This is a genomic window from Leisingera sp. ANG1 (genome assembly GCF_000203975.2).
Taxonomy (GTDB): Bacteria; Pseudomonadota; Alphaproteobacteria; order Rhodobacterales; family Rhodobacteraceae; genus Leisingera.
In genome coordinates this window covers 1-57,263 of the sequence record NZ_AFCF02000016.1, presented here as the reverse complement: position 1 = coordinate 57,263, position 57,263 = coordinate 1, and the positions used below count along the sequence as shown (strand labels likewise).

Sequence of the window (57,263 nt, the reverse complement as noted above, 5' to 3'; positions counted from 1 at the left end):
CTGTGGATAATTTTTCGCTGCGGTATGCATGATGCGCAAGACCGGCGCGGCTGGCGAGTTGCCAAGGCAGAGAGATTCCCGGAAAACAGCCGGTATAGGCTCTAAATGCACATTCTGAGCCTTGAGCGGAATAAACCGGATCTGACCCCAGGCCGGTTCCGCCGGACAGAGTGTCGGTTTCTGCAACCGGATTTCGCAATCCTGCAGGTGAAACCCGATTCATTTGGAGAAACTCACCGTCAAAGGAGACCCCTGCGATGACTGAGCAAGCCACTGCCACCCGCGCCCGCTCCGGCGGCCGCAACGCCCGCCGCGCCCTGCGCACCGCGCCCAAGTTCGACATGCTGCCGGGGCTGACCCGCAACATCCCGCTGTGCGAGGTGATGGACGGCGGCCAGGTCGAAAAGATCGACAACGCCTCGATGGACATTCTGGAGAATGTGGGCGTCCAGTTCCGCGACCCCATCGCGCTGGAGGACTGGAAGAGGGCAGGGGCCAAGGTCGTGGGAGAACTGGTTTACCTCGACCGCGGCCTGGTGCGGGAATTGATCAAGACCATTCCCAGCGATTTCACCTATCACGCGCGGGATCCGAAAAAGAACGTGCGCCTGGGCGGCAAGCATTCGATCTTTGTGCCGATGACCGGCGCGCCGTTCCTGCGCGACCTGGAGGATGTGCGCCGCAACCCGATGCTGGACGACCTGGCGATGTTCCATAAGCTGGCGCATATGATGCCGGCCCTGCACTCCTCGGCGCACCACATCGTGGAGCCGTATGACCATCCGATCAGCCAGCGCCATCTGCGCATCACCTATTCGTCGATGAAATACTCCGACAAGACGTTCATGGGCATGACCACCAGCCCCAAGAACGCCGAGGACGTGATGGATATGTGCGCCATCCTGTTCGGGGAAGAGTTCATCATGAATAACCCGGTCACCACCGGCAACTGCAACGGCAACTCGCCGCTGGTCTGGGATGAGACCATGCTGGGCGCCATGCGCGCCTTTGGCGCGCGCCGTCAGCCGGTGCTGTGCTCGCCGTTTGTTCTGGGCGGTGCCAACACCCCGGCCTCGGTCGCGGCCTCGGTTGCGCAGCTGAACGCAGAAGCGCTGTCGGCGCTGGCCTATACCCAGGTCTGCAACCCGGGCACCCCGGCGATCTACGGGCACTACCTGTCGACCGTCAGCATGAAATCCGGTGCGCCGATGGCGGGCACGCCGGAGATTTCGCTGATGAACTTCATGATCGGCCAGATGGCGCGCTACTACGATGTGCCGTGGCGGACCTCCAACACCCTGGGCGGGGCCAAGACGTTTGACGCGCAAGCGGGTTATGAATCCGCCACCACACTGTCGGCAGTGATGCACGCGGGCGCCAACTATATCTGGCATTCGGCAGGCTGGAACGAAGCCGGGATGCACTGCTCGGTTGCAAAATTCATCGTCGATGCGGAGCAATGCGCGATGGCCTACCGGATGGCGGAAGGCCCGAAATGGGACGATTTCGACCAGGCGATTGCCGCGGTTCCGGATGTCGGCCCCGGCGGCCACTATCTCGGCCACCCGCACACCCAGGAGAACTTCCAGGAGGCGTTCTTCATGCCGGAACTGTTCGACAATAACTCGATCGAGCAATGGCAGGCGGAGGGCAGCGTCGAGATTACCGAACGTGCCCTGACTCGCGCCAAGAAGTTGCTGGCGGAGTATCAGGAGCCGAAGCTGGACGAGGCAAAGAACGAAGAACTGCTGGATTACATCGCCCGGCGCGAGCGGGAGATCCCCGCGGCGGATGAGCTGAACCAAAGCTACTAGGCTTCCTCCCCGACTGGCCCGCCCTTCGATAGGGCGGGCTTTTTTTCTGACAGGAAAGGGAACGTAATGGAATTTCATGGAAAATGTGCGCTGGTCACCGGCGCGGCGGGCGGTATAGGCGCCTCCATCGTTCAGCGCCTGCGTGCCGCCGGCGCCACCGTGGCGGTTGCCGACCGCGATACCAGCGGCATTGAGGCCGAGGTGCATCTGCCCGGCAATCTGCTGGACGCAGCATATGCCAACACGCTGCCGCAAGCAGCGGCAGAGGCGCTTGGCGGGCTGGACATCGTCATCAACAACGCCGGCGTTATCACCCGCGGCCCGGTGACCGAGACCTCGGACGCCGATTGGGACCTGTCGATGGGTGTGAACGTGGAGGCGCCGTTCCGCATCTGCCGCGCAGCGATCCCGATCATGGCGCAAACTGGCGGCGGTGCCATCGTCAATACCTCCTCCTGCTGGGGTGGCAAAAACCCGGGACCGAACCACGCGCTCTACTGCATGACCAAGGCGGCGATTGCCTCGCTGACGCAATGCATGGGGATGGATCACGCCCACCAGGGCATCCGCATCAATGCGGTCTGCCCGAATGAGGTGAACACGCCGATGCTGCGGACCGGTTTTGCCAAGCGCGGCTTTGATCCGGACAGCGCCGTTGCGGAGCTGGGCAAGACGGTGCCGCTGGGCCGGATTGCCGAGCCGGAGGACATTGCCGATGTGGTGATGTTCCTGGCGTCAGACGCGGCCCGCTACATGTGCGGCGCATTGGTTGAGGTCAACGGCGGGAAACCGGTGTCATGATGCGGTTTCAGGGCAAGGTAGCGCTGGTCACCGGCGGCCGCAGTGGCATCGGTTTGGCAATTGCCCGGCGGCTGCGGGACGAAGGCGCGCGGGTGTTCACCGCGCAGCGCGGGCCGGATGCGGAGTTTGAGGCAATCCCGGCAGATTTCACCGATCCGGACAGCCCGGCGCAGGTGGTGGCCGAGGCTGCCAGCAGGGCAGGGGGGCTGGATGTGCTGGTCAACAATGCCGGCATGATGCAGGAGGCACGCGTCGAGGAGATGACCCTCGCCGACTGGCAGCGCAATCTGACGGTGAACCTGACCGCGCCGTTCCTGATGATCCAGGCGGCGCTGCCGCATTTGCGCAAATCCCGCGGCAGCATCGTCAACACCGGCTCGATCGAGGGGCTGGGCAGCAATCCCGGCCACGCCGCCTATTGCGCCTCCAAGGCGGGGCTGCACGGGCTCACCCGCGCGGTGGCGGTGGATCATGGGCACGAGGGCATCCGCTGCAACGCGGTGGCGCCGGGCTGGATCGACACTGAACTGAACATGGATTTCATCGAGGGGATGCCGGATCCGGAGGCCTTCCGCCGGGATATTGCCGGCATCCACCCGGTTGCCCGCACCGGCAAGCCGGAAGAAGTGGCGGCGCTGGCGGCCTTCCTCGCGTCAGAGGACGCGGGCTTCATAACCGGCCAGGTCTATACCGTGGACGGCGGCCGGATGGCCAAGCTGAGCCTGCCCTGACAGCCGCTTCTTTCTGGTCCGAAATACCCCGGGGGAGGCCGCAGGCCGGGGGCAGCGCCCCCTCCGTCCTCTACTCCTTGCCGGACCGCCATTCCTTCCACATCAGGTAGGTATTGGCGCCCAGCGAGGCAAAGGGCTCCGGCGGCAGTTTGGGCGGCATCGGCTGGGCCAGGAAATGGCTGGCGATCTGTGAGCCGCCCTGCAGCACCAGTTCGGCAATGCCCATGCCTTGCAACGTGCCGCGGGCGATGCCGAGGCCGTTCTGGCAGCAGGCGGAATAGATCCCCTGGTCCAGCTCTCCGAATGCGGCAGAACCGTTGCGGCTGAGGCAGAGCATCCCGGCCCAGCGGTGTTCCATCTTGACCCCTTCCAGATGCGGGAAGCGTTCCTTGAACTTGCGGTCCTGCACCCAGCCGGCGTTGCGCAGGCGCATTTCGCTGGTCTCGATGGTGGGGTGGAAGCTGGAGCAGGTTCTGACCAGGATCCGGTCGCCATAGGAGCCTGAGATCCGCCGCACGGAGGTGCCCATCGGGTCTGCAGGCGTGACTGACCAGCGCGGTGTGCCGCCAAGCCGCTTGACCTGCTCCGGAGTCAGGCGTTCGGTCATCGAGGCGTAAAGGCAGATGTGCATCAAGCGGCGCTGGTAGAAGCCGAAGCTTTCCAGGTGGCCGTTGTTGGCGAGGATAATTTTGCCGGTGCTGAGGCGCCCCCTGGGGGTGCTGACGAGCCAGCCATCCGCCTGTTTTTCAAACCCGGTGGCGGGAGTGTTTTCAAAGACACTGATCCGGCCCGCCAGATGGGCCGACAGGGCGCGGATATAGGCGGCGGGCTGGATCATCACCGTACCGGGCGCATAGAGGCCGGAGGTGTAGTGCGGGCTGCCGGTGCGCTCCTGCATGTCCTGCTGGCTCAGCAGCTGATGCGGCTCGCCCAGCCGCTGCAGATGGGCGGCGAAATCGCGGTTGTGCTGGTCGCCGGCCTTGGTCGCGGCGGCGTTGATCTTGCCTGCGGGGTCGAACATCTCCTGCGGCAGGGCGCAGTCCTGCGCCACCTCCGTGGCGAAGGCGATGGCCTTGCGGTTCATGGAAATCGCGGCCTTGTCGGCCTCCAGCCCCGATCCGGCGTAGTTGTCGGAGGCCAGATCATGCGGCAGGTCGATCATGAAACCGGAATTGCGCCCGGCGGAGCCCTCGGCAAAGCGGCCGGCCTCCAGCAAGACCACCTTCAGCGACGGGTCCAGCTGGTGCAGGCGGCGGGCGGCGGACAGGCCCGCAAACCCGCCGCCGATGATGGTGACATCGGCGGTCAGGTCGTGTGCTAGCACCGGCAGGGGGGCTTGCTGCGGCAGGATGGCATTCCATCCCGCCGCACCGGTCTGCCGGGGCAGGCGTTTGGCAGTGTAGGCGGTCAATCCACGGCCTCGTCTGCGTCGTCGGCCAGGTCGATCCAGATGGTTTTCAGCTGGGTGTACTGGTCGTGGGCATGGACGGAGTTGTCGCGGCCGCCAAAGCCGGACTGTTTGTAGCCGCCGAAGGGTGTGGAGATATCGCCCTCGCCAAAGCTGTTCACGGTCACCGTGCCTGCCCGGATGGCGCGGGCGCCACGGATCGCGCGTTTGGCGTTGGCGGTGAAGATCGAGGCGCAAAGGCCATACTGGGTGTCATTGGCGATGCGGATCGCCTCGTCAAAGCCGCTGACCTCGATCACCGACAGGACGGGGCCGAAGATCTCCTCACGCGCCAGAACCGCGTCGTTGCCCGGCACCTCGACCACGGTCGCCTCGACAAAGGCGCCGCCCTGCGCCTTGCCGCCCAGCACCACGTTTTCTGCCTGTTCCAAGTAGCTGCAGACCTTGTCGAAATGCGCCTGGGACACCAGTGCGCCCATGCGGGTTTCCGGGTCCAGCGGATCGCCCACGTTCCAGGCCTTGGCGTGATGTGCGATGCGTTCCAGCAGTTCAGCCTTCACATCCTTGTGCACGATCAGGCGTGACGAAGCCGAGCAGTTTTCGCCCATGTTCCAGAACGCGCCGTTGACGATATGCGCGGCCACGCGGTCCAGGTTCTCGGCGTCGTCCATGACGATGGCGGGGTTCTTGCCGCCCATCTCCAGCACCACTTCCTTGGCGTTGCTTTCCGCCGAATAGGCTAGGAATTTCTTGCCGGTCACGGTGGAGCCGGTGAAGGAGACCATGTCGATATCCATGTGGCGGCCGATGGGTTCTCCCACATCAGCACCGCCGCCGGGCACGATGTTCAGCACGCCTCGCGGCAGGCCCGCTTCCATCGCCAGTTCCGCGACACGCAGCGCGGTCAATGTGGTTTCCGCGGCGGGTTTCACCACCACAGAGCAGCCTGCGGCCAGCGCCGGGCCGATCTTCCACGCCAGCATCAGCAGCGGGAAATTCCACGGCAATACCAGGCCAACCACGCCGATGGGTTCACGCACCACCATCGCGATGTGATCGTCGGAGGCGGGCGACACCTGGTCATAGATCTTGTCGATCGCTTCCGCGTGCCATTTGATGCAGTGGATGGTCTCCGGCACATCGACGGTTTCGCAGTCATAGATGGTCTTGCCGGAATCCAGGCTTTCCATCACCGCCAGTTCATGGGCGTTGCGGGTCATCAGTTTGCACAGCCGGATCATCACGTCCTTGCGCTCTGACGGGTGCAGGCGGGACCAGCGGCCATCGTCGAAGGCTTCGCGCGCCTTTTCAACCGCAACATCCACATCCGCGGCCTCGCAGGCGGCGATATCCGCCAGCTTCTCGCCGGTGGCCGGGTTCACGGTTTCAAAGGTTTTGCCAGAGGCCGCGGGGCAGTACTTGCCGTCAATGAACGCAGCCGTGGGCAGGTCCAGATTGGCGGCGATGGATTTGTATTCGTCTTGAGTAAGCAAAGTCATTCCTTAACCCTCCGCCTCAATATCTGCGATTTTCTGTTTCAGCACCCGCACGACCTGTTCCAGCGCGCGTTTGTCGTCCTTGTTCAGCCCCTTCAGCGGCGCGCGCATGGCGCCGGCCTCGATGCCGTTCATGGTGACGCCATGCTTGATGGTCTGGATGAACTTGCCGCCCTGTTCCAGCACGCGCATCAAGGGCATCATTGCCGACATGATGCGGCGGCCCTTGGCAAAGTTGCCTTCGATCACGCATGCATTGTAGAGCGCAACGTGTTCCTTGGGCAGGAAGTTCGAGCCGCCGCAGACCCAGAAGGGCGCGCCCCAGGCAAAGAATTCCAGTGCCTGGTCGTCCATGCCGCAGCCCAGCTGGATATGCGGGTAGTCGCGGGCCAGAAGGTGCACCCGGTTGATATCGCCGGAGCTTTCCTTGATGCCGCAGAAATTGCGGGAACGGCCGACCCGGTCGAGAAACTCCTCCCCCATCATGGTGCCGGTGCGGTGCGGGTAGTTGTAGAGCATCACTGGCAGATCGGCGGCCTTATCAATCGCCAGCGCGTTCAGTGCGTTTTCGCGGTCGGTCGGGACCGAGTAGGGCGGCGAAGCTAAGAGGATGCTATCGGCACCGATCTCCTTGGCGCCTGTTGCCAGAGCGATGGAGTCGCTGGTCAGCATCGCCCCGGTGCCGACGACCAGCGGCAGGCGGCCCTTCAGCCGTTCATGGGTGAAGCGGGCAAGTGCAATGCGTTCCTCGACGGTCTGGGCATAGTTCTCGCCCGTTGAGCCGCCGGAGATCAGCCCGTGCACGCCGTTCTCAACCAGGTATTCAATCACCTCGGCCAGCGCGTCCCAATTGACGCTGCCGTCCTCGAAATGGGGTGTCACCACAGGGGTGTATATCCCCTCAAAGCGGAAAATCGGGGTCATATCATCCTCATGCAGGGGTTTTGCGTGCGACGGTTCCCAAGGGCACGTCCAGCCCGGCGGGCATGACGAACAGCTCAATCTGGTCGCGCGACAGGTTCCAATGCTCAATCGCCAGCTGGCCCGCCGCCGCCTCGTCGCCGGCCTCGATGGCGGCGATGATGGCGTCGTGCTGGGAGCTGGCCTCATCCAGGTTTTCCGCCATCCGGGCGTCCTGGGGGCGGTAGAAGGTCATGCCGATGCGGGCATGGTCGATCAGCAGGCGCTGAAAGGACGGCAGCAGATAGATGTTGTCCGCCATCTCGCCGGTGATCTCGTGGAAACGGTTGTTGGCCATCGCCCGGTCGGCGCTGGAGCCGGTGCGAAGCGCTGCCTTGAAATCCTCCTGTGCGGACTTCAGCGCCGAGACTTGCGCGGGCGTGGCGTGTTTTGCCGCCAGTTGCATCACCGCGCCATAGATCATCGGTGCGGCCAGGAAGAAGTCGCGCAGGGTCATGTGCGACATCTCGCTGACCCGCGCACCGCGGTTTTCGCGCAAATCCACATAGCCCTCGCCGGCAAGCTGGCGCAGCACCTCGCGCAGGGGCGTGCGCGACAGGCCCGACTCCTCAGAGAGTTTGGCCTCGTCCAGATCGGCGCCGGGGCGGAGCTCCAGCGTCATGATTGCGGTCTTCAGGCGGCTGTAGAGCGCAGCCTTCCGGTTCTTTGAGGCGTCTTTCACGGGCTTCTCTCCTGCCGCTTTGCGGTACGGGATTCTCTGGCTTGCGGGCTCTATGACACAAAAATACATATTGTGTACACAGAAAAAATATGGTGTGTGCAAACAGCGGGCGCAACGCGGCTTGCAGCAGGCAGGGCAGGGGGCCTAGCCTGTCCGGGCGCGAGGGCAATGCAGCCAGGCCCGCACAGCGTTACTTGTCAGGCGGTTGACCCATGACCAAAACCCAGCATTTCGCCTTTCTCCTGCTCGAGGAGTTTTCCCATCTGGCGTTTTCCTGCGCGGTGGAACCGCTGCGGATCGCCAACCTGGTCAGCGGCCAGGATCTCTATGACTGGTCGCTCGGATCGGAGAATGGCGAGACCGCGACCTGCTCAAACGGCTCGGTGACACTGGTGCACTACGGCTTTGACGCGGTCCCGAAATGCGACCGGCTGTTTGCCCTGTCGGGCATCCATATGCGCAATCATGTGACCAAGCCGCTGCTGGCCGCGCTGCGCCGGGAGAAGGCGCGCGGCGTTGCCGTGGGCGCGCTGTGCTCCGGTGCCTGGGTGCTGGCAGAGGCCGGGTTTCTGGATGGCATGCAGGCGGCGATCCATTGGGAATACCACGACAGCTTCATGGAGGCGTTCCCGGAGGTGAACCTGGTGCGCAACGTGTTTGTGTCAGACGAAAAGCACGTGACAGCGTCAGGCGGCACCGCCACGGCGGATCTTATGCTGCATCTGATCGAGCGGGACCACGGCTATGACCTGGCGGTCGCGGTGGCCGACCAGATGGTTTACAACGCGGTGCGCAATGCCACCGCCGAGCAGCGGGTGTCGCTGCAGTCGCGCAACGGGATGCGCAACGCGCATCTGGCCCGCGCGATTCAGATGATGCATGACCACATCAGCGACCCCATCTCCCCCGCCCGCATTGCCGAGGAGATTGGCATCTCCACCCGCCAGCTGGAGCGGCTGTTCGGCAAATACCTCAATACCTCGCCGAAAAAATACTCGATGGAGATGCGGCTGGAACGCGCCCGCAATCTGCTGATCCAGACTGAGGCCTCGGTGACCGACGTGGCGCTCAGCTGCGGGTTCGACAGCCCGGGGCATTTTTCCCGGGTCTACAAGGCGGCCTTCAACGTGACCCCGATGCTGCAGCGCGGGCGGATTGAGTGAGGCTGCCGGAAACCGGCGCGGTTGCCGGCCATGAATAATCGATTTTTCATGGCCGTTTTCATCGGATGAAAACGGCGAGCGCCTGAAATTTCCGGTCTGGCCTTCAAAGATGTTTTCCTCATATTGAAATGAGGATCACTCACCCGAGCCATATGCCAGGAGCCGCAGATGTCCCGCCGCCACTACAACCTGCCGCCGTTGACCACCCTTGCGGCCTTTGAGGCTGCAGCCCGGCATCTGAGCTTCAAGAACGCGGCGCAGGAGCTGTCGGTCACGCCCGGCGCGGTCAGCCATCAGGTCAAGGCGCTGGAGGCCGAGTTGCAGGCGCCGCTGTTTCAGCGCAAGCACCGTGGCGTGGAGCTGACTGAGGAGGGCGAAGCGCTGTTTGAAACCCTGGCCTCGTCGTTTTCAAAGATCTCCCTCAGCCTCAAGACCATCCGCGACCGCCAGACCGGGGATACCGTGACTATCGGCTCCACCTCTGCCGTTGCCTCGCTGTGGCTGTCACCCTCGGTGGTGCGGTTCTGGGGCCGGCACCCGGATGTTAACGTCAACCAGATCGTCAATGACCGGCCCCTGCGCAGCATGCCGGATGTGGACTTCTATATCCGTTACGGGCGCGAACGGGACACGCGGCTGGAGCAGACCGAACTGTACCGCGATCACTTGGTGCCTGTCGGCAATGCGGAACTGGCGGAGAAGCTCACCGGCTGCCCGCTGGAGGAGCTGGCGCAAGAGCGGCTTGTGCATCTGGAGTCCGATGACAAAAGCTGGACCACCTGGGCCGACTGGTTTCAGCAGCTGGGCTACGACGGTCCCATCGCAACAGGCGTGCGGGTGAACAATTACGCGGTGGCGCTGCAGGCGGCGCAGGATGGGGTCGGGCTGGTGCTGGGCTGGCAGCGGCTGCTGCACCCCCTGCTGACAACCAGCCAGCTGGTGCCGATCGGCCCGCATGTTCTGGCAGCGCCGCATGGTTTCCATCTGGTGGGCCGCCCGGATGCGGAATTGTCGGAATCCGCCCGTTTGCTTCGCAAATGGGTGATTGGCGAGGTCAATCGAAGCTCGGATGAGCTCAGCTAACTCCAGCGCGAAAATTCCTGATATTGAGTGAATCTGGTCTCTGCCTTCAATGGCGCAAAACGCGCACATCTTTTTCCTGCCTTGGAGAGACCCCAGATGAACAAGCATGACACGCTTGCCCCGGTGATGGCTCCGGTCAACGTGGCCAACGGCCTGCCGAACGCCCATTACATCGACCCCGCCGTCTTTGCCGAAGAGAAACGCTCGGTCCTGTTCAAGAACTGGTCCGGCATCGGTTTTGGCAAGGATGTGCCGGAGCCGGGTTATGCCAAGCCGGTGGATTTCCTCGGCATGCCGCTGCTGATCGTGCGCGACAAGGACGGCGAGATCGGCGTCTTCCAGAACACCTGCCGCCACCGCGGCATGATCCTGGTCGAGAAGGCCGGCAAGATCCGCGGCGCCATCCGCTGCGCCTATCACAGCTGGTGCTATGGCCTTGATGGCCGTCTGGTCTCCACCCCGCATGTGGGCGGCCCCGGCAACAACAAGCATGAAGACATTAAGCTGGATGAGCTGGGCCTGGTGCGCATCCGCTCTTACGTCTGGCGCGATGTGGTGTTTGTGAACGTTGACGGCACCGCGCCAGAGTTCGAAGAAGTCCATGCAGGTCTGCTGGAGCGCTGGAAGGAGTTCGAAACCCCGGTGCATCACGGCGGCGAAGACTCTGGCTTCAAGCTGGAAGTCAAAACCAACTGGAAACTGGCGGTCGAAAACTACTGTGAAAGCTATCACCTGCCGTGGGTGCATCCGGGGCTGAACAGCTATTCGCGCCTGGAAGACCACTACAATATCGAAGTGCCGGGCCACTATTCCGGCCAGGGCACCCTGGTCTACCGCCAGATGAAGGGCGAAGACGGCAAGGTGTTCCCGGACTTTGAAGGGCTTTCCAGCAAATGGGACGAAGGCGGCGAATATGTGGCCGTTTACCCGAACGTCCTGTTGGGTGTGCAGCGCGACCATGCCTTTGCGATCATCCTGGAACCGGTCGACACCGAAAACACCGTTGAGCACATCGAGCTCTACTACGCGAAGTCCAACGAGGACACGCCGGAGCTGGAAAACCTGCGCACCGAGAACGCCAAGCTGTGGAAAACCGTGTTCGAAGAGGACGTCTTTGTTGTCGAGGGCATGCAGAAGGGCCGCCATGGTGAGCTGTTCGACGGCGGGCGCTTCTCGCCGGCGATGGACGGGCCGACCCATAATTTCCATGCCTGGGTGGCCGATCAGGTGACCAAGGGCCGCGAGGCATGAGTTCTTTCCTGAAAGACGGGCTGGCCAGGAACTTCCTGGCCGGTGCCTGGGTTGAGGGCGACGGCGGTGCACGCATGGCTGTCGAGGATCCGGGCAACGGCAGCCACGTGGGCGACTGCGCGCTGGCGGGCGAGGAGAGCCTGGCGAAAGCGCTGGAAGCGGCGCGGGCAAGTTTCGAGCGCGGCGATCTGGCCGCCATGAAGCCCGCCAAGCGCGGCCAGCTGATGCAGCGCATCGCGGCGGAGATCCGCGGAATTGCTGATGAGGGCGCAGACTTGCTGTGCCGGGAAAGCGGCAAGAGCCTGAGCGCTGCGCATGATGAATTCGAAGAGGCCGCGCAGTATTTCGAATACTACGGCGGCATGGCCGACAAGATCGAAGGCAAGTCGATCCCGCTCGGCCCCGATTACGCTGATTATACAGTCTATGAGCCCTACGGCGTTTCCGCCCAGATCGTGCCGTGGAACTTCCCGGTGTCGATTGCGGCGCGCTCCCTGGCGCCTGCGATGGCTGCGGGCAACTCTGTAATTATCAAATCGCCGGAACTGGACCCGATGGCATTGGCGATGCTGGGCGTTGCGCTGGAGCGCGCAGAGGTACCGGCAGGCGCAGTGTCGATCCTCAACGGCATCGGTGCTGAGCTGGGTGCGCGGCTGGTCGAAAGCCCGATGGTGGATCAGATTGTCTTCACAGGCTCGGTCCCGACCGGCCAGGCGATCCTGCGCGCCGCCGCTAATCCGGTCACGCCCGCGCTGATGGAGCTGGGCGGCAAGTCCGCGGCGGTGGCGTTCGAGGACGCCAATCTGGACACGCTGATGTCCAGCTTGCAAAGCGGTATCTTCTACAACGCAGGCCAGGTTTGTTCGGCGATGTCGCGGGTGCTGGTGCACCGTTCGATCTATGACGAGGCGGTGGAACGCGCCGCCGCGCTGGCAAATGGCCTCAGCGTTGGCCACGGGCTGGAAAACCCCGGCCTGACCCCGGTGATCTCTGCCCGCCAGCTGGACGGGATCGAAACCCTGACCGCCACTGCCCGCCAAAGCGGCGCCCGCGCGGCCTCGGGCGGTTCCCGGCTGGAGCGCGAGGGGTATTTCATGGCGCCGACCATCCTGGCGGATGTGGACCCCGCGTCCCGCGTCGCGCAGGAAGAGATCTTTGGCCCCGTCACCTGTTTCACGCCGTTTGACACCGAAGCCGAGGCAATCGCCATGGCGAACGGCACCGAGTTCGGGCTGGTGGCCGGTGTCTTCACCCGCGATCTGGCGCGCGCGCACCGGGTGGCGAACCGTCTGCGGGCGGGTCAGGTGTTTGTGAACGAGTGGTTCGCGGGCGGCATCTCCACCCCGTTCGGCGGGGTCGGCAAATCCGGCTTTGGCCGCGAAAAGGGACTGGAGGCGCTCTACAACTACGTGCGCACCAAGAACATCGCGATCTCGCTGAAGGGCTGAGGCATGGAGCGCGCAGAGCTCGACCAGGCGCTGCTGCAGGCGCATGAGGACAAGGACAGCGCAGAGCTGGTCCGGCTGTACACACTGGCTGGGGGTCAGGCGGAGGAGGCGGGCAACATTGACGCCGCCTGCTTCTACCTGACCCACGCCTTTGTCTTTGCGCTGGAGGCCGGATTGCCGGCAGCGAAGGAGCTGAACCGCCGCCTGGCGGAGCGCGGCCGCGCGCATCCGCTGGAGCTGTGAGACAAGTTTCAGGGCACTGTCCCCGGGGGGACGGCGCCCTGTTTTGGCCGGCAGGGGAGGGCCGGCCAATCAAATTCTAAAAGGGGAGGCACGAGCATGATTCCGGAGAAAATGGCGGCGGTTCTGCTGACTGGTCATGGTGGTATCGAGAAGCTTGAGTACTGCACCGATGTGCCGGTGCCGCAGCCCGGAACGGGCGAAGTGCTGATCCGCGTGGCGGCGGCGGGTATCAACAACACCGATATCAACACCCGCATCGGCTGGTATTCCAAGGCGGTCGACGCCGACACCAATGCAGGCGGCGCCACCGGGTTCGACAGTGTCAACGACGACGACGCCAGCTGGTCCGGCAAGCCGCTGGAATTCCCGCGCATCCAAGGCGCTGACGCTTGCGGCCAAATCGCGTCGGTGGGGGAGGGGGTCGATCCCGCCCGCATCGGCGAGCGGGTGCTGGTGCGCAACATGCTGCGGACTTACGTCGACTACCGCCCCTATGAATGCTGGACTTTCGGCAGCGAATGCGACGGCGGCTTTGCCCAGTTTGCGGTGGCGCCTGCGCGCGAAACCCATGCGGTGAACTGCGATTGGTCCGATGCGGAACTCGCCTCGATCCCCTGCGCCTATTCCACCGCGGAGAACATGCTGCACCGTGTTGGCTTGGGCGCGGAAACCGTGCTGATTTCCGGCGCCTCCGGCGGTGTCGGCTCTGCCGCCGTGCAGCTGGCCAAGCGCCGCGGTGCCACGGTGATTGCGCTGTCCTCTGCCGCCAAGGCGGATGAAGTTCTGGCGCTTGGCGCCGACCGGGTGGTGGACCGCAACGCGGATCTGGTCAAGGAACTGGGTGAAGGTTCCATCGACGTTGTGGTCGATCTGGTTGCTGGGCCGCAATGGCCCGCTTTTCTGGACGTTTTACGGCGCGGCGGGCGATACACGACTGCCGGCGCTATCGCCGGGCCGATCAGCGAGATCGACGTGCGCACGCTCTACCTCAAGGACCTGACCCTGATGGGCTGCACCTTCCAGGAGGATGAGGTGTTCGCCAATCTGATCTCTTACATCGAAGCCGGAGAAATCCGGCCGCTGGTGGCCAAGACCTATCCGCTGAGCGACATTGCCGCCGCGCAGGAGGACTTCCTGAGCAAGAAACACGCAGGCAAGCTGGTGCTTATGATCCCGGAGGCCGAGGCGTGAAGATCAGGAAGATCGAGCTTTATCAGCTGGACCTGCCCTATTCCGGCGGCGTCTACATGCTGTCGGGCGGGCGGGAGTACCGCAGCTTTGATGCGTCCTTCGTGCGCATCACCACCGATACGGGGCTGGAGGGCTGGGGCGAAAGCACGCCGTTCGGCTCCACCTATATCGCTGCGCATGCCCTGGGTGTAAGGGCAGGCATTGCCGAGATCGCGCCCTATCTTCTGGGCCGCGACCCGCGGCAGATGGACCGCATCAACGAGGCAATGGATGAGGCGCTGCTGGGCCACAACCACGCCAAGTCCGCAATTGATCTGGCCTGCTGGGACCTGTTCGGCAAATCGGTCAACCTGCCGGTCTGCGAGCTGCTGGGCGGCTCGACGGGCAAACGCCTGCCGGTGATCTCCTCGATCTATGCAGGCAGCCCCGAGGATATGCGCGCCCGCGTCGCGCAGCACCGGGAGATGGGGTATCTGGGTCATTCTGTGAAGATCGGCGCGCTGGACGGCGAAGGCGGCCCGGCGCTGGATGCCGAGCGCATCCGTGCGTCGCTGGCCGACCGGCAGCCGGGGGAGTTCTTTCTGGTCGATGCCAACGGCGGGCTGACGCCGGAAACCGCGCTGCGGATGCTGCGGATGCTGCCGGAGGGGCTGGATTTCGTGCTGGAGGCGCCCTGCAAGACCTGGCGCGAGACCATGTCGCTGCGCAAACGCTGCACTGTGCCGATCATCTTGGATGAGCTGGTGCAGCAGGATGAGGACATCGCTCTGATGCTGGCCGAGGATGTGGCCGATGGCATTGGCCTCAAGATCTCCAAGGCCGGGGGGCTGACCCATGGGCGGCGGCACCGGGACATGTGCCTGTCCGCGGGTGCGACGGTCAGCGTGCAGGATACCGTCGGGTCCGTGGTCGCGTTTTCCGCCATCGCCCATCTGGGTGCGACGGTGCCGGAGCGGTCCCTGCGCTGCATTCTGGACTGCCGCGATATGGTGACGCTGAAAACGGCAGAATTCGACGCACCAGTGCAGGACGGCGGCGTGCTGGTGCCCGACGCGCCGGGGCTGGGGATCACCGTCGACCGCGGCCTGATGGGCGCGCCGCAGGCCGTTTGGGAGGCCTGAATACGCAGTATTTGGTAGAATCAGTTTCAACCGCGTGTTGAGACTGGCAGGCAGACTGGCCCGCCCTGGCGGCGCCTGCGGGAACGGCGTTGCCGTTTCCGCCTGTCCGCTTTGACGGTTTCCCGAAGGGCGTGAGCGCCAACAGTCTGATAAAAGCGCGGCACACACAGGAAATCGGGAAACTGGCAGGGGCACAGCCTTGCCAATCGGCGCCGAATTTGATTCGAGTGCGCCGGAAATCAGGACAGGCTGTGCGGATGTGCGGAAAACGGCGTTTTGTGCGTTTTCTTTGCCGCCGCTGCCGGAACGGGGTAAGAACCGCCACGGGATTCGGCCTTGGAGGGACGTAGCGCAAATATGAAGACATTTAACTTGAGAAAGGGGCTGGATCTGCCGGTGACAGGCGCACCGGAGCAGGTGATCCACGACGGCCCCTCCATCACCTCGGTGGCCGTGCTGGGCCCCGACTACATGGGCCTGAAACCCCGCATGCTGGTGCAGGAAGGAGAGGAGGTCCGCCGCGGCACTCCGCTGTTCTGCCACAAGGATGCCGAGGCCGCGATGATGGTCGCGCCAATGACCGGCAAGGTCGTGGCGATCAACCGCGGCGCCCGCCGGGTGCTGGAAAGCGTGGTGATCGCGATTTCCGATGCCGAGGATACCGGCATTGATTTCTCCGCCACTGGCAATGCTGACACTGCCGAGGGCCTGACCGAAAAGCTGTGCGCCGCCGGTCTCTGGACCGCCTTCCGCACCCGTCCCTATTCCAAGATGCCGCAGCCGGGCAGCAAGCCCGCCGCGATCTTTGTAACCGCGATGGACAGCGAGCCGCTGGCCGCAGATGCCGCCGTGATCATCAATGATGCGGCTGAGGCGTTTGAGGCGGGCCTGAAGGCCGTGACCCTGCTGACCGACGGCACCACCTATCTGTGCCAGAAGGCAGGCGACAGCATTCCGGGTGCGAACCTTGCCGGTGTCGAGGCTGCGGGTTTCTCCGGCCCGCATCCCTCGGGTCTGGCGGGCACCCACATCCACTTCCTGCATCCCGTCCGCGCGAACGACCAAGTCTGGACCGTGTCCTATCAGGACGTGATCGCCATCGGCCGCCTGCTGCTGACCGGTCATCTGGACCCCTCCACCGTGGTTGCCATCTCCGGTCCCGCTGCGCGCAGCCCCCGTCTGGTCCGCACCGTGACAGGCGCCTCCACCGATGAACTGACCCGCGGCGAGATCGCCTCGGACGGTCCGGTGCGGGTGATCTCCGGGTCGATCCTGTCGGGCCGCCACGCGGCTGGCTCGCTGGCGTTCCTGGGCCGCTTTGCCCGCCAGGTTGCGATCATCGAAGAAGACCGCAAGCAGATCCCGCTGGGCTGGATCCGCCCGATGGGCGGAAAATACGCGGTGCAGCCGGTGCTGGGTTCGGCGCTCAGCCGCAAGCTGTTCAACCTCACCAGCAACCTCAACGGCGGCCGCCGGGCGATGGTGCCCACCGGCACCTTTGAGCAGCTGATGCCGCAGGACTACCTGCCGACGCAGCTCTTGCGTGCTCTGCTGGTGATGGACACCGACACCGCACAGGCACTGGGTGCGCTGGAGCTGGACGAAGAGGACATGGGCCTCGTCGGCTTTGCCTGCCCGGCCAAGTACGAATACGGGCTGGCGCTGCGCGACTGCCTGACCAAGATTGAAAAGGAGGGCTGAGCCGGATGGGATTGCGCAGCTTCTTTGACAGGATCGAGCCCCATTTCGAGAAGGGGGGCAAGTACGAAAAGCTCTTCCCCGTCTACGAGATGGTGGAGTCCTTCCTTTATACCCCGAAAACCGTCACCTCGGTGGCGCCGCATGCCCGTTCATACGTCGATATGAAGCGGATCATGACCTATGTGGTTATCGCCACCATCCCCTGCATCTTGTGGGGCATGTGGAACACCGGCTACCAGGCGAACTCGGCAATTGCCGCGCTGGGGGCTGACGCGGCCACCGGCTGGCGGATCGCCATCCTGCAGATGTTCGGCATCTCGCTGGATGCGGCGAACCCGATGGCCAACATCGCGCACGGGTTCCTGTATTTCCTGCCGATCTACATCGTGACGCTTGTTGCGGGCGGCATCTTTGAGGTGATCTTTGCCACTGTCCGAGGCCACGAGGTGAACGAGGGCTTCCTGGTGACCTCGATGCTTTACACTCTGATCATGCCGGCCTCCGCGCCGCTGTGGCAGGTGGCGCTTGGCATCATTTTTGGCGTGGTGATCGGCAAGGAAGTCTTTGGCGGCACCGGCAAGAACTTCCTGAACCCGGCGCTGGTGGGCCGTGCGTTCCTGTATTTCGCCTATCCGGCGAACATGTCGGGCGACGCTGTCTGGACCCCGGTTGACGGCTTCTCCGGCGCGACCGCGCTGGGTGTGACAGCCGCCGACGGCGTGCAGGCGCTGGCCGCCAAGGGCATCGAATGGTCGGATGCGTTCTTTGGCACCATCCAGGGCAGCTTTGGCGAGACCTCGACGCTGGCCTGCGCAATCGGGCTTTGCTTCCTGCTGTTCACCAAGATCGCCAACTGGCGCCTAATCGTGGGCTGCCTTGCGGGCATGATTGCTTTCTCGATGCTGCTGAACCTGATTGGCTCCGACAGCAACCCGATGTTTGCGATGCCGTGGTACTGGCACCTGGTGCTGGGCGGCTATGCATTCGGTCTGGTGTTCATGGTGACCGAACCCGTGTCCGCATCCCACACCAACGCAGGCCGCTACATCTACGGTGCCCTCATCGGCGTGATGGTGGTGCTGATCCGGGTGCTGAACCCGGCCTTCCCCGAAGGCATGATGCTGGCGATCCTGTTCGGCAACGTCTTTGCACCGCTGATCGACTACTTCGTCGTGCAGGCCAATATCAAACGGAGGGCGCGCCGCCATGGCTGATACCCAAAGCAAGGGCCTGATTGGCCGCTTCCTGGCCGCATCGCCGGATTCCGTCGGCAAGACCTTGTTCATCGCTGTTGCCGTCTGCCTGGTGGCCTCGATGATCGTGTCCACCGCCGCGGTGTCCCTGCGCCCGGTGCAGGAAGTGAACCGCAAGCGCGACAAGCAGCTGAACGTTCTGCAGGTGGCCGGCCTCTATGAGCCGGGCATCAAAGTGGCTGAGGCCTTCGCCGCCTTTGAACCGCAGGTGCTGGATCTGGAAACCGGTGAGTTCACCGACCAGTTCGATGCTGCCAATTTCGACGATCTGGCCGCCGCGCAGGATCCGGAACTGAGCCGCGCGCTGGACAATGATCCGGCGGGCATCGGCCGCCAGTCGCGCTACAAGACCGTGTACCTGCTGCGCGAGGAAAACGGCGATCTGGACAAGGTGATCCTGCCGGTCCACGGCTACGGCCTATGGTCAACCCTCTATGGCTTCATCGCGGTTGAGGAAAACGGCAACGACATCTTCGGCCTGCAGTTCTACCAGCACGGCGAAACCCCAGGCCTCGGCGCCGAGGTGGACAACCCGCGCTGGAAGTCCCTGTGGAGCGGCAAGAAGCTGCATGACGAAAGCGGCGAGCTGCAGATCAGTGTTGCCAAGGCACAAGGTCCCGCCGGGCCGGAGCATCACATTGATGCGCTGGCTGGTGCGACGCTGACCTCTGTCGGCGTGGACAACCTGGTGAAATTCTGGATGGGCGAAGAGGGCTACGCACCCTTCCTGGCCGCCCTTAAAGCGGGAGAGCTCTGATGGCGCAGACCAAGAAAGACATGCTGGTCGACCCATTGGTCGACAACAACCCGATCACGCTGCAGGTTCTGGGCATCTGCTCGGCGCTGGCGGTGACCTCCTCGCTGCAGGTGGCCTTTGTGATGACCCTGGCGGTGACTTTCGTGACCGCGTTCTCGTCGATGTTCATCTCGATGCTGCGGAACCAGATCCCCTCGTCGATCCGGATCATCGTGCAGATGGTCATCATCGCCTCGCTGGTGATCCTGGTGGATCAGGTGCTCAAAGCCTACGCCTTTGAGATCTCCAAGACCCTGTCGGTCTTTGTTGGCCTGATCATCACCAACTGCATCGTGATGGGCCGTGCCGAGGCGTTCGCCATGAGCAACCCGCCGGTCGCGTCCTTCATAGACGGCCTCGGCAACGGCATGGGCTATGGCCTTATCCTGATGCTGGTCGGCATCATCCGCGAGCTGTTCGGCTCCGGCTCCCTGTTTGGTATCACCATCCTGGAAACCGTGAACAACGGCGGCTGGTATGTGCCGAACGGTATGCTGCTGCTGCCGCCCTCGGCGTTCTTCGTGATCGGCCTGCTGATCTGGGCGTTCCGCACCTGGAAGCCGAACCAGGTCGAAGAGCGTGAATATAAAATCCAGAATGTGGAGGCGCACTGATGGAAGGGCTGATTTCACTCGCCGTTAAGGCCATCTTTGTCGAGAACCTCGCGCTCTCCTTCTTCCTGGGCATGTGCACCTTCATTGCGGTGTCCAAGAAGATTTCCACCGCGCTGGGTCTGGGGATTTCGGTGATGCTGGTGCAGGCGATCACTGTGCCGACCAACAACCTGCTGCTGACCTACCTGCTGAAACCCGGCGCGCTGGCCTGGGCGGGGTTCCCGGATGTGGATCTGACCTTCCTCGGTCTGATCTCCTATATCGGGGTGATTGCGGCAATGGTGCAGATCCTGGAGATGATCCTCGATAAGTACTTCCCGCCGCTCTACAACGCGCTGGGGGTCTTCCTGCCGCTGATCACGGTGAACTGCGCCATCCTGGGCGGCTCGCTGTTCATGGTGGAACGCGACTACAACTTCGCGGAAGCAACCACTTACGGCCTCTCCTCCGGCTTTGGCTGGGCGCTGGCGATCACCGCGATGGCGGGCGTGCGCGAGAAGCTGAAGTATTCCGACGTGCCGGACGGCCTGCAGGGCCTGGGCATCACCTTTATCACCGCGGGTCTGATGGCGATGGCCTTCATGTCCTTCAGCGGCGTCAAACTGTAAGGGAGCGTCTGAAGTTATGGAAACTTTCTCGCTCGGCGTTGTCCTGTTCACGTTGATCGTGCTGGCGCTGGTGGCCATCATCCTGGCCGCCCGCTCCCGCCTGGTCGCGTCCGGCAACGTCAACATCACCATCAACGGTGAAAAAACCATCTCGGTGCCTGCGGGCGGCAAGCTGCTGCAGACGCTGGCGGCTGAGAAACTGTTTGTCCCCTCCGCCTGCGGCGGCGGCGGCACCTGCGCCCAGTGCCGGGTGCGTGTGCATTCCGGCGGCGGCTCTATCCTGCCGACCGAGGAAAGCCACATCACCAAGCGCGAGGCGTCTTGCGGCGACCGCCTGTCCTGTCAGGTTGCGGTCAAGCAGGATATGGAAGTCGAGGTTCCCGAAGAGGTCTTCGGCGTCAAGAAATGGCGCTGCAAGGTGCGGTCGAACGACAACGTGGCGACCTTCATCAAGGCGCTGGTTCTGGAACTGCCCGAAGGCGAGGATGTGAACTTCCGCGCCGGCGGCTACATCCAGATCGAAGCGCCCGCGCACCAGCTGGCCTATACCGACTTCGACATTCAGGAGGAGTACCGGGAGGATTGGGATCGTTTCAATCTGTGGCAGTACAAATCCGTTGTGGATGAGCCGGTCGAGCGCGCCTATTCGATGGCGAACTACCCGGACGAGAAGGGCATCATCATGCTGAACGTCCGCGTCGCCTCGCCGCCGCCGGGCAGCAGCGACATTCCGGCAGGCAAGATGTCGTCCTACATCTTCAACCTGAAGCCGGGCGACGAAGTCACCATCTCGGGGCCCTTCGGCGAGTTCTTTGCCCGCGAGACCCAGAAGGAAATGGTGTTCATCGGCGGCGGTGCCGGCATGGCGCCAATGCGCAGCCACATCTTCGACCAGCTGAAACGGCTGGAGAACCGCGACCGCAAGATCAGCTTCTGGTACGGTGCGCGGTCGAAGAAGGAGATGTTCTTTGTCGAGGACTTCGACCAGCTGGCCGAGGAGTTCGACAACTTCGACTGGCACGTCGCCCTGTCCGACGCGCAGCCGGAGGACGACTGGAAAGGCTACACCGGCTTTATCCATAACGTTCTGTTCGAGGAGTACCTCAAGAACCACCCGGCGCCGGAAGACTGCGAATTCTACATGTGCGGCCCGCCGATCATGAACCAGTCGGTGATCAACATGCTGCTGGATCTGGGTGTGGACCGCGAGGACATCATGCTGGACGACTTCGGCGGCTGAGCCGAAGCGCAGAGCAGAAAATCAAAAGCCCCGGATGGACACATCCGGGGCTTTTTTGCTGTCTTCAAATCCGAGCCGGGGAGGGGGGTGACATGTATGCACCCCCTGTACACCCCCCGTGCACCGCCTGATGCACTGGCTGGGCAGAAATCACTCAGCCTTCAGTTCGCTGACGATCTGGATGGTGATCGGCCCGGTGGAGAAGCCGCCGACACCAAAGGACTGGTGGTCGATTGTTGTGGTGGCTTCAAACGCCGCCCAGTCGCCCTGGTAGTATTCGATCGCTCCGCCCAGCGGGTGCGGGCCGAGGTGGGTCATGGTGGTATCCAGCACCACGGACTGGGTGGTGCCGTGAATGGTCAGATCGCCGGTCACCTTGGCGGTCTTGTCGCCGGTCTTCTCGATCCCGGTGCTGACAAAAGTGATCTCGGGGTAGGTTGCGACCTCCAGGAAGTCGGCACTGGACAGGTGGTCGTCCAGCGGCCCGAACCCGGTGGCGACGCTGTCCGCCTTGATGGTCACATTCAGGGTGGAGGCTTCGGGGTTTTCCGGATCCAGCACCAGAGTGCCCTGGGCGTCGGTAAACTCGCCGCTCTGCATTGAGACGCCGGCGTGGCTCCAGCTGAATTTGACCTCGGTATGGCCCTGATCGGTCTTGTAGGTGGTGGCGGCAAAGGCAGCGGGGGCGGCCAGCAGCGCAGCGGCGGCGAGGGAGGCAATCCTGGTCATCATGGCAGTTTTCCTGTCGGATGGGGTTGGGCCGGGAACGGCTCTTGTTACGTGAGGATGCGATTGATCCGGGATGGATGCTATGACATCTATTTTGGCGCATCCACCGGCAACGGCGGAACTGCAGCCCTGTTCACCAACTCGTGAAGACGTGATGACGCCCAGCCCACGCGAAACCGCAATCTGGATCCTGCTGAACCGCGCCCACCGGCAGACCCACCGTGACATGGAGGCCAAGCTGCGGGCGGCGGGTTTGCCGCCGCTCAGGTGGTATGACGTGCTGTGGGGGATCGAGATGGCCGGGGCGGAGGGTGTGCGGGCCTATGAGCTGACCCGCAACCTGCTGTTTGAGCAGTCCAACCTGTCGCGCATTCTGGCGCAGATGGTGAAACAGGGGCTGGTGCGCGAAACCGTGTTCGAACAGGACCGCCGCGGCAAGCTGTTGCATCTGACAGAGGCCGGCGCTGCGCTGCGGCTGCAGATGTGGCAGATCTACGGTGCTGCGATCAAACAGGCGATGGAACCGCTGGACAGTGCGGAGGATCTGGAGGTGTTTCTGGAACGCCTGCAGAAGACCGGCGGCGGGCCGTTTCCGTGACCATCTGACGCCGGGCTGAATAGGCCCTGCGCTGTAGACTGGAGCAGACCTTACACAATACTGGATCGCTGGCTGCCAGGCTGTTCTGAGGCGAACCGGGCCTTCAGAACGGGACATGCGGCAAGTTGGAAAGCAGGACTTTCCGGTCCTTTGCTGCAACATATGCCGACGATAGCATCTAGCGATCTTAGGCTCTGGACCCACTATTCCCGTATTGCAGGGTCCTGACCCTAGCCGGCCTGGTCAATGCATACCGCATCCCGGACCGTGTTCAGCACGCCTTCCAGCTCAGTCTTCGGTATTCCGCCAAAGGCGAGCCTTAACGCCTGCGGAGCTGCGGTAGTGGTTGCGAACGGCTCCGCGCCGGACACCGAGAGACCGTGCTCCTTCAAGCGCGTGACAATAGGTTGAGCACGAACACCTTTCTCGAGCGGCATCCAGGCGAAGCCCGCATTAGGATGTGACTGGAGGGGCAGCGTACCGAAAACTTTCCGCAAGACAGACTGGCGCGCCGCTCCATCGCGCCTGCGGTTTTCTTCAGACACCTGCAGAGTCCCGTCTTCGATCCAGCCCGCGACCAAACCAGATATCAGCGCCGGAGCATTCCAAGTCGTCGCACGGATGGCCTCCAGGAGTGGCAGGGTCTGGCTTGCAGGGGCTATCACATATCCCAGACGCAGCCCTGTCGCGAGATTCTTTGAAAACCCGCCGATGTGAACTGTCCGGTCAGGTGCCAGGGAATAGAAACTGGGCGGCGGGTCTCGCTCCAGGAACGCATAGGCGGCGTCTTCAATAATCAGCAGGTCGTTCCGCTGTGCAACGTCGAGAAGGCGGCGGCGTGTTGCCTCATCCATGACCGATCCCAAGGGGCTATGGACCGTCGGCATCAGGTAAACGGCGCGAACCTCCCGTAATCGGCACAACCGCTCAAGTTCATCAGGGTCCATCACTCCCTGCGATCCTTCGACCGGGAGGAGGTTAAGACCGCGTAAAGCCGCGGCGGATTTGAAACCGGGGTAGGTGAGTGTATCTGCTGCAATCAAATCGCCATACCGGAAAAGCCCCAAACAAGTGACTGCCAAACTATGCTGGCTGCCCGATGTGACCAGCAGGCATTCAGGGTCAACCCGGCCCAGGCCCGGGGCAAGGCTTTCGGCAATGATCCGGCGTTCGTGCAGCCGCCCGCCATGAGGCTGATAGCGCAGCATCGCTTCCAGATCACCTGCAGTTGCCAGCCGCCGCAATCCGCTGCGCAGCATGCCGGCGTCGGCAGCATCCCCCGGCATGTTGAAGACAAGGTCAGTGACGCCCTCGGCAGCGGTCTGATGGACGCCAAGCGTCACCGGCAGGCCGGGATCGCGCACAAATGTGCCGCGGCCGGCTTCGCCGGCAACCAGGCCGCGCTGCTCCAGTTCCTTGTAAACGCGTGTTGCCGTCGCCAGAGCGACACCGGATTTTTCAGCAAATGCCCGGTGTGTCGGCAGTTTGGAGCCAGGGACCAGTTTCCCGTCCTGGATCGCGTTGGCGAGCATGTCGGCAAGACGCACGTATCGAGGCTTCTTCATGCGCCCACTGTCATTAGTACAATAGAAAAATTGTCATACAGGAAACCTCATGGCAATCCGGAACAAAGTCAATCCATAAGGGTCACCGGATGCCGCGCTTCATCTCTTCCTGCCTGCTTGCCGCGAGCCTGTTCACCGTCACCTTTGCCGTGAACCTTCAAGCTCCGCTTTACGATGTATATGCGGCTGAGAGCGGTGCCGGCGCCACGGCTGTGACGGTGGCATTTGCTGCCTATGCTGGCGGTCTCATGCCAACGCTGTTGCTGCTAGGGGGACTGTCGGACCGGATTGGGCGGCGTATTCCCATTGCGCTGGCCCTGATCCTCGGCGCATCGGCAACAGCAGTACTGGTGCAATCCCCTAACTGGGCAAGTCTTGTGGCCGCGCGGTTTTTCTTAGGTATCGGAACTGGTCTGGCGACCACTTCCGGGGCTGCTTACATGGCTGAAATTCTCGGTGCGGGCCGCGCACGAAATGCGGCCTTGGTTGTGACATCGGCAACGTCACTTGGTTTCGGCGGCGGCGCCCTCGCAACCGGTATAAGCTTGGCGGTTCAGGGCGCGACGCTGATGCCGGTCAGCTATATTGTTCTGTTTGCAGCGGCGCCAGCCTTGGCGGTGGCCGCCTTTGCCTTGCCCAAGGCGGACCGCCCGAAACCTGTCTCGCTTCTGCGGCTGCCGGTCTTTCCGCCGGGCACATGGATGTTTGGTGCCGCGATGGCGCTGGCTTGGTCCACGACCGGCATGACCATTGCTGTCGTGCCTCTGCAACTGGCGGCCAATGGCCTCGGCGGTTGGACCGGTCTTGTGATTTTCCTCGCCATTTTCGTGGGCTTTCTTTGCCAGCCCATCGCCCGGCGAATGACAAACGATCAGGCGCTCACCCTCGGGTTCGTCCTGATCCCGCTCGGCTTCCTCGTGCTTTTGGCCGGTGTCTGGCTGAAACTGCTGATCCTGGTCCTTGCCGGAACCTGCATCACCAGCGCAGCGAGTTATGGCTTCACGTATCTTGCATCACTGGCAGAAGTGTCATTGCGCGCTCCTGACGACCGCGCACGCGCCACCGCAGGCCTGTTCGTTTATGCCTATTCAGGGTTCTCACTGCCTGTCATCGCAAGCGGCGCGCTTGCTGATATGCTTGGGCTGCTGACGGCCATGGCCATTTTTGCCGTGGTCCAATTGTCGGCCACACTGTTGATCATGAAATTGCGGAACCGGAAATCTGGGCCTGCAGGCGAGGCACTTGAGGCAAGCAAAAGGAGCGTGTGAATGAGTACTAAGGGAGATCGTCTTAGGGTCATGGTTCTGTTTGGCGGCCGGTCGGCAGAGCATGAGGTTTCGCTACTTCCGGCAACCAATGTTCTGGAGACAGCACGCTTATTGAGAAACTGATTGCGCACGGGATCGCGAGATTTCATGCGGAAGACCAACTGCAATGAAAGGGAGTTCGCGGCGCGGGGGTGCGTGAAACAGTGGCCGGTCATTTTCGGCGGCTTGGCCCACGGGGCAATGGTATCCTGCGAGTTTTCTGGGAGGTCAAACTGAACGGGCCGCTAGGATTTGCTCTGGATCACTGACACCCTGTCGCAAACGCGATCATCCCTTACCAAGTCACTGACGGCCAGTTTGACCAAATTGCATCCGTGAAGTTTGCTATCAAATGCCACGTTGAACAGTGCAAGATCACGCAGGTTGCCCGCCAGTTCCAGCCGCGCGGATCGCCCAGGCCTGTTTCGGCAACAGTGGCCGTTCCCGGCCTTTCGTTGCTGGGCAACAGCGGGAAGTTGGACTATTGGCATAGTCTCCCTCCAGTCCTCCCGCCAAACCCAGACATCAGCACCGCGCTGACACCTGAGCCAAACGGGCGGTTTGAGCGGCTGTTGTCCGGTTGCTTGCCGTCTCCGTTTGAGCAAGCCAGCTGCCCCTATCCGCCAAAGGCATGCGCCCCCGCCAGTCGGCCGAAAACAGATCCGCTGATCAGGCCGGTCCCGCCAGGATAGTTGAAATAGAAAATGCCGCCGACCAGTTCCCCTGCCGCGAACAGGCCGGGGATCGGCGCAAGATCGTTGTCCAGGACCTGCGCGCTGTCCGGGTCGATCCTCAGGCCGCCGAAAGTAAAGGTGATGCCGCAACCGACCTGGTAGGCTTCGAACGGGCCTTCGTCGATGGTGTTGGCCCAATTGGACTTCGGCACCGCCAGCCCCCGCGCCCCGCGGCCATCCTTGACGTTCGGATCAAACGGCGTGGTGGTGTCCACTGCCGCATTGTAGGCGCGGATTTCATCGAGAAAGCCCTGCGGGTCCACGCCTTCCAGCTTGTGCGCAAGCTCCTCCAGCGTCGGCGCGGTCACCTTGGTCACCCGCTTGATGCGGTATTCGTCACGCAGCAGATGGGTGACCTTGGCGTCGAAAACCTGCCAGGCGAACTGGTCAGGCTGGTTCAGGATCACCCGGCCGTATTTGGCATAGGTGTAATTGCGGAAATCCGCGCCCTCATCGACAAACCGGCGGCCCGTGGCGTTCACCATCACCCCCCAGGGGTAGGAATGCTTCTGGAAACCGTCGCCGACATCCAGATCGCCGAACTCCGGCGCATTGTAGTCCCAGCCGACCGCGTGGCAGCCCGACCAGTTGCCATAGGTGGAGGCGCCCGCCGCCATCGCCATCCTGATGCCTTCGCCGGTGTTGAAGCGGGAGCCGCGCACCCGGGCCATCTCCCAGCCGGGGCCGAGGTAGCGGGTGCGCATCTCCGGGCTGGCCTGAAAACCGCCTGAAGCAATCACCACGGAATTCGCGCGCAAATCCTGAAGCTCCCCCCTGTGGCGGACCTTGACGCCGGTCACCGCGTAACCGTCGGTCAAGATCTCCACGGCACGGGTTTCATAACGGATCTCGACACCGGCCTCTTTGGCGATTCTGGTGTGGGCATCCACCAGGCCGGGGCCGCCGCCCCAGGCCTCAAGCGTCAGCCCGCCCCAAAACTTGAACCTTCCGTCGACCTTGAACGCTTGCCGCCCGTAGATCGGCATGAAGCGGATGCCCTTGCCGCGCATCCAGTGCATCGTCTCGCGAGAGGTTGTTACCAGCCGTTCGCACAGGGCCGGGTCGGTGCGGTAGCGGGTCACGCGGAACATGTCGTCAAAGAACTGCTCCTGCGTGTAGGTGCCGAAATCGGTGATGGCGATCTGCTCTTCACTCAGGTCCGGGCACAGCGCGCGGATGTCCTCCACCCCGTCATAGGCAAAGCGGATGGCGCCTGCGGTATAGCGGGAGTTGCCGCCGTTTTCCGCCTCGGGCGCGCATTCCAGCATCAGCACGCTTGCCCCCTTTTCCCGTGCGGCATGGGCGGCGCAAAAGGCCGCGTTGCCGGCGCCGATGATGATCGTGTCCCAGGTGGTCATGGTCTCAGTCCTCCTGCGGGGTATTTTCCGGGGCCTTGAACAGATCCTTGCGCAGCGTCATCAGCGCACCCGGATCAATCTTGCCTTGAATGATGGTGGTCTCATTGCTGGCCAGCGCCGCCTCCAGCGCCGGGCCCATTTCGCCGGGACCCTCGACCCAGATGCCCCTGCCCCCGCACAGCTCGGCAAATTTGTCATAGCGCGGCGAGGTGATCTCCGCACCGAGCAGGCGGCCGCCGTAAAACTCCTGCTGATAAGCCTTCTCGGCCCCCCAGGCCTCGTTATCCAGGACCACTACTATGACCGGCAGCCTGTGCTGAATGGCGGTTTGGATCTCGATCATCGTGTAACCCAAGGCACCGTCGCCCATCACCGCCACCACCGGGCGCTCCGGTGCGGCCGCCTTGGCACCGATGGCCGCCGCCAGGCCAAAGCCGACCAGGCCGAAATCCAGCGGCGTGATCAGGCTCATCGGCTCGTAATGCGCCAGCCGGTCGGCGGCCTGCAGGCAGGTGTTGCCGGTGTCGAGCGTAACGATAGCGTTTTCCGGCAGTGCGGCGCGGATCTCTGCCAGCGCCCGGCGCGGGTGCATCGGCAGAGTGGCGATCCGCGCTTCTTCCGCACGTTCTTCGGCAAGGCTTTCCATATCCGCCTTGAAGGCTGCCCGCCATTCATCCGCCGCCGGTTTCGATGCCGCTGCGGTCAAGGCTTCGGCTGTCAGCCGGGCATCGGCCTGAACCGCGATCTCCGCCGGGAAATAGCGGCCCACGGCAGAGCCGTCGATGTCCACATGGGCGATGCGTGTCTCCGCGCCGACATAGTCGTTGCTGTGAAAGGTGGAGTTGAAACCCAGCCGCGCGCCCAGCACCACCATCACATCGGCTTCCTTGGTCAGGCGGCTGGCCACCTGGTTGCCCCGCGGCCCGGCCTGGCCTGCAAACCAGGGATGGCCGTGGCGCATCACGTCGGCATGGCCGGTCGAGGCCACCACCGGCACCTCCAGGGTTTCGGCCAGGGCAGTCAGCGCTTCGCGCCCCTGGCCCCATTTGAACCCGCCGCCCGCGAAGATTACCGGACGTTTTGCGGTGGAAAGCATGGCCGCAATGGCGCTGATGTCTTCCGGCGCCGCAGGCCCCGGGCGGGCGATGTTCACTGGCTTGGGGTCTATGGGCGCAACTTCGGCGGCAAACAGGTCACGCGGCACATGCAGCACCACCGGCCCGCGGCGGCCCGAATTGGCCAGCCGGATCGCGTCCTCCAGCATCGGCGCCAGGCGCGAAGGATCGCTGACCATGACCGAGCGTTTCGAGACCGGTGCAAACAGCGCCACTTGGTCGACCTCCTGAAAGGTGTCCTTGGCCTGATCGGCCCGGGTGATGGCTCCAGCGATCACTACCAGCGGCGAATAGGCCAGCTGCGCCTCGGCCACGGCGGTCACGATGTTGACCACGCCCGGTCCCGCCTGCGCCCCCAGCACCACTCCGGGGTTGCCAGTCATCCGCGCCCAGGCGTCAGCCATATGGCCCGCCGCGCGCTCATCCCGTGCACCGACATAGGCGATTTCGCCGCCCTGATGCATCGCGTCGTACAGCTCCAGCATTGACCCGCCCAGCAGGCCGAATACGGTGTCGATGCCATTAGCCTTAAGAACGCGGTAGACGGCCTCGCCTCCGGTGATCATGCTGTTGATTTTGGTCATGGTCTCAATCCTCGGATCGGGGCTGCAGGTTCTGCGGGTCAAAAACTGCTTCAACATGGATGGTGACGGGAAATTCCCGGTTCAGGATCTGCACGGTCAGCCCTTCGCGCGGGGTGCCCTTGCGGACAAACAGCCAGCCCAGCGATTTGCCAACCGTGTAGCCATAACCGCCGGAGGTGGTCAGGCCGACGGGCTTTCCCTCCCGCAGCACCGGCTCGCCGCCGTGGATATCAACGCCGTCAGAATACAGTTCCGCGTAGAACAGCTCCCAGCCCGGATCGCGGGGCAGCAAGGCTTCCTTGCCCAGAAACTCCCGGCCCTCCGCCGCCACAAACCGCTCCAGCCCCACATCCAGCGGCCCCGCGTCGGTGGTCAGCTCGCCGGAGGCACGGTAGGCCTTCTCCATCCGCATGCCGTTGAAGGCATAAGACCCCAGATCGGTCAGCCCGTGTTTTTCGCCAGCTGCAAACAGCGCGTCGTAGAGTTCGCCGGCCTGCTCCAACGGCGCGTGCAGCTCCCACCCCAGTTCGCCCACGAAAGAGACCCGCAGCGCATAGCACGGGATGCCGGCCACGGTGATCTCCTGCCCGGACAGCCAGGGGAACGCCCGGTTCGTGAGGTCCGCATCCGTCAGCTCTGCCATGATCCGGCGCGAGGCCGGGCCGGAAAGCGCCAGCATGCCCCAGTCGTGGGTGCGGTTGATCATCTGCACGTCTTCGCCGTCACGGATGTGCGACTTGATCCAATCGAAGTCCGGGTTGCAGCGGGCGATGGGCGAGCCGGTGAAAAAGCGGTTCTCAGCTATGCGCCAGATGGTGATCTCAGTCTCGAAGCGGCCCTTTTCGGTCAGCAGGTGGTTCAGGCTCATCCGGCCGTCCTTGGCCGGGATCTTGTTGGCCGAGAGGCGGTCCAGCAGCTTGCCTGCGTCCTTGCCGGTGATCTCGAACTGGGCAAAGGCACAGAGGTCGATGACACCTGCCGCTTCACGCGTCGCCTTGGCCTCGGCCATGGCGTTGGCGTGCCAGGGCTGGTGGCCCCAGCCGATCTGCTCTACTTCGCCAACCTCGCCGAAATAGCGCGGGCGTTCCCAGCCAGCCACTTCGCCGAACACCGCACCCTTGGCGGCCAACCGGTCATACAGCGGGTGACGCTTCAGCGGCCGCAGGCTCTGGAACTGCTTGCCGGGGCAAGGGGTGTCATGGCGGCGCATGAACTCATCCTTGGTGCGCTCAACAATGAAATGATCGGTAGAGAAATTGCCATACCGGCGCGGATCAAGACCGCGGGTGTTGATCGGGGTTTCGCCATGCACCATCCAATCGGCCAGCACCTTGCCCGCGCCGCCGCCCCAGGCAAGGCCGATGGACGACCCGCAGGACAGCCAGACATTGGGCGCACCCGAGGGGCCCACCAGCATGCCGCCGTCCGGCGTATGGGTGATCGCCCCGCGCACCACGCGTTTGATGCCGAGGTCGGCCAGCACCGGCATCTTCTCAAACGCCACCATCAGAAAATCGCCGATGGAGTCGTAATCGGCCTCAAACAGCTCATTCTCCGCAGCCCAGGGCGCGCCCTGCGGCATCTCCCAGACGGTGGGGCAGACATGACCCTCGTAAATGCCGATGAGGCCGGATTTCTGCTCCTGACGAATATAGCCGCCATAGGCATTGTCGCGCATCACCGGCAGTTCGGGGCGGTCCATGAACTCGGGCACGGTATCTGTCACCAGATAATGGTGCAGGCAGCTGACAGACGGAATTTTCAGCCCGAACCACGCCCCGACCTGGTTGGCATAAGAGCCCGCAGCGATCACCACATGCTCGGCCAGCACATCGCCTTTTTCCGTGCGCAACAGCCACATATCCCCCTTGCGGGAGGCGCCCAGCACCTGGTTGCGCCGCTCGATCCTTGCGCCGCGCGCGCGGGTGGCGGCGGCCAATGCCATGGTGACGGAGGACGGATCAATATGCCCGTCCTCATAGGTGCGCACCGCCGCCTTGACGCCGTCCACCCTGTAGAAGGGGTTCACGCGGGCGACCTCCTCGGGGCCGACCAGATCCATCGGCAGGTCCAGCAGCTTGCCGACGCCCATGATCGACTTCATCCAGTCGACCTCATCGTCCGTGGTGGCAATGCGGAATCCGCCCACCTCATGCCAGCCGATGCTCTGGCCGGTTTCCCGCTCGACCCGTTTGTAGGTTTCGATCGAGGTCTTGTTGATCCAGCCCGCCAGGCGCGATCCCACCGCATGGGCGATCTGTCCCGCTGCGTGCCAGGTGGAGCCTGAGGTGAGCTCCGCCTTCTCAAACAGGATCGTGTCGGTCCAGCCGTTCTCGGCCAGCTGGAACTGGGCCGCCACGCCCATGATACCGCCGCCGATGATGGCAACCTGCGTGGTGCGGGTAGTGTCAGTCATGGGAAAAGGCCTCTTTGGCGGGTTTCAGCGATGCCTTGGCGGCAAAGCGCGTGCAGGCGATTTCGACCTCAAAGCCAGAGACAACGGTGTCTATGGCAAGCTGGTCCAGCGGCGTGTCAATCATCGCCAGCGCGACGGAACGCCCGTATTTGTAGCTCCAGGCCGCCGAGGTGATCTGGCCCGCAACCTGGCCGCCGTAGTAAACCGGCTCGTCATGGATCGGGACCGCCGCCGGGTCGTCGAACAGGATCGAGACGATCCGGCGTTCCGGGGTATGGTCCTTCAAGGCCTCCTCGCCCGCGAACCCGGTGCCAAAGGCGCAGAATGCCCCCAGCCCGGCCTCCTGCGGCGTGGTGCCGGGGCCCAGTTCATGGCCGAAGGCGCGGAAACCGCTTTCGATTCGCAGCGAGCCGCTGGCGTATAGCCCGGCGTGGCTTGCCCCTGCTGCCACCAGCGACTCATAGGCCGCCATCGCCATGTCGGCGGGGATGTAAAGCTCATATCCCACCTCCCCCGTGAAGCTCAGCCGCCCGGCCCAGCCGCGCGCCAGGCCGATCTCGACAGGGCCAAACTGAAAGCGTTTCAGGTCCGGCACAGGACTGTTGGAGGTCGCCTGTAGCACCGCGCGGGCCTGAGCGCCCGCCAGGCCGAGGATTGCATAACCGCTGGTCACATCGGTGAATTCCACGCGGAAATCCCCCTTGGTTTCCCGCATCCGTTTCAGATCGCGCACCACTTCGCCGGCGCCGGCGATCATCAGATAGGTCTCCGGCCCGTGCCGCTGCACCGTGACATCGCTTTCGATGCCGCCCTTGCGGTTCAGGATCTGACTGTAGGCGATACGGCCCTCAGCAATATCCATCTGCGCCGCGCAGAGATGGTTGAGGAAGGCGCAGGCATCCGGCCCCTGCACCCAAATCTTGCCAAAGGCGCTTTGGTCCAGGATGGCGGCGCCGTTGCGGCAGGCCTCCACCTCGCGGCCCACCTGATCGCGCCAGGCAGGCACCCCGAAGGTCAGCGGCAGATGCGCGGCCTTGCCGCCGAAATGCACCGCCCGCTCCCAGCCGCCGCGGCTTTCAAACCTTGCCCCGGCCGCAACCAGACCCGCGTGGATGGGCGAGCGGCGCTGGCCGCGGGCGGTCTCCATGGACCGGCCCGGATAGGGGTTGTCGTAATGGCGGCCCAGCACCTCGGGAATACGGGCCTCCAGCGCGCCCAGCACGTTCATCTCCGGGCTGAAGCGGCGGATGTCGGTCTCGTTCAGATCCATCGTTGGCTCGCCCGCGATGATCCACTCCGCCATCGCGCGCCCTGCGCCGCCAGCCAGCGCGATGCCAGTGGAATTCATGCCGCCCATCAGGAACAACCCCGGCACCTCTGGGCTTTCACCCAGCATGAACTGGCTGTCGAGGGTGAAGCTTTCCGGCCCGTTCAACAGCATTCGCACCTCGGCCTTCTCCAAGGCCGGAATGCGGCGCAGGGCGTTTTCCATCATCGGCATGAAGTGGTCCCAGTCCTCATCCAGGAGGTCAAAGGAAAAGTCCCTGGGCAGCCGGTCCAAGGGCAGCCCCTTGGCCTGCGGTTCGAAACAGCCGACTAGAAGCCCCTCCACATCGTCACGGGCATAAAGAAACGCGTCCTGATCGTTCAGCGTCGGCAGATGCGCGCCCTTGCCGAGCGCCTGCACCTCCTGCAACGGCTTGGTCAGGATGTAGAAATGCTCGCAGGCATAGAGCGGCATATGCGCCCCCGCCATCGCCGCAACCTCACGGGACCAGAGGCCGCAGGCAATGACCACCTCGTCGGCTTCGATCAGATGCTCACCCACCTCGACGCCGGAAATCCGCCCCCCCGTTTTCTGCAGGCCCGTAACGGCAGTATCCTCAAAGATCTGCACTCCCCGCGCCCGCGCGCCCTTGGACAGCGCCAGCGCCACGTCCGAGGGGTTCACCCGCCCGTCCGCTGGCGACCAGACCGCGCCGATTACATCGCTTGTCTCGATCAGCGGCCATAGCTCCTTGGCGCGGGCTGCATCCACCACCTCGGCCTCCAGGCCAAAGGCACGGCCCAGCGACACCTGGCGCTTGATATTGGTCAGCCGGTCCGGGTTGGTCGCCAGCGTCAGCGAGCCTGTCTGGGTCCAGCCGGTGGCCTGGCCGGTCTCCACTTCCAGCGCGCCATACAGGTCGATCGAGTAGTTGATCAGCCTGGTCAGCGTCGCCGAGGGCCGCAGCCGGCGCACCAGCCCCGCCGCGTGCCAAGTGGTGCCGCTGGTCAGTTTGGAGCGCTCCAGCACCACGATATCCGTCCGCCCTTCGCGGGCCAGGTGGTATGCGATGGAACAGCCGATGACGCCGCCGCCGATGATCACGGTGCGGGCGCGGGATGGCAGGGTCATTGCAGCACTCCGTCCTGAACAAGCGCGGCAAACACCGCATCAAAGGCGTCCAGCGCCTCGTCTATCAGCTCCGGGGTATGCGCCGCGGAGGTCACGCAGGAGGTATGGCTCATCAGATCCACGCCGCGCGCCAGCAGGCCGCAGCGCAGGCCCGCCACCAAGGCAGGCGGCACGTTGCGGATTGCAGCCGGGCTCAGCCCCTCTGGGTTTGCTGCCCCAAACAGAAGATGGCAGGTTGAACTCTCCCCATAGGCGCATCCCACGATGCCGTGCCGCGCCATCCGCGCATTAAGGCCGTCCCTCAGGCGCTCTGCCATGGCATCGGCCTGTGCCTGCACCTCTCCGGTGGCCAGCAAGGGCATCGCAGCACAGGCGGCCGCGGCAATCAGCGGGGAGCCGTTGAACGTTCCCTTGTGGCTGACCGGCGGCGACAGCCCGTCCCGCGCGGCTGCGTTGTTCATCAGCTCCATGAGGTCCGCACGCCCGCAAACGGCCCCGCCCGGCAGGCCGCCGGTCACCACCTTGGCCAGCGTTGTCAGGTCCGGCACGATGCTGTCGCGCGCCTGCCGCCCGCCGGGCGACCAGCGCAGGCCGGTGATGATCTCATCAAAGATCAGCACCGCCCCGGCAGCCCGGGCCGCATCATGCAAAGCGCGCAATGTTTCCACGGACAGCGGCACCGAACCGTAATTCGCTCCGGATGCCTCGATAATCACGGTGCCGATGCTGTTGTCCTGCAGGGCCGCTTGCATCGCCTGTGGATCGGCCGCGCAGACTTCCACCAGGCCGTTCACCGCATCCGGCACCCCCAGGGACGCGGCCTGCAAACTGCCCGCCTTGGCACCTTTGAGCGCATGGTCGTGCCAGCCGTGATAGTGGCCGTCGACCCTCAGAACCCGATCCTTGCCGGACCAGGCGCGGCCCAGCCGCATCGCCAGCATCGTTGCCTCGCTGCCAGATGCGGTGAAACGGGTGCGTTCGGCGCAGGGAAACAACCGGTTGACCCATTCCGCCCATTCGGTCTCGGCCGCGTGGCAATCGGCGCTGAAAATCGCTTGGTCGGCCTGCCGCTGCAGCGCCTCGACAACCGCGGGGTGGCCGTGGCCCAGCATCTGGCTGGCCGATCCCATCTTGAAATCGATGTAGCGGCGCCCCTCCGCATCCCATTTCTCGGCACCTGAGGCGCGTTCGATGAAGACCGGATGCGGCGCGCGGTAGCGCAGTTCGTGGCTGACCCCGCCCGGCAGCGCCGCCCGGGCGCGGCTGCTCAGTTCGCTGTTGCTCATGCGGGCCTGCCAATCTGTTCACGGGAAAGCCGGATATCAAACACCGCGCGCAGCGCGCGGTCGGTCTCATCGCTGACATGCTGCGGAAAATGCGTGCCCAGAATTTCACGGGCTGTGTCCCGCGCCGCGTCGCCCACCGGCCGGGCGCCAGCCTCCTGCCATTCGCGCGGAGACCGGCGGTCGCCGATGTGCGGATAGAAGTAGTCTGATTTCATCCGCTCAAACGTGTGCTGCTCCCCCAGATAGTGACCTTCGCCGCGGCACACCTGGGCGATCACATCCGCGGCAGTGTTTTCCGGCGTTGCCTCGACCCCGCGGATTGTGCGCAGGATGTTGCCCAGCAGGTCATTGTCGCTGACATAGGCCGCATGGCTGACGCCCAGCAGGCTCGCCTGCATGCCCGCTGCCTGGGTCACAATGTTGGACCCTGCATGGGCGGCCATCGCAACGGCCAGCGATTTCTCGGCGCCGTATTGCGCGTCCAGGCATTTGGAATCGGTGATCCCCGCGATGGAGGAAACCGGCAGGCCGAAATGCCGCCCCATCTGCGCCGCGCCCGCCATCAGGATTGCCTGCTCGCCGCCGCCGCCGCACATCGATCCGGTGCGCAGATCGGCCACCAGGGGTTTGGGGGCAAAGATCGCCTTGGCCTCCGTGTCCACCAGCCGGGCAAAAACCAGCCCGGCCAATGTTTCGGCAACCGCCTGCACCAGCGACCCGGCGATTGTGGCGGGGCTGGTTGCCCCGGCCTGGCCAGCGCTGATCAGCTGCACCGGGAACCCTGCCTTTATGGCGGCCTCCAGCACCTCGCAGGCCTCCTCGGCAAAGCGCATCGGCGGCACCACATGGCAGACCATCACCGTCAGGAAGGGTCGCGCCCGGAACGCGGCCTCGCCGCCGGCGATTTGGTAGCAAAGCTCCGCGATTGGCCGCACGTTCTCCGGTGCGCTGATTGAGATCGAAACATGCTTGGAGGTGCCCATCAGGCAGGCATAGGCGGTGTTCAGATCCATCACCGCGTTGTCCTCGATGTCGCGCGCCACCACCGAGCGGCTGAAATGATGGATGTTCTCCATCCGGTCGACAATCCGCGCTGCGTCATAGAGGTCCGCCAGCGTGGAGTCGCGATAGGCCCCGGTGTCGAGGTCAAACACCCCCGGTGCCGCCCCGCCCGTCGACATGTGGACCCGCGCACCACTGATCTGCAGATCGTTTTCCGGCTCCTGGCCGCACAGCGTGAACGCCTTCTGCGCGCCCTCCACGGCCCAGTGCACCAGCACCCGCGGAAACAGCAGCCTGCGGTCTTCGGTCAGCCGCCCGCCGGCGCTGCAGACCTTGTCAATCATGGACGGAATGGCCTGGCTCAGCCCCAGCGTTTCCAGAAGCGACAGCGCGGTTTCCTCCACCAGCGCTACCTCCTCCGGCGCAAGCGGTTTCAGCCGCCCGCCTTCAACGCCGGGCCAGACCGGCGAAACGCTGCCAGCTTCCTCAGCTTCAAGGAGGCGTTCCTTACGCCCCCGCCTTCGTTTTCCGGATGCCGCCATTTCATGAGCCCAGCTAACTTCTTTCAAACGGTGCCCCTTGAAACGCCCATTTACAAATGGTCATTGCTCAGCAACTAATGAGCTGTACTCATCTATGGATTCCGCATGCTGCCGTCTCTCTCCGCCCTGCGCGCCTTCGAAGCCGCCGCCAGCACGGGCAGCTTCCGCGCTGCGGCGGAGCTTCTGTCCGTAACCCCCACCGCAATCAGCCACCACATCCGCGGCCTTGAGGAGCAGCTCGGCACCAAGCTGTTCAAACGCTCCGGGCGCGATGTGGTGCTGACCGAAGACGGGCAGCGGCTGGCGGAAACGGCGGTTCAGGCCTTTGGCATGCTCGAGGATGCCGTCCGCGCGCTCCGGCGCACCACCCGCAGGACCGTGCGCATTGCCGCCGGCCCCATTTTCACCGCCCGCTGGCTGATGCCGCGGATCAGCAATTTCTGGGAACAGCACCCCGGAACCGGGCTGGAAGTGGTGCCGACGTATCAGCCCGGCGCGCAGGACCGCGAAAACGTGGATATCGTGATCCGCTGGGAACGCATGTCGGAGATGCCCGAGGGGGCCGTCAAACTGCTTGAACTCAGCCCGGTGGCGATTGCCTCAGAGGCTTTCCTCACCCGGTTCGGCCCCGTGGAAACACCGGCAGACCTCCTGCACATGCCGTTGCTGCACCAACGGAATCATTGGGGCTGGCTGGACTGGTTTTCAGCCATGGGCGTGCGGGTTCCGGACACCTTGCGCGGGCCGGTGTTTGAAGACGCCAATGTTCTGCTGCGCGGCGCGGCCGAAGGCCAGGGCGTGATCGTCGGATGGCTGCCGCTGATTGATCAGGATCTGGCCGAAGACAGAGTGGTGCGCTTGTTCGGCGAAGACATCAAACCAACCCACGGGTATTTCCTGGACGTGCGCAAAGGCAGCCATACGCGCCGCAAGACACAGCTCGCCATTGAATGGCTGACAGCCCAAAGCACCCAGGCTGATTTTGCCCGCTGCTGAAACCCTTTTGTTATTTGCCTCGGCCAAGCCGGCTTGTTTGTATGGGCTGACGAACGCCCAATGCCAGCTACTCTTTTAAAACATAAGCAAAAACGCTGGTATTGCGGACATTCAATCACTTTCGGGCGATGGCCACTTTGCTTCGTTTCTTGTGAATTCAGCGACGGGTCTTCGCCGCGGTCTGCATGAATGACCGGTTCTGCCAATGCGTGGCGGCACCGAACTTCACACGTTTGCAGCATTCCGGTTGCTGTGTGCGCACGCAGCGAGGATTTCGAATATTCAGTTTGGGCTCAAACCGGTGATTGCTGCGCAAGGCGTGAATGGCGGCAGGATGCAGCAAGGCCTGCCGCCAGAGGTGATCCGCCCGAAGGCGGACCATTTGGTATGAGCCTCAGCCGACGATCATCTGCTTCATGCGCAGGGCTTCGTATTCCAGCTCTTTCAGACGGAAGTTCACCACGTCGCCGACGGTGATCATGCCCGCCAGCTTGCCGTCCTTCAGAACCGGCAGGTGGCGGAAGCGGCCCTCGTTCATCACCTTGGCGACGTCGATCAGCAGGTCGTCCGGCGCGCAGGTCTTGACCTCGCGGGTCATGATCTCCTCAACCAGTTGCGGCAGGGTGTGGCCCGGGGTGTCTGCCAGGCGGCGCACGATGTCGCGTTCCGACAGGATGCCCTGCAGCGCGCCGTTCTGGTCGGTGACCACCAACGCGCCGATGCGCTTTGCCTTCAGCGCCTCGACCGCGTGGCCGACCGTATCGTTGGGGCGGATCGCAAAGATCGCGTCGCCCTTGGCCTCCAGCAAACTGGCGACGGTCGACTGGCCGTGCGACAAATTCGACTCGGGCGATTGGCTGTGGCTTTCCTGCCCGGCCTTGTCGCCCCGGGTGGGAGGCTGGTATGAGAACGGTGCCATGCGCGGGGTCTCCTCCTGTATCCTGCATCAGGTCATACCCCCATCTTAGCGGCGGATTATGATCCGGAAAGGGGCGAAATGACGCGAGCGCTAACAACAGCGGAAAAACAACATGTTCGAAAGCCTCTACCTGACCCCCGTGACCGGTGCGCTGACCGTGTTCCTGGTGGTTGTCTGCGGCCACCTGTACCGGCAGAACTGGAAGAGTGAAGCACCCAACGCGCGCTTCCGGGCCTGGCTGTACGGGCTGCCTGCCGCGGTGGGCCTCTTGGCACTGGCCTTTCTGCCCTTGAAGTTCTGAGGCCTGCCCTGGCGCTCCGTTTGACTCTGGCGCGGGGCAGGGGCATAGCTGCGCCAGTTTTGCTGCCGGAGGTTGCCGAATGCCCAGCCTGATGCCCAGAAAGGTCCTGATCGCCCTGACCCTGCCCGCGGTGCTGGCCGTGTCCGGCTGCTGGTTCGATAGCGCGCCGGAAGAGGTGCGGCTGACCGGTGAAACCATGGGCACCACCTACAGCGTGATTGCCATTGGCGAGGATCTGGACCAGGAGGCGCTGGGTTCAGCCGTAGAGGGCACCCTGGCGTCGGTCAATGCCAAGATGTCGAACTGGGATCCGGCCTCGGAGGTTTCCACCTTTTCCGCCGAACGCAGCACCGCGCCGGTGCGGGTGTCGCCGGAGTTTGCCCATGTGCTGGCGGCGGCGAATGATGTGCACGCCAAGACCGGCGGCAAGTTCGATGTGACCCTCGGCCCGCTGATCGAGCTGTGGGGCTTTGGCCCGCGCAAACCCGAAGACCCGGTGCCATCGGATGCGGCCATTGCCAAGGCGCTGGAGAGCGTCGGGCAGGCGCGGCTGCTGATGCTGGACGCTGAGGCCGGGACGCTCAGAAAATCCGCGCCGGAAACCGGCATCAACCTGTCGGCCATCGCCAAGGGCTATGGCGTGGATGCGGTGGCAGAGGCGCTGCAGGGTTTTGGCGTCGAGCATTACATGGTCGAGATCGGCGGCGATCTGGTGACCAAGGGCGAAAACGCCAAGGGCGAAGCCTGGCGCATCGGCATCGAGAAACCGGATGCGGCGGCGCAGACCGTGCAGCTGATCGTGCCGGTCAGCAACCATGGGCTGGCGACCTCCGGCGATTACCGCAATTACTTCGAGTATGAGGGGACCCGTTATTCCCATATCCTCGATCCCGTTGCCGGGCGGCCGGTGACTCATGCGACCACTTCGGTCACAGTGATTGCAGAAAACGCCATGCTGGCCGATGCCTGGGCCACCGCAATGCTGGTTCTGGGCCGCGAAAACGGGCTGAAGCTGGCCGAGCAGCATAAACTTGCCGTGTTTTTCATTGATCGGGACGTGCAAGCCGGGCCGGATGCCTATATGACAGCGGCAAGCAGCGCCTTTGAGGCGTTAACCGCCAACTGACACCGCGCACCAAGCCATCCTGCGAGGGACCACTTTATGAGCACCTTTCTTCTGGCCTTTATCCTGCTGCTGATCGTTACCCTGGGCATGTCGCTGGGGGTCATTCTGATGGGCAAGAAGATCAAAGGCAGCTGCGGCGGCCTGAATGCGATTTCAGGTGCCGACAAATGCGTGGTCTGCTCCAAGGACATCGACCCCGACAGCCCGCTGCGTGACAAGCTGCAGTGCAAGCGCGCCCGCAAGATGGTCGAGCAGATGGAACGCGAAGCGCAGCAGGCCTGAGGCCGGCTGCCGCGTCTGCGCTGCAGGGCTGGCCTAGTCTGACTTCTTAACCAGAACCACCGCGCTGTCCGGATCCTGGTGCGGCGCCCAGCCCTTGCCCAGGGAGATCTGCAGGCGGGCCCAGGCCAGCGCCAGGTCGCGCCGGGCTGTGATCAGGCTCAGCTCATTGTCGCGCAGGGCTTCTTCTGTGTTCAACAGATCGAACAGGGTGATTTCATTGGCCTTGAAGGTTTCACGCGCCAGATCGGCGACCTTGGAACCGAGGTTGACCGCCCGCGCCTGGGCAGCGGTGCGTTCACGGGCGGCGCGCAGGTTGCTTTGCTGCGACTGGACCTCCTCAACCGCAGTGCGCACGGACGTTCGGTAGTCGTACTGAGCGGCCTTGGCCTCAGCCATCGCGCTTTGGTGGAAGGCGCGCAGAACCGGGCGGTTGAACAGCGGCAGGTTCAGCGCCGGGCCGATGGAATAAAGGTCATCCACGCCGCGTATGGCCTGAACCGATCCGGTGATTTCCAGCGAAGGATAGAGTTCTGCCTCGGTGACGCCGATGTTCGCGGTGGCGCCGCGCAGCTGGGCCTCAGCCAGCAGCACGTCGGGGCGGTTGCGCAGCAGGGTGGCGGGCACGCCCAGTTCCGGCTGGGTAGCGGGGGAGGGCTGGCCGGAGCTGCCCTGCATCATCGCAAAAACCTCTGACGCATCGCGGTCCAGCAGCGTGGCCAGGGCATAGACCGAGGATTCGTAGCTGGCGATGAAGGCTGGCAGGTCCGCCTTGGCGCTGGCGACCTGCAGCTTGGTGCGTTCCAGGTCCAGTGCCAGCACGGCACGGGCTTCTTTCAGCTCCTCCACCGTTTGCAGGATCTGCTGGCGCAGCTGGATGGTCTTGCGGGTGACCGCGGCACCGCGCTGAAAGAAGCGGGCCTGGATATAGGTGCGGGTAATGGCGTCGATCACCGCCAGCCGGGTGGTGGCCAGCTGGTAGAATTGGGCATCACGGTCAGCCACGGCCCGTTCGGAGCGGCGCTCGAACTCGCCGAACAGGTCAAAGACATAGGTGGCGCCAATGGCGGCGGTGTCGGTGCTGGTGGAGCCGTCCTGCGATTCGCGGCGCGAGAAGATCGAGCTGGCCTCCAGATCACCGCTGACCTGCTGCGGGCGGCCTGATCCCCGGCGCAGGGCTTCGGCTGCGATCAGCCGTTCCTTGGCGGCCTTGAGGCCGAGGTTCTGCTGCAGGCCTGCGGCAACCAGCCGGTTCAGCGCAGGGTCGTTCAAGCCCTGCCACCAGGTCTCAGACGCCCCCTTCGCGGTGGCATAGCTGCGGGATTGGTAATAGCTGACCGGCACCGCGAAATCGGGGCGGTGGTAGTCGATGCCGACAACGGTACAGCCGCACAGGAACGTGCCTGCCAGCAGCACGGACCGTGCTGTCCAATGGGGTTTGCTCATATTCTGCCTCTGGGCGCCCTTTTTGGCGGGCTTTCGGACAGCATAGCCAAGGCGGGAACCGGCCGCGAAGCGGTTCCGGCTTGCAATGGAGTCTTTCCCGGCTACTGATGCGTGCATCCCACAGCCTGAAAATGTCGAAATATTGCCAGCCCGGTGACGGTTTTGGCCTATCCTGTACGCGGGAAGCCGGGCAGGCTGCCGGATCAATGCCGCTGTCTGGAACTCCTGGCAGCATCCGCCGCAGGCAGATGGTCCGCGCCTCTGCCCCGGTCTCAACCGCATATGCGACGCAACAGTGAGAACAACCTGATGGACCTGCAAAAATTCTATATCGGCGGCGCCTGGGTGACGCCGCATTCGGCCCGCGAGTTTCCGGTGCTGAACCCGGCCACGGAAGAGCGGATCGGCACCATCATCCTGGGGGATGAGCAGGATGTGAACGCCGCGGTTGCAGCGGCCAAGGCGGCGTTTGAGAGTTTTTCGCAGACCTCCCGCGCCGAACGGATTGCGCTGCTGGAGCGCCTGCTGGAGATCAGCAGGGACCGGCGAGAGGAGCTAGCGCAAGCGATGAGCGCAGAGATGGGGGCGCCGGTTACCATGGCGCGGGACGCGCAGGCCGATTCGGGCATCGGGCACCTGGAGGGCATTCTGGAGGCGCTGAAGACGCAGGAGCTGCGTGAAACCCTGCCCAATGGCGATATTCTGGTGCGCGAGCCTATCGGCGTCTGCGGGCTGATCACCCCTTGGAACTGGCCGGTGAACCAGATCGCGCTGAAGGTTTTGCCGGCGCTGGCGACGGGCAGCACCTGCGTGCTGAAGCCATCAGAGCACACGCCCATGTCCGCCGCCGTTTATGCGCAGATGATTCATGACGCGGGCTATCCGGCAGGCGTCTTCAACCTGATCCACGGCGACGGGCCGACGGTGGGCGCGGGCCTGTCGCGGCATGTGGACGTTGACATGATGTCCTTCACCGGCTCGACCCGGGCCGGCATAGCGGTCTCCAAGGATGCGGCCGAAACGGTGAAGCGGGTGACGCTGGAACTGGGCGGCAAGTCTCCGAACCTGGTGTTCGCGGATGCTGACCTTGAGGAGAAGGTCACTGCCTCGGTGCTGGAGTGCATGTATAACACCGGCCAGAGCTGCGATGCGCCGACCCGGATGCTGGTGGAGCGCAGCTGTTACGATCAGGTGCTGGAGATTGCCAGGGCCGCCGCGGAGGGCCAGGCCGTTGGCGACCCGAGCCAGGAGGGCGATCACATCGGCCCGATGTTCGACCGCATCCAATACGACCGGGTGCAGACCATGATCCAGAAAGGTATCGACGAAGGTGCCACCCTGCTGGCGGGTGGTCTGGGCCGGCCCGAGGGGCTGGACAAGGGCTGGTATGTGCGCCCCACCGTCTTTGCCGGTGTGACTAACGATATGGCCATCGCGCAGCAGGAGATCTTTGGCCCGGTGCTGGTGATCATCCCGTTCGAGGACGAGGAAGACGCCATCCGCATTGCCAATGACACGCCTTACGGGCTGGCGGCCTATTTGCAGACCGGCGACCCGGAGCGGGCCGAGCGTGTTGCCGCCCGTTTGCGCGCAGGCGCAGTGCATATCAATGGCGGCGGCTTCAACTACGGCTCGCCCTTTGGCGGCTACAAGCAGTCCGGCAACGGCCGCGAGGGCGGCATGCTGGGGCTGGAGGATTATCAGGAAGTGAAAACCCTGCATTTCGGCTGAGAAGCCCTTCCTCCCGGCGGGAAACTGCCGGGAGGGGTGCCGCCATTGGCCTGTCAGATGCCGTTATCTGACTGTGCGCGTGTCGCAATCCGCAAAGCGTGCCGCCCGGCAGCGCCTCAGGATGGGGGCATGACACAAAGCTTCATTCCAAAACGCATGGACCGCCGCGCAACCGGGTGCAACCTGGTCGCTGCCTGAGTTCCGCTGCCCCTGGTGGGCTTTGACGGTTTCTCAACGGCGGACATTGGAATGACACATGACAGCATCACAAGCGCTGCGCCTTGCCATTGATATTGGCGGCACATTCACTGACACCGTTCTGGTGGCGGGCGAAGACAGAATTCTGGCCTCAACCAAGACCCTGACCACGCATCAGAACCCGGGCATTGGCGCGATGGAAGGCGCGGCGCGGGTGATGGCGCAGGCGGGGCGGTCTTTGGGCGAAGTCACCGGTTTTATCCACGGGACCACCCTGGCGACCAATGCGCTGATCGAGCGGCGCGGGGCGCGGGTGGCGACGGTGACGACTGAAGGGTTCCGGGACATTCTGGAGATCGCCTATGAGCGGCGCTATTCCCAGTATGACATCAACCTGGAGAAGCCGGACCTGCTGGTGCCGCGGGAACGCGCGCTGACAATTCGGGAGCGGATGTCGGCAACAGGAGAAGTGCTGATCCCCATGGAGGACAGCGCGGTAGAGGCGCTGATTGCGGAGCTGGATGCCAGCGGGGCAGAGGCGGTGGCGGTCTGCCTGATGCACGCCTATTCCAACCCGGACCATGAGCGGCGGCTGCGGGACATTCTGGCGGCGCGGCGGCCCGGGCTGACGGTCTCGATCTCCTCGGAGGTCAGCCCCGAGGCGCGGGAGTTCGACCGGCTCTGCACCACGGTTGCCAATGCCTATATTCAGCCGCTGATGGAGACTTATCTGGCGCAGTTTGCCGGGCGGTTCGCGGCGGAAGGCGTTGCCTGCCCGATCCTGATGATGACCGCGGGCGGCGGCATGTGCACCATTCAGACCGCGGCGCGGTTTCCGATCCGGCTGGTGGAGTCGGGGCCTGCCGGCGGCGCCATCCTAGCGGCGCGGATTGCGGCGCAGGCGGGGCTGGAACAGGTGTTGTCCTTTGACGTGGGCGGCACCACCGCCAAGCTGTGCCTGATTGATGGCGCCCGGCCGCAGACCTCGCGCCAGTTCGAAATTGCCCGCGCCGCGCGCTTCATCAAAGGGTCGGGCATGCCGGTGCGGATCCCGGTGATCGAGATGATCGAGATCGGGGCCGGGGGCGGCTCCATCGCCGGGGTGGACCAGCTGGGCCGGCTGACCGTGGGGCCGAAATCGGCTGGGTCGGAGCCGGGTCCGGTGGCCTTCGGGCGCGGCGGCACGGAGCCGACCGTGACCGACAGCGACATCACGCTGGGCTATATCGTGCCGGAGACCTTTGCCGAGGGGCATATCCGGATTGACCTGGAGGCTTCTAAGGAAGCGCTGAGCCGGGTGATTGGTTCGCGGCTGGAACTGGATGGCACTGGCGCTGCCGACGGCGTCAGCCGGATTGTCGATGAAAGCATGGCCAGCGCCGGACGGATGCACGCGGTGGAGTCGGGCAAGGATCTGGGCGCGCGCACGATGATTGCCTTTGGCGGCAACGGGCCGCTGCACGCAACCCGGGTCGCGCGTTCCGCCGGGGTGGCGCGTATCGTGATCCCGCCCAATCCGGGTGTTGGCTCAGCCGTGGGCTTCCTGTTTGCGCCGGTCAGTTTTGAAATCGTGCGCTCGCGTTATTCGCTGCTGGAGGACCTGGATCTGGACGGCATCAATACACTGTTTGCCCAGATGATCGACGAGGCGCAATCGGTGGTGGCGCAGGGCGCGGGCGATGCTGAAACGCTGGTGCAGCGGACGGCCTTCATGCGCTACAGCGGGCAGGGGCATGAGATCGAGATTGCCCTGCCGGACCGTGATCTGGCGGCGGAGGATCTTGGCCCGCTGATTGCGGCGTTTGAAACTGAGTACGCGCGGCAATTCTCGCGTCCCGTGCCAGGGATGAAGATCGAGATCCTGAACTGGGCGGTGCGGGTGGCAACACCGGATGCGAAGGTGCCGCCGGTGCCGGAGGTGCCGGCGCTGCGGACAATCACGCCCGGGGCCTTCCGGCCAATCATTTGCGATGTGGATGGCCGCGAAAAGCAGGCGGCATTTGTGCCGCGGGATAGTCTGAAACCCGGCGACCGCATCCCAGGCCCGGCGCTGATCACCGAGCCGCAGACCACCACTCTGGTCTCGGCGGATTTCTCCGCCCATGCGGATGCCATCGGCAACCTTGTCCTGATCCGGGACCAAAAAGGAGATAAGCAATGACCGCCTTGTCACAGGACCTGTCGCCAGCCCGCCTGCAAGTTATGTGGAACCGGTTGCTGGCCGTGGTCGAGGAGCAAGGGCAGACCCTGATCCGCGCCGCATTTTCCCCGATCGTGCGCGAATGCGGCGATATCTCTGCCGGGATTTTCGACGCAATGGGGCAGATGCTGGCGCAGGCGGTCACTGGCACGCCGGGCCATATCAACACCATGGCAGAGGCGGTGATGCACCTGCGCGAACGCTTCCCGGCGGAGACCATGAAGCCCGGCGATATCTACATGACCAACGATCCCTGGCTGGCCTCGGGGCATCTGAACGATTTCCTCTTGATGATGCCGGTGTTCAAAGGGGGCAGAGTGGTCGGCTTCACCTCCTGCACCTCTCATCTGGTGGACCTGGGCGGGCTGGGCATGGGGCCGGAGGGGTCTGACATCTATGACGAGGGGCTGCTGATCCCGCCCTGCAAACTGGTGGCGGAAGGCGAACCGAACGCGCTTCTGCTGGACATTGTCCGCGCCAACAGCCGCGAGCCGATTGCCAATGAGGGGGACATATATGCGCTGATTGCCTGCTGCGAGGCCGGGGCGGCACGGCTGGCAGGGATGATGGAGGAGTTTGGCCTCAGCGATCTGAATGCGCTCGGGGCCTATATCATCGAGACCTCCCGCCGGGGCACATTGCAGGCCATCGCGGAGGTGCCGGAAGGGGTCTACCGCAATGTGCTGAAAATGGACGGCTATGAGAATGAGCTGGAGCTGCACGCGGCGCTGACCGTTTCCAAGGGCGGTATGCATGTGGATTTCACCGGCACCTCGGGCTGTTCCAGCAAGGGCATCAACGTGCCGCTGAACTATGCCACCGCCTATACGGTGTTTGCGCTGCGCTGCATTGTGGGGCCGGATATTCCAAACAATGCGGGGAGTTTGGCGCCCTTTACCGTGGATGGCCCCAAAGGCTGCATCCTGAATGCGCAGCGCCCGGTGCCGGTGGCGATGCGGCATACGCTGGGGCAGGTAGCGCCGGATCTGGTGCTGGGCTGCCTGCATCAGGCGCTGCCGGACCAGGTTCCGGCGGAGGGTGCCAGCTGCATGTTTGACCTGCCGATGCGGCACGCGCCGGAAGTGGCCCGCGACGGTGGGCGGGAGTTTGCCATCGAGCCGGTCCACAACGGCGGCACCGGCGCCCGGCCCCATGCGGACGGGTTGTCGGCAACCGCCTATCCCTCGGGCGTTTATGGCAGCCAGGTGGAGATCACCGAGGCGGTGGCGCCTGTCGTTATGTGGCGGCGCGAGCTGCGGCCCGACTCGGGCGGCGCAGGCAAATACCGCGGCGGGCTGGGGCAGCGGATCGAGATGACATCCTCCAACGGCGCGCCATTTATCGTGTTCCTGTCGGTGGAGCGGCTGAAGTTCCCGGCCTTGGGGCGCATGGGCGGCTTGCCCGGCGCGCCGGGGCGTATCCGGTTCCGCGATGGGGAACAGGACATTGCGGGCAAGGGCGAGCTGCGGGTGGAGGCAGGCGATTATCTGATCTTTGAAACCCCAGGTGGCGGCGGGTTTGGCGATCCCTTGCAGCGCGACCCGGAGGCGCTGGCGCTGGACATGGAGCGCGGTCTGGTGACGGAAGAAGGCGCGCGCGCCTATGGGTGTGGCCAATGATCCGTGCGGTGCCGCATGTGGCGGCCATGGCGTCTTATGCGCTGGCGGATTTGGGCGGGGCGGGGACGGTCTCGCTTGCGCAGAATGAAAGTGCGTTCCCACCCAGCCCGGCGGCCCTTGCGGCGGGCCGGGCGGTGCTGGAGCAGATGCCGCTCTATCCGGATCCGGAGTGGCCGGACTTGCGCGCCGCAGTGGCAAAGGTACATGGGCTGGACCCGGCCAAGGTGCTGTGTGGGGCCGGCTCTATGGAGCTGATCGGTTGCCTGATCCGCGCCTTTGCCGGACCGGGGGACCGCGTGCTGGGGACCGATTACGGCTATGCCTTCGTGGCCACCGCTGCGGCGCAAGTGCAGGCGGATTACGTCAAGGCGCGGGAGCGGGAGCTGACGGTCTCAGTGGAGGATATCCTTGCTGCGGTGACGCCTGAGGTGCGGATTGTGTTTGTCTGCAATCCAGGCAATCCGACCGGCACGCTGATCCCCAACGCGGACCTCCTGCGCCTGCGCCAAGACTTGCCTGCGGATGTGCTGCTGGTGGTCGATCAGGCCTATGCCGAATTTGCTGATGCGGACAACAATCCGGGCGAAATCTTTGCGCTGGCAGAGCGCGGCGATACCGTGGTGCTGCGGACGCTGTCCAAGGCCTATGGGCTGGCGGGGGCGCGGGCCGGCTGGGGGTATTTTCCGCCAGCGATTGCCGGGGAAGTGCGCAAGCTATTGAACCCCAACAATATCTCCATTCCCTCGCAAGCGATGGCGGCGGCGGCGATGCGGGATCAGGCGCATATGCGGGACGTGGTGTCCCAAACCGCTGCCATCCGGGACACGTTTGCCGAAGACTGCCGCGCGCTGGGGCTGGAGGTGCCGCAGAGCCATACCAACTTTGTGCTGATCCGCTTTGCCTCCGCCAGTCAGGCGCAGGCGGCGGACGCGGCGCTGCGGGGGCAGAACCTGCTGATGCGTGGAATGGGCGGTTACGGGCTGGGCGATTGCCTGCGCGCCACCATGTGCGGGCGGGACGTGATGGACCGGGCGCTGGACGTGCTGAAGGGAGTGCTGGCATGAAACATGAAACGCGCACCCGCGCGAAGATCGGCGTTCTGGTGCCTTTCACCAACACCAACCTTGAGGCCGACATGATGCTGATGCGCTGCCCGGACACCACGGTGCATTTCCAGCGCATGGGCGGATATGACGTGGAGGAGATCCCCGGTTCTGATCAGATGGCGGGGCTGGGGGCGTCAGATATCAGCCATGACCTGCGGATGATTGCAGGGGTGCGGCCTGATGTTGTGCTTTACGGCTGCACCTCGGCGACGCTGACCCACGGGCCGGAGTTTGATGCGGATCTGGCGGCGCAGATCAAGGCGGGGTCGGGTGCGGTTTGCCTGACCGCCGCCGGTTCTCTGGTGGCGGGAATTCGGGCGCTGGGGGCGGTGAAGATTGGGTTTTCCTCCCCCTATTTAGGGGAGATCAACAGGCAGGCGATGGAGTTCCTGTCGGCGAACGGCATCGAAACTGTCAGATGCGCGGACATCGGGCGTGAGCTGGGCAACTACGGCCAGGGGGAGCTGACGCCGCAGGAGGTGTTTGATCTGGCCTGCCAGGCGGATCATCCGGAGGCAGAGGCCATCGTGCTGAGCTGCACCGACATGCGCGCGGTAGAGGCCGGGGAGCGGATCGAGGCGCATCTGGGCAAGCCGGTTATCACTTCCAACCAGGCGATGATGTTCTGCGTGATGCGGGCGCTTGGCCTGCCGCGGCATCGCGGGCTGCCGGGGCGGCTGTTTGATCGGCTCTAAACTGGCGTCTGTTTCATCTTTGCGAAAATACTCCGGGGAGCGCGAGGGGCAGGCCCCTCGCACCCGTCCCATCAAGGCTCGCCGGAGCCGATTTCTTCTTTCCGGCGGGCGACATAGGCGTCCAGCTCCTCGCGAACGGCGGGCTCCATTGCGGGCTCCTCGTAATCCTGCAGCGCCTGCTGCCAGAGGCCGGTGGCGCGCTGCAGTGCATCCTTGGCACCTGCCGCCTCCCAATTCTCGTAGTTCTGCCAGTCCGACAGCATCGGCCGGTAGAACGCGGTCTCATAACGCGCCATCGTGTGTTCGGCGCCAAAGAAATGGCCGCCGGTGGGGACTGACTGGATGGCATCAAAGCCCAGTTCATCCGTGTCGAACTTCATCGGTTTCAGGAATTCGATCATGTTCTGGATGATCTCCACATCCAGGATGAACTTCTCATAGGACGCGGTCAGCCCGCCCTCCAGCCAGCCGGCCGCGTGATAGACGATATTGGCACCGCCCAGCACCGCGCCCCAGGTCGCCATCATGGTTTCATAAGCCGCCTGCAAGTCCACCGCGTTGGAGGCATTGGCGTTGGAGGTCCGGTAGGGGATGCCGTAACGCCGCGCCAGCTGGCCGCCGACGATATTGGCCTTGGCGTTTTCCGGCGTGCCAAAGGCGGGGGCGCCGCTGCGCATGTCGACGTTGGAGGTGAAAGAGCCGTACATCACCGGGGTGCCGGGGTTCACAAGTTGTGTCAGCACCACGCCGAACAGCGCCTCAGCGTTCTGCTGGGCCAGCGCCGCGGGCAGGGTCACCGGCGTCATCGCCCCCATCAGGGTAAAGGGCGTCACCGTCACCGGCTGGCCGTATTCGGCCATGGCAATCAGCCCGTCGCCCATCGCGTCGTCAAACAGCCGCGGCGAGTTGACCGAGATGATGGTGATCACGCCCGGATCTCCCTTCATCTCCTCCGGTGTCTGGCCGCGGGAGATTGCCATCATGTTGATCCCGTCCAGTGCCCGGCCGCGGCCGATGGCGGAGCAGTGGAAGCTGAGGTCGGCATAGGTGATATTGGCCAGATAGGTGTCCAAGTGGCGGTTGTTGGCGGGCAGCTCCAGCGGCGCGGTGACCTGGTTGCCGATCAGGTGGATGGCGTTGAAGTGATGCGCCAGCTTGATGAAGTTCTGGTAGTCGGGGAGGTTGCCGGAGCGGCGCCCATTGATGCAGTCATGCACGTTGGGCGGGCCGGCCACCAGGCCAAAGGTCACGTTGTTGCCGCCGAGCGTGATCCGCTTGTCCCGGTTTCGGCCGGTCAGGGTGAACTCCGCCGGGACTGTCTTCAACGCTTCAGTGACGATGGTTTCGTCGATGCGGATGGTCTTGGTGTCGCGGTCGACAATGGCGCCCGCGGCCTCGAAAATGCCCATCACGTTCTCGCCCATCACCCGGATGCCGGCCTCTGACAGGATCCGCATTGAGGTGGCGTGCAGCTGGTCCATCTGCTCCGTGTTCAGGAGCTCAAACGCAGGGTAAGTGTTTTTTACCTGGCTCCAGGGGAGCTGGTCGATACTGCCGCCGGAGCGGGAGGATTTGCCGCGGCGCCCGCCGCCGCGTCTGTCGCGTGCCATGTGTCTGTCTTTCTGGTCAGGTTGGTGGCTTAGTTTTCGGGCGCGTCATAGATGAGACGCCCCAGATCGGAGAAATTGCTGCCTTCATTGGTGAAGCCCAGCACTGCATCGCGGATGGCACCGGCGCGGGCCTCGCCCAGCGAAGGCGCGGCGAACTCCATGAATTTCCGCTCGATGTCCTCCTGCGAGAACGGCGCTTCTGGGCCGCCGCGGGCATGGACGTCGCCGGATTCGATGACCCGTCCGTCGGTCAGCGTCACCACCACATCGGCAACCCGGCAAGCCGGGAAGCGGACGGAATGGCGCGCGGCCTCAGAGACGGTGATGCGCTCGTGGATTGATGCAACTAGCGGGTCGGCAAGGCCCGCTCCGGAGATATGCTCGACCCCGATCCGCCCGTATGCGGCCTGAATGGCAACGGCAAAGCCCAGCGAATACTGTGCCTGGCTGGTGGTCGAGGGGATACCCGGATAGAGGCAGGCGCTTTCGTGGAAAGTGTTGATGTGGATCTTGGCGATCTGCTCGTGGCTCAGATCGTGTTCCAGCATCACCTGCCGCACGGCGTCGATCGGCGCATGGGCCCAGCGGCAGATCGGGTATGGCTTCACATACTGGTGTTCCATCTGCCAGAAGCGGCCGAGGTCCTCCCAATGTTCCGCCACCCGGTCTTCCTCGATGGTGATTGCGGGCGCGCCGGTGAAGCCTTTTTCTGCCAGCACAGCCGCTGACATGCCTGCCATCGCGCCCCAGCCGGAACCGTCATGCAGCATCGAGGGGTTGGCGATCTCGCGCATCATCTGGCTGCGGGGGCCGTGGAATTCGGCGATCCCCAGCGCCTGGCGCAGCTGGCCGCGGCTGAGGCCGCGCATCCGGGCGGCCATTGCCGCCACCCCCAGCGCGTTCCAGGCGCCCGACGTGTGGTAGTCACTGACAGTTGCATGCAGCGACAGCGCGGCGCGGCCCGCCAGCTCATAGCCCAGCGTGGTGATCGCCAGCGCCTCCGGCCCTGAGAAATCCGGCACCGTTTCCGCCAAGGCCGCAATTGCCGGGATCACCACCACGCCGATGTGGCCCTTGGTCGGGTAATAGCCGTCGTGGCCGTCCAGATTGTCGGTGGCGGTGGCGGCGGCATAGGCGGCACCTGCGACGCTGACCCGGCGGCCGTCAAACATCATCCGGGCGCCAAGGCCGTCCTCACCGCAGCCATAAAGCGCCACGGCGGTGTCGCGGCCGATGCACCCGGCCTCCATTGGGGTGGCGCCGATAGTGATGCCCAGGGTGTCCAGGAACATCAGCGCCGCAGCCTTTCGGGTGGTTTCCGGCAAATCGCCGGGGGTCAGGCCAAAGGTGAAATCGGCGGCGCGGTCGAATGTGGCTGTCATGTCAAGCGGTCCATAAGGGGGCGTTGGTCAAAGCCTAGGCTCCGCCGCCGCAGGTGACCCGCAAATAAACCGGGGTCATAGGGCCGTTTTATTTCGCGAAATGCGTGCTAGACGTCGTTTTTCGCCCCTCTCGGGACGTGATCCCTTTGGAATTGCAGCCCAATCCATTGCATGGGAACATGGCCCCGAAACCGCCAGCGGACCTCTTGATGAAAAACCTGCCCCACCTGACATTCCTGCGCTCTTTTGAGGCCGCGGCGCGCTATCTCAGCTTCACCTCGGCGGCGGATGAGCTTAACTGCACCCAGTCGGCGGTGTCCAACCACGTGCGCAGCCTGGAGGAGTTCATCGGCCGCCCGCTGTTCGTGCGCCATCCGCGGTCCTTGTCGCTGACTGACGTGGGGGAGGCCTATCTTCCTTCGGTCCGCCATGCGCTGCAGGAAATCGACAGCGCGACCCAGCTGTTGATCTCGCAAAGCCACAAGCGGGAGGTGGTGATCTCCTGCCCGGTCAGCCTGGCGGAGCGCTGGCTGCTGAAGGTGATCGAGGGGTTTTCCGCGGCGCATCCGGATATCGACCTGACCATTCACAGCACGATCTGGGTGGATGTGGAGACAAATGTCTCGGACATTTCGATCACTATCAACCACGTGGATGATGTGATGGGGCCGGCGGTTAAGCTGTGGGACGAGAAGCTGGCGCTGGTCTGTGCGCCCGGTTTCCAGGTTGCGGGAGAGACGCTGACCCGGCCGGAACAGCTGGTGCAGGCGAAACTGATCCACATTCTGGGGCGGCCGATCTATTGGGAGAAGATCGCCAAGCATTACGGGCTTACCGGGATCGAGCTGAAGGGCGGCTTGCAGACCAATTCCTCCAACATGGGGCTGGAGTTTGCCGCCAATGGAATGGGCTGTGCGGTTCTGCCGAAAACACTGGTCCGGTCCCATGTGGCAGACGGGCGGCTGGTGGAACCGTTTGATTTCGACCTGGATTGCCCCTGGACCTATTTCGCCACCTTCAAGGACAAGGCGGCGACGCCCTCGGTCAAGCATTTCAAGGCATGGCTACTAAAGGCGGCAGCGGAGATGGAACTGTAGGGCATCAAGGCGAGCCGCAGGCAGCATTGAATTCTGGCGGTGTTTCGCGTATATACGGGTATATATACGTGAGGCTTGCCAATGATTGAGACCAAGATCAGGAAAGTCGGGAACTCTGCCGTCATCACCCTGACGACAGAGATGCTGACGATGCTGGACGCCAAGGAAGGCGACACGCTGTTTGTGGTGCGCGGCGATGATGGCAGCCTGCGGGTGATGGCGCATGATCCAACGGTGGCCGAGGCGCTGGCAGCAGCTGAGGTCGTGATGGATGAAAACCGCGACCTGCTTCAGGCGCTGGCGTGAGCACATACACCTGGGTGCCGCTGGCGGCGGTAACCATTTTCCATGACCGGCAAATCTCGCGCCATGGCGGCGCGGCGGGGATGCGTGACAAGGCGCTTCTGGAAATGGGATGCGCGCGGGCAATGAACCTGGCTGCCTATTCCGATGCAGGCGTGGCGGAGGTTGCCGCGGCTTATGCCTTCGGCATCGCCAAGGCGCATGCGTTTGTGGATGGCAACAAGCGCACGGCCTTTGTGACCGCTTTGACCTTCCTGCGCCTCAACGGCTACCAGTTCCGCCCGGACCCGGTGGAGGGTGTGCGGATGATGGAGGATCTGGCCACGGGGGACGTGGATGAGGCCGCATTTGCAGCATGGCTCACGGCGGGGATGCAGCCGCTTTGATGCCGGTGCGCCGGGGCCGGGTGCTGCGTTAACCGATGATTTTTACAAAGAAATGCAGGTGTGGCCGCAGCATGGGCTGGTCCAGATAGGTCGTTGTTTCCATTGGTGTCTCCACCTCTGTGAAACCCAGCTTGGGGTAAAGACTGCGCATTTCGACATTTGGCGTCAGCGTGTCGGCCACCAGCCGTTTGAGGCCCATTTTACGAGCCGCCTCCTCGCGCGCCTCGATCAGCCGCCGCCCGGTCCCGGTGCCGCGCGCGGCCTCGACGACAAAGACCCGTTTCAGCTCTCCGGTTTCCCGGTCCAGCCGTTTCAGCATGCCGCATCCGACGATCTGGCCGGTCTCGCTCCGCGCCAGCAGCAGGCAGCCGTTCGGCGGCAGGTAATCGCTGGCGTTGGCCCAGAATTCCGCCAGTGCGCTTTGCGGGGCCGCCGGGTCGATGGCGAAGCCCATATCGCCCATCCGCTGGACAATGAGGTCGTAATACTGCGCCAGAATTCTGTTCAGCTCCTGCTTTGGCGGCAATGCATCGCAGTGAATGATCTCGATATCTTGCATCATGCTGTGCTCCCTGCCGGATAATATAGTCAACCTTACCGGCGGGCCAAAGCCTGCAGCCCCGGCCATTGGACCGGGGCTGCAGGTGTTCATTCGGCTATATTAGGGCTCATGCCCGCAGCCGCGCGCCCGATGGGTCAAAGGCTGCCGCTTCCAGGATGCGCGCCTTGTGCGGCTTGCCGAGGATATAGACCTCAACCTCATCTCCTGGCTTGGCAAAGGCCGGGTTGGCGTACCCCAGCGCCAGCGATTTGCCGACCGAGTAGCCATAAGCGCCTGAGGTGACACGGCCCACCGGTTTGCCGTCCGGAGTAAAGACCGGCTCGCCGCCGGAGGCGTCGGCATCGTTCACCGCGTCGATTTCAAAGGCGGATAGCATTTCGCGCGGGGCGTTGTCCTTGACCTTCAGATAGGCGTCCTTGTTCAGGAAGTCCTTGTCCAGCTTGATCAGACCGGCCAGGCCAACCTCCTGCGGCCAGTATTCCTGGCTGTATTCGCGGCCCCAGGAGCCGTAGCCCTTTTCGATCCGCAAGCTCCCCAGCGCGCGGCCGCCGACCGGGCCGCCATCGAACTCTGCCGCTGCGGCCAGCAGGGCAGAGTACAGTTTGACCTGGTCTTCTTCAGCGCAGTGCAGTTCCCAGCCCAAATCGCCGGTGAAGGAGACACGGATTGCCAGGCATTCCACACCTGCCACGTCGATGGTGCGGGAGCGCATGAAGCGGAAAGCCTCGTTCGACAGATCCGCGTTGGTCATCCGCTGCAGCATGTCGCGCGACTTCGGACCGGCCACGTTGAAGCCCGCGATGCGGTTGGTGGCGACTTCAAAGGTGGAGCCTTCCGGCAGTTCGACCATGTTGAAGAAGCGCTGGTGATAGCGTTCCGCCATGCCGGAACCGACCATCATGTACTCATCATCCGCCACCTTGGTGATGGTGAAGTCGCCGGCAACGCCGCCGCGCACGGAAATCAGCGGGGTGAGGCAGGAGCGGCCGACCTCGGTTGGCACCTTGTTGGCGACCAGCTTGTCCAGCCACTCAAACGCGCCCGGGCCTTTGATCACGTAGTTGGCGAAGTTGGAGATGTCGATCACCCCGACGTTCTCGCGCAGCATCTTCACTTCGCGTCCCACCGGCTCCCACCAATTCTGGCGGGTGAAGCTGTTGGTATCGGTGGTGCCGGGGGTGCCGGAGAACCACAGGGGATGCTCCCAGCCGCAGTTGAGGCCAAAGACGCAGCCCATTTCCTTTTGCATCTCATAAGCGGGGCGCACACGGGCCGGGCGGCCGGCGCTGCGTTCCTCATTCGGGAAATGGATGGCAAAGCGGTGCGCGTATTGATCCTCGACACGGGCCTTGGTGAATTTCTTGTCGGCCCAGTCGCCAAAGCGCGCCAGGTCCCAGGCGAACATGTCGTACTGCGGCTCGCCCTCGATCATCCACTGCGCCGCCAGCAGGCCGAGGCCGCCGGACTGGGAGAAGCCGGGGATGATGCCGGTGCAGCAGAAGTAGTTTTTCAGCTCCGGCACCGGGCCCCAGATGGCGTTTGAATCCGGCGACCAGATCATCGGACCGTTGATGACGCGCTTGACGCCGGCGGTTTCGGCGCAGGGCACCCGCTCGGTGGCGCGGATCACGTTTTCCATGATCCGGTCCAGATCGTCGGGGAACAGCTCATGCGCGAAGTCCAGCGGCGTGCCGTTTTCGGCCCAGAAGCGCATGTCCTTTTCATAGGCGCCGATCAGGAAGCCGTTGCCCTCCTGACGGAAGTAGTATTCGCCGTCGCGGTCGGCGATTGAGGGCAGGCGGCGGCCCAGATTGGCGACCTCGTCGATGGACTCAGTAACGAAATACTGATGCTCGGTCGGCTGCAAGGGCAGGGTGAGGCCGGCCATCGCCGCCACCTCGCGGCCCCAAAGGCCGCCTGCGTTCACCACCCATTGGGTGTGGATGTCGCCCTTTTCGGTTTTCACAATCCAGCTGCCGTCGGGCTGCTGTTCGGTGCCAATGACCGGGCAGAAGCGTTCAATCTGGGCGCCCATGGCGCGGGCGCCGGCGGCATAGGCCATGGTGACG

48 protein-coding genes are annotated in these 57,263 nt (G+C 63.8%); 30 read left to right on the top strand and 18 right to left on the bottom strand.

Features of this window, described 5'->3' with window-relative positions; all coding sequences use genetic code 11:
- Positions 1-257 precede the first annotated feature (257 nt).
- The 3 genes from GC1_RS21350 to GC1_RS21340 all read left to right on the top strand — a co-directional run bounded on the left by GC1_RS21350 (position 258) and on the right by GC1_RS21340 (position 3,346).
- On the top strand, positions 258-1,814 hold the full coding sequence (locus GC1_RS21350; RefSeq protein WP_019294361.1) for a trimethylamine methyltransferase family protein: 1,557 nt from the start codon (positions 258-260) through the stop codon (positions 1,812-1,814).
- A 66-nt stretch (positions 1,815-1,880) separates the two neighbouring features.
- Entirely contained in the window at positions 1,881-2,615 is a 735-nt protein-coding gene (locus GC1_RS21345; protein ID WP_019294360.1) for an SDR family NAD(P)-dependent oxidoreductase, read from the top strand.
- A complete protein-coding gene (locus GC1_RS21340) occupies positions 2,612-3,346 on the top strand; it encodes an SDR family NAD(P)-dependent oxidoreductase (protein WP_019294359.1) in 735 nt (244 codons plus the stop codon). Before GC1_RS21345 ends, GC1_RS21340 begins: the two co-directional genes overlap by 4 nt.
- A 70-nt stretch (positions 3,347-3,416) precedes the next feature.
- Here GC1_RS21340 and GC1_RS21335 read toward each other — a convergent pair whose 3' ends face one another.
- The 4 genes from GC1_RS21335 to GC1_RS21320 are packed head-to-tail and all read right to left on the bottom strand — an operon-like array spanning position 3,417 to position 7,892.
- Positions 3,417-4,757: an NAD(P)/FAD-dependent oxidoreductase gene (locus tag GC1_RS21335; RefSeq protein WP_019296935.1), complete on the bottom strand. Its 1,341-nt coding sequence runs from the start codon at positions 4,755-4,757 to the stop codon at positions 3,417-3,419.
- Positions 4,754-6,253, bottom strand: coding sequence for an aldehyde dehydrogenase (locus GC1_RS21330; protein WP_019296936.1), 1,500 nt, complete (start codon positions 6,251-6,253; stop codon positions 4,754-4,756). The genes GC1_RS21335 and GC1_RS21330 overlap by 4 nt, the downstream gene beginning before the upstream one ends.
- A gap of 3 nt (positions 6,254-6,256) precedes the next feature.
- Positions 6,257-7,174, bottom strand: a complete 918-nt coding sequence (locus GC1_RS21325) for a dihydrodipicolinate synthase family protein (RefSeq protein ID WP_019296937.1) — start codon at positions 7,172-7,174, stop codon at positions 6,257-6,259.
- Between the two features lie 7 nt (positions 7,175-7,181).
- On the bottom strand, positions 7,182-7,892 hold the full coding sequence (locus GC1_RS21320) for a GntR family transcriptional regulator (RefSeq protein ID WP_019296938.1): 711 nt from the start codon (positions 7,890-7,892) through the stop codon (positions 7,182-7,184).
- Between the two features lie 212 nt (positions 7,893-8,104).
- On the opposite strand from GC1_RS21320, the gene GC1_RS21315 reads away from it, so the two are divergent.
- The 13 genes from GC1_RS21315 to nqrF all read left to right on the top strand — a co-directional run bounded on the left by GC1_RS21315 (position 8,105) and on the right by nqrF (position 21,604).
- On the top strand, positions 8,105-9,055 hold the full coding sequence (locus GC1_RS21315; RefSeq protein ID WP_019296939.1) for a GlxA family transcriptional regulator: 951 nt from the start codon (positions 8,105-8,107) through the stop codon (positions 9,053-9,055).
- Between the two features lie 168 nt (positions 9,056-9,223).
- Positions 9,224-10,138 (top strand): LysR substrate-binding domain-containing protein, encoded by a 915-nt coding sequence (locus tag GC1_RS21310; RefSeq protein ID WP_019296940.1) that lies wholly within the window; start codon positions 9,224-9,226, stop codon positions 10,136-10,138.
- Between the two features lie 96 nt (positions 10,139-10,234).
- Complete coding sequence (locus GC1_RS21305; protein WP_019296941.1) at positions 10,235-11,389, top strand: aromatic ring-hydroxylating oxygenase subunit alpha; 1,155 nt, start codon at positions 10,235-10,237, stop codon at positions 11,387-11,389.
- Positions 11,386-12,837, top strand: coding sequence for an aldehyde dehydrogenase family protein (locus GC1_RS21300; protein ID WP_019296942.1), 1,452 nt, complete (start codon positions 11,386-11,388; stop codon positions 12,835-12,837). Before GC1_RS21305 ends, GC1_RS21300 begins: the two co-directional genes overlap by 4 nt.
- 3 nt (positions 12,838-12,840) lie before the next feature.
- Positions 12,841-13,080: a hypothetical protein gene (locus tag GC1_RS21295; protein WP_019296943.1), complete on the top strand. Its 240-nt coding sequence runs from the start codon at positions 12,841-12,843 to the stop codon at positions 13,078-13,080.
- Positions 13,081-13,176: 96 nt separating this feature from the next.
- Positions 13,177-14,271 carry an alcohol dehydrogenase family protein gene (locus GC1_RS21290; protein ID WP_019296944.1) on the top strand — a complete coding sequence of 365 codons (1,095 nt, stop codon included), beginning with the start codon at positions 13,177-13,179 and terminating at the stop codon, positions 14,269-14,271.
- Positions 14,268-15,392 carry a mandelate racemase/muconate lactonizing enzyme family protein gene (locus GC1_RS21285; protein ID WP_019296945.1) on the top strand — a complete coding sequence of 375 codons (1,125 nt, stop codon included), beginning with the start codon at positions 14,268-14,270 and terminating at the stop codon, positions 15,390-15,392. Before GC1_RS21290 ends, GC1_RS21285 begins: the two co-directional genes overlap by 4 nt.
- A 357-nt stretch (positions 15,393-15,749) precedes the next feature.
- Complete coding sequence (locus GC1_RS21280; protein WP_029204879.1) at positions 15,750-17,093, top strand: Na(+)-translocating NADH-quinone reductase subunit A; 1,344 nt, start codon at positions 15,750-15,752, stop codon at positions 17,091-17,093.
- A gap of 5 nt (positions 17,094-17,098) precedes the next feature.
- Positions 17,099-18,307, top strand: coding sequence for an NADH:ubiquinone reductase (Na(+)-transporting) subunit B (locus GC1_RS21275; RefSeq protein WP_019296947.1), 1,209 nt, complete (start codon positions 17,099-17,101; stop codon positions 18,305-18,307).
- Complete coding sequence (locus GC1_RS21270; RefSeq protein WP_019296948.1) at positions 18,300-19,103, top strand: Na(+)-translocating NADH-quinone reductase subunit C; 804 nt, start codon at positions 18,300-18,302, stop codon at positions 19,101-19,103. Before GC1_RS21275 ends, GC1_RS21270 begins: the two co-directional genes overlap by 8 nt.
- A complete protein-coding gene (locus tag GC1_RS21265; protein ID WP_019296949.1) occupies positions 19,103-19,756 on the top strand; it encodes an NADH:ubiquinone reductase (Na(+)-transporting) subunit D in 654 nt (217 codons plus the stop codon). The genes GC1_RS21270 and GC1_RS21265 overlap by 1 nt, the downstream gene beginning before the upstream one ends.
- Complete coding sequence (nqrE, locus tag GC1_RS21260; protein WP_019296950.1) at positions 19,756-20,364, top strand: NADH:ubiquinone reductase (Na(+)-transporting) subunit E; 609 nt, start codon at positions 19,756-19,758, stop codon at positions 20,362-20,364. The genes GC1_RS21265 and nqrE overlap by 1 nt, the downstream gene beginning before the upstream one ends.
- Positions 20,365-20,380: 16 nt before the next feature.
- A complete protein-coding gene (gene nqrF / locus GC1_RS21255; RefSeq protein ID WP_019296951.1) occupies positions 20,381-21,604 on the top strand; it encodes an NADH:ubiquinone reductase (Na(+)-transporting) subunit F in 1,224 nt (407 codons plus the stop codon).
- 150 nt (positions 21,605-21,754) lie between these two features.
- Here the strand turns inward: nqrF and GC1_RS21250 are convergent, their stop codons facing one another.
- Positions 21,755-22,336, bottom strand: coding sequence for a YceI family protein (locus GC1_RS21250; protein ID WP_019296952.1), 582 nt, complete (start codon positions 22,334-22,336; stop codon positions 21,755-21,757).
- 151 nt (positions 22,337-22,487) lie between these two features.
- Here GC1_RS21250 and GC1_RS21245 point away from each other — a divergent pair, with 151 nt between their 5' ends.
- A complete protein-coding gene (locus tag GC1_RS21245) occupies positions 22,488-22,931 on the top strand; it encodes a MarR family winged helix-turn-helix transcriptional regulator (RefSeq protein WP_019296953.1) in 444 nt (147 codons plus the stop codon).
- Positions 22,932-23,161: 230 nt separating this feature from the next.
- On the opposite strand, the gene GC1_RS21240 is transcribed toward GC1_RS21245, so the two are convergent.
- Positions 23,162-24,496: an aminotransferase-like domain-containing protein gene (locus GC1_RS21240; protein WP_036762285.1), complete on the bottom strand. Its 1,335-nt coding sequence runs from the start codon at positions 24,494-24,496 to the stop codon at positions 23,162-23,164.
- Positions 24,497-24,585: 89 nt separating this feature from the next.
- Between GC1_RS21240 and GC1_RS21235 the strand changes: the two genes are divergently transcribed.
- Positions 24,586-25,764, top strand: a complete 1,179-nt coding sequence (locus GC1_RS21235; protein ID WP_019296955.1) for an MFS transporter — start codon at positions 24,586-24,588, stop codon at positions 25,762-25,764.
- Positions 25,765-26,419: 655 nt separating this feature from the next.
- Here the strand turns inward: GC1_RS21235 and tcuA are convergent.
- Genes tcuA through GC1_RS21205 form a run of 6 tightly spaced genes read right to left on the bottom strand, consistent with a single transcriptional unit; the run spans position 26,420 to position 37,238 of the window.
- On the bottom strand, positions 26,420-27,895 hold the full coding sequence (gene tcuA / locus GC1_RS21230) for an FAD-dependent tricarballylate dehydrogenase TcuA (protein WP_019296956.1): 1,476 nt from the start codon (positions 27,893-27,895) through the stop codon (positions 26,420-26,422).
- Positions 27,896-27,899: 4 nt separating this feature from the next.
- A complete protein-coding gene (locus GC1_RS21225; protein WP_019296957.1) occupies positions 27,900-29,594 on the bottom strand; it encodes a thiamine pyrophosphate-binding protein in 1,695 nt (564 codons plus the stop codon).
- Positions 29,595-29,598: 4 nt separating this feature from the next.
- Positions 29,599-32,010: a GcvT family protein gene (locus tag GC1_RS21220; RefSeq protein WP_019296958.1), complete on the bottom strand. Its 2,412-nt coding sequence runs from the start codon at positions 32,008-32,010 to the stop codon at positions 29,599-29,601.
- Positions 32,003-34,408, bottom strand: coding sequence for a GcvT family protein (locus tag GC1_RS21215; RefSeq protein ID WP_019296959.1), 2,406 nt, complete (start codon positions 34,406-34,408; stop codon positions 32,003-32,005). Before GC1_RS21215 ends, GC1_RS21220 begins: the two co-directional genes overlap by 8 nt.
- Complete coding sequence (locus GC1_RS21210; RefSeq protein WP_019296960.1) at positions 34,405-35,694, bottom strand: aspartate aminotransferase family protein; 1,290 nt, start codon at positions 35,692-35,694, stop codon at positions 34,405-34,407. The genes GC1_RS21215 and GC1_RS21210 overlap by 4 nt, the downstream gene beginning before the upstream one ends.
- Positions 35,691-37,238: a trimethylamine methyltransferase family protein gene (locus tag GC1_RS21205; RefSeq protein WP_019296961.1), complete on the bottom strand. Its 1,548-nt coding sequence runs from the start codon at positions 37,236-37,238 to the stop codon at positions 35,691-35,693. The genes GC1_RS21210 and GC1_RS21205 overlap by 4 nt, the downstream gene beginning before the upstream one ends.
- Before the next feature lie 105 nt (positions 37,239-37,343).
- Between GC1_RS21205 and GC1_RS21200 the strand changes: the two genes are divergently transcribed.
- Positions 37,344-38,234, top strand: coding sequence for a LysR substrate-binding domain-containing protein (locus tag GC1_RS21200; protein ID WP_019296962.1), 891 nt, complete (start codon positions 37,344-37,346; stop codon positions 38,232-38,234).
- 394 nt (positions 38,235-38,628) lie between these two features.
- Here the strand turns inward: GC1_RS21200 and GC1_RS21190 are convergent, their stop codons facing one another.
- Positions 38,629-39,153 (bottom strand): CBS domain-containing protein, encoded by a 525-nt coding sequence (locus tag GC1_RS21190; protein ID WP_019296964.1) that lies wholly within the window; start codon positions 39,151-39,153, stop codon positions 38,629-38,631.
- A 112-nt stretch (positions 39,154-39,265) separates the two neighbouring features.
- On the opposite strand from GC1_RS21190, the gene GC1_RS21185 reads away from it, so the two are divergent.
- The 3 genes from GC1_RS21185 to nqrM all read left to right on the top strand — a co-directional run bounded on the left by GC1_RS21185 (position 39,266) and on the right by nqrM (position 40,862).
- On the top strand, positions 39,266-39,454 hold the full coding sequence (locus tag GC1_RS21185; protein WP_019296965.1) for a hypothetical protein: 189 nt from the start codon (positions 39,266-39,268) through the stop codon (positions 39,452-39,454).
- Positions 39,455-39,533: 79 nt separating this feature from the next.
- Positions 39,534-40,580, top strand: a complete 1,047-nt coding sequence (locus GC1_RS21180) for an FAD:protein FMN transferase (protein ID WP_019296966.1) — start codon at positions 39,534-39,536, stop codon at positions 40,578-40,580.
- A 36-nt stretch (positions 40,581-40,616) separates the two neighbouring features.
- The gene (gene nqrM, locus GC1_RS21175; protein WP_019296967.1) at positions 40,617-40,862 is read left to right on the top strand and encodes a (Na+)-NQR maturation NqrM; all 246 of its coding nucleotides are present in this window, start codon (positions 40,617-40,619) and stop codon (positions 40,860-40,862) included.
- Between the two features lie 33 nt (positions 40,863-40,895).
- Here the strand turns inward: nqrM and GC1_RS21170 are convergent, their stop codons facing one another.
- Positions 40,896-42,305 carry an efflux transporter outer membrane subunit gene (locus GC1_RS21170; protein ID WP_019296968.1) on the bottom strand — a complete coding sequence of 470 codons (1,410 nt, stop codon included), beginning with the start codon at positions 42,303-42,305 and terminating at the stop codon, positions 40,896-40,898.
- A gap of 309 nt (positions 42,306-42,614) precedes the next feature.
- Here GC1_RS21170 and GC1_RS21165 point away from each other — a divergent pair, with 309 nt between their 5' ends.
- The 5 genes from GC1_RS21165 to GC1_RS21145 all read left to right on the top strand — a co-directional run bounded on the left by GC1_RS21165 (position 42,615) and on the right by GC1_RS21145 (position 49,854).
- Entirely contained in the window at positions 42,615-44,036 is a 1,422-nt protein-coding gene (locus GC1_RS21165) for an aldehyde dehydrogenase family protein (RefSeq protein WP_036762288.1), read from the top strand.
- 256 nt (positions 44,037-44,292) lie between these two features.
- Complete coding sequence (locus tag GC1_RS21160; RefSeq protein ID WP_019296970.1) at positions 44,293-46,395, top strand: hydantoinase/oxoprolinase family protein; 2,103 nt, start codon at positions 44,293-44,295, stop codon at positions 46,393-46,395.
- Positions 46,392-48,053 carry a hydantoinase B/oxoprolinase family protein gene (locus GC1_RS21155; RefSeq protein WP_019296971.1) on the top strand — a complete coding sequence of 554 codons (1,662 nt, stop codon included), beginning with the start codon at positions 46,392-46,394 and terminating at the stop codon, positions 48,051-48,053. The genes GC1_RS21160 and GC1_RS21155 overlap by 4 nt, the downstream gene beginning before the upstream one ends.
- Entirely contained in the window at positions 48,050-49,117 is a 1,068-nt protein-coding gene (locus tag GC1_RS21150; protein ID WP_019296972.1) for a pyridoxal phosphate-dependent aminotransferase, read from the top strand. Before GC1_RS21155 ends, GC1_RS21150 begins: the two co-directional genes overlap by 4 nt.
- Entirely contained in the window at positions 49,114-49,854 is a 741-nt protein-coding gene (locus GC1_RS21145; RefSeq protein ID WP_019296973.1) for a maleate cis-trans isomerase family protein, read from the top strand. The genes GC1_RS21150 and GC1_RS21145 overlap by 4 nt, the downstream gene beginning before the upstream one ends.
- Positions 49,855-49,925: 71 nt before the next feature.
- Here GC1_RS21145 and GC1_RS21140 read toward each other — a convergent pair whose 3' ends face one another.
- Both GC1_RS21140 and GC1_RS21135 read right to left on the bottom strand, forming a co-directional pair.
- Positions 49,926-51,464, bottom strand: a complete 1,539-nt coding sequence (locus GC1_RS21140) for a trimethylamine methyltransferase family protein (protein ID WP_019296974.1) — start codon at positions 51,462-51,464, stop codon at positions 49,926-49,928.
- Positions 51,465-51,493: 29 nt separating this feature from the next.
- On the bottom strand, positions 51,494-52,846 hold the full coding sequence (locus tag GC1_RS21135; protein ID WP_019296975.1) for an MmgE/PrpD family protein: 1,353 nt from the start codon (positions 52,844-52,846) through the stop codon (positions 51,494-51,496).
- Between the two features lie 209 nt (positions 52,847-53,055).
- On the opposite strand from GC1_RS21135, the gene GC1_RS21130 reads away from it, so the two are divergent.
- The 3 genes from GC1_RS21130 (at position 53,056) to GC1_RS21120 (ending at position 54,632) form a co-directional block, all read left to right on the top strand.
- A complete protein-coding gene (locus tag GC1_RS21130) occupies positions 53,056-53,943 on the top strand; it encodes a LysR substrate-binding domain-containing protein (RefSeq protein ID WP_019296976.1) in 888 nt (295 codons plus the stop codon).
- A gap of 81 nt (positions 53,944-54,024) precedes the next feature.
- A complete protein-coding gene (locus GC1_RS21125) occupies positions 54,025-54,249 on the top strand; it encodes an AbrB/MazE/SpoVT family DNA-binding domain-containing protein (RefSeq protein ID WP_019296977.1) in 225 nt (74 codons plus the stop codon).
- Positions 54,246-54,632 (top strand): type II toxin-antitoxin system death-on-curing family toxin, encoded by a 387-nt coding sequence (locus GC1_RS21120; RefSeq protein ID WP_019296978.1) that lies wholly within the window; start codon positions 54,246-54,248, stop codon positions 54,630-54,632. Before GC1_RS21125 ends, GC1_RS21120 begins: the two co-directional genes overlap by 4 nt.
- A gap of 28 nt (positions 54,633-54,660) precedes the next feature.
- Here GC1_RS21120 and GC1_RS21115 read toward each other — a convergent pair whose 3' ends face one another.
- Complete coding sequence (locus GC1_RS21115; protein WP_019296979.1) at positions 54,661-55,194, bottom strand: GNAT family N-acetyltransferase; 534 nt, start codon at positions 55,192-55,194, stop codon at positions 54,661-54,663.
- A gap of 106 nt (positions 55,195-55,300) precedes the next feature.
- Positions 55,301-57,263: GcvT family protein (locus GC1_RS21110; protein ID WP_039498875.1), on the bottom strand; the 1,963-nt coding region annotated here is incomplete at its 5' end.

Bases quoted from the DNA above. Each gene is read 5' to 3' on its own strand.
- GC1_RS21350 (WP_019294361.1), top strand. From the start codon at position 258: ATGACTGAGCAAGCCACTGCCACCCGCGCCCGCTCCGGCGGCCGCAAC.
- GC1_RS21345 (WP_019294360.1), top strand. From the start codon at position 1,881: ATGGAATTTCATGGAAAATGTGCGCTGGTCACCGGCGCGGCGGGCGGT.
- GC1_RS21340 (WP_019294359.1), top strand. From the start codon at position 2,612: ATGATGCGGTTTCAGGGCAAGGTAGCGCTGGTCACCGGCGGCCGCAGT.
- GC1_RS21330 (WP_019296936.1), bottom strand. From the start codon at position 6,253: ATGACTTTGCTTACTCAAGACGAATACAAATCCATCGCCGCCAATCTG.
- GC1_RS21325 (WP_019296937.1), bottom strand. From the start codon at position 7,174: ATGACCCCGATTTTCCGCTTTGAGGGGATATACACCCCTGTGGTGACA.
- GC1_RS21315 (WP_019296939.1), top strand. From the start codon at position 8,105: ATGACCAAAACCCAGCATTTCGCCTTTCTCCTGCTCGAGGAGTTTTCC.
- GC1_RS21310 (WP_019296940.1), top strand. From the start codon at position 9,224: ATGTCCCGCCGCCACTACAACCTGCCGCCGTTGACCACCCTTGCGGCC.
- GC1_RS21305 (WP_019296941.1), top strand. From the start codon at position 10,235: ATGAACAAGCATGACACGCTTGCCCCGGTGATGGCTCCGGTCAACGTG.
- GC1_RS21300 (WP_019296942.1), top strand. From the start codon at position 11,386: ATGAGTTCTTTCCTGAAAGACGGGCTGGCCAGGAACTTCCTGGCCGGT.
- GC1_RS21295 (WP_019296943.1), top strand. From the start codon at position 12,841: ATGGAGCGCGCAGAGCTCGACCAGGCGCTGCTGCAGGCGCATGAGGAC.
- GC1_RS21290 (WP_019296944.1), top strand. From the start codon at position 13,177: ATGATTCCGGAGAAAATGGCGGCGGTTCTGCTGACTGGTCATGGTGGT.
- GC1_RS21280 (WP_029204879.1), top strand. From the start codon at position 15,750: ATGAAGACATTTAACTTGAGAAAGGGGCTGGATCTGCCGGTGACAGGC.
- GC1_RS21275 (WP_019296947.1), top strand. From the start codon at position 17,099: ATGGGATTGCGCAGCTTCTTTGACAGGATCGAGCCCCATTTCGAGAAG.
- GC1_RS21270 (WP_019296948.1), top strand. From the start codon at position 18,300: ATGGCTGATACCCAAAGCAAGGGCCTGATTGGCCGCTTCCTGGCCGCA.
- GC1_RS21265 (WP_019296949.1), top strand. From the start codon at position 19,103: ATGGCGCAGACCAAGAAAGACATGCTGGTCGACCCATTGGTCGACAAC.
- nqrE (WP_019296950.1), top strand. From the start codon at position 19,756: ATGGAAGGGCTGATTTCACTCGCCGTTAAGGCCATCTTTGTCGAGAAC.
- nqrF (WP_019296951.1), top strand. From the start codon at position 20,381: ATGGAAACTTTCTCGCTCGGCGTTGTCCTGTTCACGTTGATCGTGCTG.
- GC1_RS21250 (WP_019296952.1), bottom strand. From the start codon at position 22,336: ATGATGACCAGGATTGCCTCCCTCGCCGCCGCTGCGCTGCTGGCCGCC.
- GC1_RS21245 (WP_019296953.1), top strand. From the start codon at position 22,488: ATGACGCCCAGCCCACGCGAAACCGCAATCTGGATCCTGCTGAACCGC.
- GC1_RS21240 (WP_036762285.1), bottom strand. From the start codon at position 24,496: ATGAAGAAGCCTCGATACGTGCGTCTTGCCGACATGCTCGCCAACGCG.
- GC1_RS21235 (WP_019296955.1), top strand. From the start codon at position 24,586: ATGCCGCGCTTCATCTCTTCCTGCCTGCTTGCCGCGAGCCTGTTCACC.
- tcuA (WP_019296956.1), bottom strand. From the start codon at position 27,895: ATGACCACCTGGGACACGATCATCATCGGCGCCGGCAACGCGGCCTTT.
- GC1_RS21225 (WP_019296957.1), bottom strand. From the start codon at position 29,594: ATGACCAAAATCAACAGCATGATCACCGGAGGCGAGGCCGTCTACCGC.
- GC1_RS21220 (WP_019296958.1), bottom strand. From the start codon at position 32,010: ATGACTGACACTACCCGCACCACGCAGGTTGCCATCATCGGCGGCGGT.
- GC1_RS21215 (WP_019296959.1), bottom strand. From the start codon at position 34,408: ATGACCCTGCCATCCCGCGCCCGCACCGTGATCATCGGCGGCGGCGTC.
- GC1_RS21210 (WP_019296960.1), bottom strand. From the start codon at position 35,694: ATGAGCAACAGCGAACTGAGCAGCCGCGCCCGGGCGGCGCTGCCGGGC.
- GC1_RS21205 (WP_019296961.1), bottom strand. From the start codon at position 37,238: ATGGCGGCATCCGGAAAACGAAGGCGGGGGCGTAAGGAACGCCTCCTT.
- GC1_RS21200 (WP_019296962.1), top strand. From the start codon at position 37,344: ATGCTGCCGTCTCTCTCCGCCCTGCGCGCCTTCGAAGCCGCCGCCAGC.
- GC1_RS21190 (WP_019296964.1), bottom strand. From the start codon at position 39,153: ATGGCACCGTTCTCATACCAGCCTCCCACCCGGGGCGACAAGGCCGGG.
- GC1_RS21185 (WP_019296965.1), top strand. From the start codon at position 39,266: ATGTTCGAAAGCCTCTACCTGACCCCCGTGACCGGTGCGCTGACCGTG.
- GC1_RS21180 (WP_019296966.1), top strand. From the start codon at position 39,534: ATGCCCAGCCTGATGCCCAGAAAGGTCCTGATCGCCCTGACCCTGCCC.
- nqrM (WP_019296967.1), top strand. From the start codon at position 40,617: ATGAGCACCTTTCTTCTGGCCTTTATCCTGCTGCTGATCGTTACCCTG.
- GC1_RS21170 (WP_019296968.1), bottom strand. From the start codon at position 42,305: ATGAGCAAACCCCATTGGACAGCACGGTCCGTGCTGCTGGCAGGCACG.
- GC1_RS21165 (WP_036762288.1), top strand. From the start codon at position 42,615: ATGGACCTGCAAAAATTCTATATCGGCGGCGCCTGGGTGACGCCGCAT.
- GC1_RS21160 (WP_019296970.1), top strand. From the start codon at position 44,293: ATGACAGCATCACAAGCGCTGCGCCTTGCCATTGATATTGGCGGCACA.
- GC1_RS21155 (WP_019296971.1), top strand. From the start codon at position 46,392: ATGACCGCCTTGTCACAGGACCTGTCGCCAGCCCGCCTGCAAGTTATG.
- GC1_RS21150 (WP_019296972.1), top strand. From the start codon at position 48,050: ATGATCCGTGCGGTGCCGCATGTGGCGGCCATGGCGTCTTATGCGCTG.
- GC1_RS21145 (WP_019296973.1), top strand. From the start codon at position 49,114: ATGAAACATGAAACGCGCACCCGCGCGAAGATCGGCGTTCTGGTGCCT.
- GC1_RS21140 (WP_019296974.1), bottom strand. From the start codon at position 51,464: ATGGCACGCGACAGACGCGGCGGCGGGCGCCGCGGCAAATCCTCCCGC.
- GC1_RS21135 (WP_019296975.1), bottom strand. From the start codon at position 52,846: ATGACAGCCACATTCGACCGCGCCGCCGATTTCACCTTTGGCCTGACC.
- GC1_RS21130 (WP_019296976.1), top strand. From the start codon at position 53,056: ATGAAAAACCTGCCCCACCTGACATTCCTGCGCTCTTTTGAGGCCGCG.
- GC1_RS21125 (WP_019296977.1), top strand. From the start codon at position 54,025: ATGATTGAGACCAAGATCAGGAAAGTCGGGAACTCTGCCGTCATCACC.
- GC1_RS21115 (WP_019296979.1), bottom strand. From the start codon at position 55,194: ATGATGCAAGATATCGAGATCATTCACTGCGATGCATTGCCGCCAAAG.